The 57,671-nt window shown below is 59.4% G+C and carries 43 protein-coding genes and 7 pseudogenes (2 of these 50 running past the window's edge); 23 read left to right on the forward strand and 27 right to left on the reverse strand.

The genetic code is table 11. From position 1 onward, the window contains the following. From NKJ15_RS14895 to nifA, 3 genes are all read right to left on the reverse strand, one after another. On the reverse strand, positions 1-182 hold the 5' end (the start) of the coding sequence (locus NKJ15_RS14895; protein WP_352506792.1) for an LLM class flavin-dependent oxidoreductase. Its footprint begins 859 nt before the window's first position; the window shows 182 of its 1,041 coding nt (coding positions 1-182); it begins with the start codon at positions 180-182; the stop codon falls past the left edge of the window. A 91-nt stretch (positions 183-273) separates the two neighbouring features. Then, positions 274-1,413 (reverse strand): histidinol-phosphate transaminase, encoded by a 1,140-nt coding sequence (gene hisC, locus NKJ15_RS14900; RefSeq protein ID WP_352720350.1) that lies wholly within the window; start codon positions 1,411-1,413, stop codon positions 274-276. A gap of 235 nt (positions 1,414-1,648) precedes the next feature. Beyond that, a complete protein-coding gene (nifA, locus tag NKJ15_RS14905; RefSeq protein ID WP_352815966.1) occupies positions 1,649-3,421 on the reverse strand; it encodes a nif-specific transcriptional activator NifA in 1,773 nt (590 codons plus the stop codon). A 997-nt stretch (positions 3,422-4,418) separates the two neighbouring features. Between nifA and NKJ15_RS14910 the strand changes: the two genes are divergently transcribed. The 3 genes from NKJ15_RS14910 to NKJ15_RS14920 all read left to right on the forward strand — a co-directional run bounded on the left by NKJ15_RS14910 (position 4,419) and on the right by NKJ15_RS14920 (position 7,328). Further along, a complete protein-coding gene (locus NKJ15_RS14910) occupies positions 4,419-5,747 on the forward strand; it encodes a dicarboxylate/amino acid:cation symporter (RefSeq protein ID WP_352615322.1) in 1,329 nt (442 codons plus the stop codon). A 302-nt stretch (positions 5,748-6,049) separates the two neighbouring features. Then, positions 6,050-7,081 carry a LacI family DNA-binding transcriptional regulator gene (locus NKJ15_RS14915; protein ID WP_352466665.1) on the forward strand — a complete coding sequence of 344 codons (1,032 nt, stop codon included), beginning with the start codon at positions 6,050-6,052 and terminating at the stop codon, positions 7,079-7,081. A 61-nt stretch (positions 7,082-7,142) separates the two neighbouring features. Further along, a complete protein-coding gene (locus NKJ15_RS14920; RefSeq protein WP_352591356.1) occupies positions 7,143-7,328 on the forward strand; it encodes a hypothetical protein in 186 nt (61 codons plus the stop codon). 307 nt (positions 7,329-7,635) lie between these two features. On the opposite strand, the gene NKJ15_RS14925 is transcribed toward NKJ15_RS14920, so the two are convergent. Beyond that, a complete protein-coding gene (locus tag NKJ15_RS14925) occupies positions 7,636-8,565 on the reverse strand; it encodes a LysR family transcriptional regulator (RefSeq protein ID WP_352591353.1) in 930 nt (309 codons plus the stop codon). 266 nt (positions 8,566-8,831) lie between these two features. Between NKJ15_RS14925 and NKJ15_RS14930 the strand changes: the two genes are divergently transcribed. The 9 genes and pseudogenes from NKJ15_RS14930 to NKJ15_RS14970 all read left to right on the forward strand — a co-directional run. After that, positions 8,832-9,425, forward strand: a complete 594-nt coding sequence (locus NKJ15_RS14930) for a NodA family N-acyltransferase (RefSeq protein WP_352483781.1) — start codon at positions 8,832-8,834, stop codon at positions 9,423-9,425. Beyond that, entirely contained in the window at positions 9,422-10,081 is a 660-nt protein-coding gene (nodB, locus tag NKJ15_RS14935; RefSeq protein ID WP_352457035.1) for a chitooligosaccharide deacetylase NodB, read from the forward strand. Before NKJ15_RS14930 ends, nodB begins: the two co-directional genes overlap by 4 nt. A 14-nt stretch (positions 10,082-10,095) precedes the next feature. Continuing rightward, positions 10,096-11,421, forward strand: coding sequence for a chitooligosaccharide synthase NodC (nodC, locus tag NKJ15_RS14940; RefSeq protein WP_352609807.1), 1,326 nt, complete (start codon positions 10,096-10,098; stop codon positions 11,419-11,421). An 80-nt stretch (positions 11,422-11,501) separates the two neighbouring features. Beyond that, a complete protein-coding gene (gene nodS, locus NKJ15_RS14945; RefSeq protein WP_352466712.1) occupies positions 11,502-12,098 on the forward strand; it encodes a nodulation methyltransferase NodS in 597 nt (198 codons plus the stop codon). Positions 12,099-12,133: 35 nt separating this feature from the next. After that, positions 12,134-12,379: pseudogene (locus NKJ15_RS14950) on the forward strand (carbamoyltransferase N-terminal domain-containing protein); the annotation flags it as partial. Between the two features lie 43 nt (positions 12,380-12,422). Then, positions 12,423-13,334 (forward strand): nodulation factor ABC transporter ATP-binding protein NodI, encoded by a 912-nt coding sequence (gene nodI / locus NKJ15_RS14955; protein ID WP_023719311.1) that lies wholly within the window; start codon positions 12,423-12,425, stop codon positions 13,332-13,334. Positions 13,335-13,337: 3 nt separating this feature from the next. Further along, positions 13,338-14,126 (forward strand): ABC transporter permease, encoded by a 789-nt coding sequence (locus tag NKJ15_RS14960; RefSeq protein WP_352483783.1) that lies wholly within the window; start codon positions 13,338-13,340, stop codon positions 14,124-14,126. A gap of 67 nt (positions 14,127-14,193) precedes the next feature. Further along, positions 14,194-15,156: a LysR family transcriptional regulator gene (locus NKJ15_RS14965; protein WP_352815968.1), complete on the forward strand. Its 963-nt coding sequence runs from the start codon at positions 14,194-14,196 to the stop codon at positions 15,154-15,156. Positions 15,157-15,164: 8 nt separating this feature from the next. After that, positions 15,165-15,426, forward strand: a pseudogene (locus tag NKJ15_RS14970) (hypothetical protein); the annotation flags it as partial. A 29-nt stretch (positions 15,427-15,455) separates the two neighbouring features. Here the strand turns inward: NKJ15_RS14970 and NKJ15_RS14975 are convergent. Continuing rightward, a pseudogene (locus NKJ15_RS14975) lies at positions 15,456-15,881 on the reverse strand (transposase domain-containing protein); the annotation flags it as partial. A gap of 447 nt (positions 15,882-16,328) precedes the next feature. Between NKJ15_RS14975 and NKJ15_RS14980 the strand changes: the two are divergent. The 4 genes from NKJ15_RS14980 (at position 16,329) to NKJ15_RS14995 (ending at position 22,454) form a co-directional block, all read left to right on the forward strand. Beyond that, positions 16,329-17,120 carry a calcium-binding protein gene (locus NKJ15_RS14980; protein ID WP_352815970.1) on the forward strand — a complete coding sequence of 264 codons (792 nt, stop codon included), beginning with the start codon at positions 16,329-16,331 and terminating at the stop codon, positions 17,118-17,120. Positions 17,121-17,506: 386 nt separating this feature from the next. Next, positions 17,507-19,279, forward strand: coding sequence for a type I secretion system permease/ATPase (locus tag NKJ15_RS14985; protein ID WP_352816031.1), 1,773 nt, complete (start codon positions 17,507-17,509; stop codon positions 19,277-19,279). Continuing rightward, a complete protein-coding gene (locus NKJ15_RS14990) occupies positions 19,257-20,570 on the forward strand; it encodes an HlyD family type I secretion periplasmic adaptor subunit (protein WP_352566043.1) in 1,314 nt (437 codons plus the stop codon). Before NKJ15_RS14985 ends, NKJ15_RS14990 begins: the two co-directional genes overlap by 23 nt. Positions 20,571-21,236: 666 nt before the next feature. Further along, positions 21,237-22,454: a tyrosine-type recombinase/integrase gene (locus NKJ15_RS14995; protein WP_352815972.1), complete on the forward strand. Its 1,218-nt coding sequence runs from the start codon at positions 21,237-21,239 to the stop codon at positions 22,452-22,454. Positions 22,455-23,069: 615 nt separating this feature from the next. On the opposite strand, the gene NKJ15_RS15000 is transcribed toward NKJ15_RS14995, so the two are convergent. From NKJ15_RS15000 to NKJ15_RS15020, 5 genes and pseudogenes are all read right to left on the reverse strand, one after another. Further along, positions 23,070-25,271, reverse strand: coding sequence for a xanthine dehydrogenase family protein molybdopterin-binding subunit (locus NKJ15_RS15000; protein ID WP_352815974.1), 2,202 nt, complete (start codon positions 25,269-25,271; stop codon positions 23,070-23,072). 3 nt (positions 25,272-25,274) lie between these two features. Continuing rightward, positions 25,275-25,733, reverse strand: coding sequence for a (2Fe-2S)-binding protein (locus NKJ15_RS15005; protein ID WP_352739852.1), 459 nt, complete (start codon positions 25,731-25,733; stop codon positions 25,275-25,277). Positions 25,734-25,970: 237 nt separating this feature from the next. Continuing rightward, positions 25,971-26,279: pseudogene (locus NKJ15_RS15010) on the reverse strand (DUF4917 family protein); the annotation flags it as partial. A 637-nt stretch (positions 26,280-26,916) separates the two neighbouring features. Then, the gene (locus tag NKJ15_RS15015; protein ID WP_352815976.1) at positions 26,917-28,332 is read right to left on the reverse strand and encodes a mannose-1-phosphate guanylyltransferase/mannose-6-phosphate isomerase; all 1,416 of its coding nucleotides are present in this window, start codon (positions 28,330-28,332) and stop codon (positions 26,917-26,919) included. A gap of 242 nt (positions 28,333-28,574) precedes the next feature. Next, positions 28,575-29,564 (reverse strand): nodulation protein NodZ, encoded by a 990-nt coding sequence (locus tag NKJ15_RS15020; RefSeq protein ID WP_352726134.1) that lies wholly within the window; start codon positions 29,562-29,564, stop codon positions 28,575-28,577. Positions 29,565-30,362: 798 nt separating this feature from the next. Between NKJ15_RS15020 and NKJ15_RS15025 the strand changes: the two genes are divergently transcribed. The 3 genes and pseudogenes from NKJ15_RS15025 to gmd all read left to right on the forward strand — a co-directional run bounded on the left by NKJ15_RS15025 (position 30,363) and on the right by gmd (position 32,752). Beyond that, positions 30,363-30,737, forward strand: a complete 375-nt coding sequence (locus NKJ15_RS15025) for a hypothetical protein (protein ID WP_352815978.1) — start codon at positions 30,363-30,365, stop codon at positions 30,735-30,737. Between the two features lie 482 nt (positions 30,738-31,219). Continuing rightward, positions 31,220-31,541: pseudogene (locus NKJ15_RS15030) on the forward strand (nodulation factor ABC transporter ATP-binding protein NodI); the annotation flags it as partial. A gap of 140 nt (positions 31,542-31,681) precedes the next feature. Further along, positions 31,682-32,752, forward strand: coding sequence for a GDP-mannose 4,6-dehydratase (gene gmd / locus NKJ15_RS15035; protein ID WP_023718702.1), 1,071 nt, complete (start codon positions 31,682-31,684; stop codon positions 32,750-32,752). Between the two features lie 124 nt (positions 32,753-32,876). On the opposite strand, the pseudogene NKJ15_RS15040 reads toward gmd, so the two are convergent. Then, a pseudogene (locus tag NKJ15_RS15040) lies at positions 32,877-33,155 on the reverse strand (integrase core domain-containing protein); the annotation flags it as partial. 922 nt (positions 33,156-34,077) lie between these two features. Between NKJ15_RS15040 and NKJ15_RS15045 the strand changes: the two are divergent. Together NKJ15_RS15045 and NKJ15_RS15050 are read left to right on the forward strand one after the other, a co-directional pair. Continuing rightward, on the forward strand, positions 34,078-34,350 hold the full coding sequence (locus NKJ15_RS15045) for a hypothetical protein (protein ID WP_352547770.1): 273 nt from the start codon (positions 34,078-34,080) through the stop codon (positions 34,348-34,350). A 99-nt stretch (positions 34,351-34,449) separates the two neighbouring features. Next, on the forward strand, positions 34,450-35,175 hold the full coding sequence (locus NKJ15_RS15050) for a thermonuclease family protein (RefSeq protein ID WP_352815980.1): 726 nt from the start codon (positions 34,450-34,452) through the stop codon (positions 35,173-35,175). An 841-nt stretch (positions 35,176-36,016) separates the two neighbouring features. On the opposite strand, the pseudogene NKJ15_RS15055 reads toward NKJ15_RS15050, so the two are convergent. Together NKJ15_RS15055 and NKJ15_RS15060 are read right to left on the reverse strand one after the other, a co-directional pair. Next, positions 36,017-37,175 (reverse strand): annotated as a pseudogene (locus NKJ15_RS15055) (IS110 family RNA-guided transposase). Between the two features lie 207 nt (positions 37,176-37,382). After that, entirely contained in the window at positions 37,383-38,738 is a 1,356-nt protein-coding gene (locus NKJ15_RS15060; protein WP_352637545.1) for a hypothetical protein, read from the reverse strand. Positions 38,739-38,965: 227 nt separating this feature from the next. On the opposite strand from NKJ15_RS15060, the gene NKJ15_RS15065 reads away from it, so the two are divergent. Continuing rightward, positions 38,966-39,721, forward strand: coding sequence for a hypothetical protein (locus NKJ15_RS15065; protein WP_352815981.1), 756 nt, complete (start codon positions 38,966-38,968; stop codon positions 39,719-39,721). 1,542 nt (positions 39,722-41,263) lie between these two features. Here NKJ15_RS15065 and NKJ15_RS15070 read toward each other — a convergent pair. After that, positions 41,264-43,768 carry a hypothetical protein gene (locus NKJ15_RS15070; protein WP_352518140.1) on the reverse strand — a complete coding sequence of 835 codons (2,505 nt, stop codon included), beginning with the start codon at positions 43,766-43,768 and terminating at the stop codon, positions 41,264-41,266. 311 nt (positions 43,769-44,079) lie between these two features. Between NKJ15_RS15070 and NKJ15_RS15075 the strand changes: the two genes are divergently transcribed. Continuing rightward, positions 44,080-45,023 (forward strand): IS630 family transposase gene (locus NKJ15_RS15075; protein WP_352815983.1). Its coding sequence is split into 2 segments (ribosomal slippage): positions 44,080-44,416 and positions 44,416-45,023, totalling 945 coding nucleotides; the frame shifts between segments, so codons are not numbered across the junction. Positions 45,024-45,198: 175 nt separating this feature from the next. Here the strand turns inward: NKJ15_RS15075 and NKJ15_RS15080 are convergent. The 13 genes from NKJ15_RS15080 to NKJ15_RS15140 all read right to left on the reverse strand — a co-directional run. After that, positions 45,199-45,471: a DUF2274 domain-containing protein gene (locus NKJ15_RS15080; RefSeq protein ID WP_352517831.1), complete on the reverse strand. Its 273-nt coding sequence runs from the start codon at positions 45,469-45,471 to the stop codon at positions 45,199-45,201. An 11-nt stretch (positions 45,472-45,482) separates the two neighbouring features. Further along, the gene (locus NKJ15_RS15085; RefSeq protein ID WP_352816033.1) at positions 45,483-46,700 is read right to left on the reverse strand and encodes a TraB/TrbI/VirB10 family type IV secretion system protein; all 1,218 of its coding nucleotides are present in this window, start codon (positions 46,698-46,700) and stop codon (positions 45,483-45,485) included. 10 nt (positions 46,701-46,710) lie between these two features. Next, on the reverse strand, positions 46,711-47,739 hold the full coding sequence (gene trbG, locus NKJ15_RS15090) for a P-type conjugative transfer protein TrbG (protein ID WP_352815985.1): 1,029 nt from the start codon (positions 47,737-47,739) through the stop codon (positions 46,711-46,713). Further along, entirely contained in the window at positions 47,729-48,460 is a 732-nt protein-coding gene (trbF, locus tag NKJ15_RS15095) for a conjugal transfer protein TrbF (protein ID WP_352691362.1), read from the reverse strand. The genes trbG and trbF overlap by 11 nt, the downstream gene beginning before the upstream one ends. Further along, positions 48,461-49,783, reverse strand: a complete 1,323-nt coding sequence (gene trbL / locus NKJ15_RS15100; protein ID WP_352691360.1) for a P-type conjugative transfer protein TrbL — start codon at positions 49,781-49,783, stop codon at positions 48,461-48,463. Positions 49,784-49,819: 36 nt separating this feature from the next. Beyond that, positions 49,820-50,545, reverse strand: coding sequence for a P-type conjugative transfer protein TrbJ (trbJ, locus tag NKJ15_RS15105; RefSeq protein WP_352815987.1), 726 nt, complete (start codon positions 50,543-50,545; stop codon positions 49,820-49,822). After that, complete coding sequence (gene trbE / locus NKJ15_RS15110) at positions 50,542-52,992, reverse strand: conjugal transfer protein TrbE (RefSeq protein ID WP_352815989.1); 2,451 nt, start codon at positions 52,990-52,992, stop codon at positions 50,542-50,544. Before trbE ends, trbJ begins: the two co-directional genes overlap by 4 nt. Further along, positions 52,986-53,258: a VirB3 family type IV secretion system protein gene (locus NKJ15_RS15115; protein ID WP_352571685.1), complete on the reverse strand. Its 273-nt coding sequence runs from the start codon at positions 53,256-53,258 to the stop codon at positions 52,986-52,988. Before NKJ15_RS15115 ends, trbE begins: the two co-directional genes overlap by 7 nt. Continuing rightward, positions 53,258-53,566: a TrbC/VirB2 family type IV secretion system protein gene (locus NKJ15_RS15120; protein ID WP_352547795.1), complete on the reverse strand. Its 309-nt coding sequence runs from the start codon at positions 53,564-53,566 to the stop codon at positions 53,258-53,260. The genes NKJ15_RS15115 and NKJ15_RS15120 overlap by 1 nt, the downstream gene beginning before the upstream one ends. A gap of 11 nt (positions 53,567-53,577) precedes the next feature. Next, entirely contained in the window at positions 53,578-54,546 is a 969-nt protein-coding gene (gene trbB, locus NKJ15_RS15125; RefSeq protein ID WP_352547796.1) for a P-type conjugative transfer ATPase TrbB, read from the reverse strand. Further along, positions 54,543-54,956 carry a CopG family transcriptional regulator gene (locus tag NKJ15_RS15130; protein ID WP_352547797.1) on the reverse strand — a complete coding sequence of 138 codons (414 nt, stop codon included), beginning with the start codon at positions 54,954-54,956 and terminating at the stop codon, positions 54,543-54,545. The genes trbB and NKJ15_RS15130 overlap by 4 nt, the downstream gene beginning before the upstream one ends. 120 nt (positions 54,957-55,076) lie before the next feature. After that, positions 55,077-57,104, reverse strand: a complete 2,028-nt coding sequence (locus NKJ15_RS15135) for a conjugal transfer protein TraG (protein ID WP_352815991.1) — start codon at positions 57,102-57,104, stop codon at positions 55,077-55,079. A 425-nt stretch (positions 57,105-57,529) separates the two neighbouring features. Beyond that, positions 57,530-57,671, reverse strand: partial view of a GcrA family cell cycle regulator gene (locus NKJ15_RS15140; protein WP_352473685.1) — the 3' portion only. It continues 101 nt past the right edge of the window; only the last 142 of its 243 coding nucleotides appear in the window; its start codon lies off the right edge, out of view; it ends in the stop codon at positions 57,530-57,532.

Here is a 57,671-nt window from a genome sequence, read left to right on the forward strand (position 1 = left end):
GATGGACCTCTCCCATGGGGGGTACAGTGGTGCTCTGCGAGATGATAGGCATAGAACCCTAGCTGATCGCACGCCTCTGCTAATATCAGGCGATCTTCGTACTGCCGGGCGATATCGAGGCCGTCCTCGTCCAGATGATCGAAGATGCCGAAGGCTAGGTTTGAAGGAAAGACGTTTGTCACTCGATATTGTCCCTGATTTTAAAGAAAAATGTTGTCGTGCTTGGGTGACCAAGCAAGTCTAAAGATAGCAATGTGTGATATCGGATTAGCGTCAGCGTACCGAACGAGCAGAGCCTGACGCTCCCCTGCCCGTGGTGCTTGGTATGTTTAAGCTTCCAACTATATCGCGAGCGGCAGCAAGAAATGCATCCAATTGCTCTTTTGTGCCGATGCTGACGCGGATGCAATGTTCCAAACCATTGTCCGGAAAGTAGGCAACGAGTATCTTTTGCCTTTCCAAGGCTGCTTGCCACCATGAGCCGTCCTGTCCCGCTGGCACACGGGCTAGCAGGAAATTTGCGTGGGAGGGCGTTACGGAAAATCCAAGTTGCGACAGTGCGGCTGTCACTCGCTGTCGTTCATGTCTGATGTGCTTGTGGTTCTCTGCGTAGGCGCCGCGATGCGCAAGCACGCTGATACCAACCGCATGCCCGATCACGTTCATGTTGAAGACGTTCTGGATGTTGCGCAGCCTGCCAATAATCTCAGGGTGACCGAAACCGAAACCGACGCGAATGCCGGCGGCGGCATAGCTCTTCGAAAATGTTCTCAAGATCAGAAGGTTCGAATAACGGTTGATGAGGCGCAGCCCGTGATCGGGTGCAAAGTCGACATAGGCCTCATCAAGGACGACCAGGCGATCCGATTGTGCCACGAGGCGTTCGATATTGCTTATCGAGAGGAATGTTCCGGTCGGATTGTTTGGATTGGCCACCAGAATGAACTTGGCGTCTTTTGCCGGACCGGAAAGCAATTGCTCCATTGGCAGCGAATGAGTTTGACATCCGATCTCGAGAAACTCAGCACCATGCAACATGGCAAGTTTGCGGTTGAACGAAAACCCTGGCGATATCATCGCCACCTTGTCGCCAGGGGCGAGGAAAGCTCTGTAGATGAGTCCGAGCAGTTCAGACGACCCGTTGCCTGCGATGACCTGATCCGTGGATACCCCATAGGTATTGGACGCTGCTTCCCTCAAGCTGATGTTATCGTCGTCCGGATACAGATACTGGCGATTGAGGGCCGCCACTGCACTTTGCATTATGATTGGCGGCAACGGAAACGGGTTCTCATTCGTATTCAGCTTGACAAAACTTTCGTCCGGCGCTGGTCCGTTGGACGGCAGAGCATCTAACTGTCGCGTCCCTTGCGGAAGAGACGAAAGCACAGCTTGCAGTTTTGCATCGGACATATTTTATCTCCGTTTCAGTCGCACAGGGGCATCCGTATGAGCTCGCAACGAGAGCAACATGGCGGACGGATTGACGATGGCGGCGTCGCCTTTCACAAGATGGTCGCAACGCCGGCTGCCACGGGAATTCGGCCAGGCTGTCCTCGGTCGGATCGACTTGACGCGGACGCGGATCTGCATCCCTGCGCGGGCCAAGCCGCTAAGCGGTCTCAGCTAATCCGCCTGAGTCATGCTTTCACAGACGCTTGACCTCGATGCCGTATTTCCTCAGCACGTAGCCAATCTGGCGCGGGGTCAGTCCAAGCAGGCGCGCCGCCTTTGCCTGCACCCAGCCACATCTTTCCATGGCAGCAATGACGCGCTCGGCGTCGGTGGTCCTCGCGCCCAATGAGTGGGTTGCTCCGGCAGGCGGGACTGTGGTGGCGGCCGAACGAGCGGCCGCATCCGGCGGCGTGGCCGGATTCACTGCCTCTGGCAGGATTGGCGCTGGTTGCAGCGCGGCCTTGCCCGATCTGCTCTTCCGCAGCGCCTCGGCAAAGCATTGGTCGTGGGAGCACGCAAAGTCGTTTCTCCCGATTGATCGTCCCTCCGCCAGGATCGCTGTCCGGTGCACGCAATTTTCAAGCTCGCGAATGTTGCCGGGAAATTCACATTTCATCAGTACTTCAATCGCACGCGCATCGAAGGTCAGCGTACGGCCGTTCTCATCGTTGAAATTCTTGAGAAACTCAGCTGCGAGGAGCGGAATATCGCTGCGCCTTTGGCGTAATGCCGGCACCAGCAAGGGAACCACGTTGATGCGATAATATAGGTCGGCGCGGAACTCATTCCTTGCAACCGCCTCTTCAAGGTTCCTGTTCGTGGCGGCAATCACGCGAACGTCGACCTTGATGGTCTGGTTGCTGCCGACGCGCTCAAACTCCTGCTCCTGTAGCACGCGCAGTAGCTTTGCCTGGAAGGAGGCCGAGATCTCGCCGATCTCATCCAGAAACAACGTCCCCTTGTCGGCGAGCTCAAAGCGACCCTTGCGGGAATTGAACGCGCTTGTGAAGGCACCCTTCTCATGACCGAACAATTCGGATTCCAGGACTGTCTCTGGCAGCGCTGCACAATTGAGTTTGATGAAGGGCCGCTTGGCGCGCGGCGACAACTCGTGAATTGCCTTGGCGACCAGCTCCTTCCCGGTACCGGATTCGCCTCGCAACAGAACCGTGGTCTTTGCCTTAGCTACCACTGCGATCTTCTCGAGCAGCGCGCTTAGCGCCGGACTATCGCCAATCATCCCCTTGACGTGAACCTTCTTGCGCTGCGGTGCAGAGTGCTTGACATCAGAGAATTGCGTTTGCAGCCGATCTTCCACCTCTGTCGGTCGTTCGCGGTCGCCCGCGGAGAAGCGGTGCAACTTGACTGTCTGTCCCACCATGTTGGCGATCATGGTGAGCAGCCGGACATCATAATCGAGCCGATACGTTGACCTGCTGTCCAAGGCGCGGTCGATAGTCAGCGTGCCTACGGCGTTCCCATCAACACGAATGGGAACGCCGATGAAGGACACGGGGTCGGAGGCCCCAAGCACCTCTATGTCAGCGGCAGTGAAGGCCGAATGCACCGCTATGTTCTCGGCGACGAGCGGCGTGTCCGTCGTCACAATCCGATCGATTGCCTTGCGCGGCAGACGCATCCGGGAGCGCTCATCGCTGTTCTCGTCGCAGCCGGTGACTACGGTGATGTCCAGTATGCCCTCAGCGTCGAAGAGAGCGATGATTCCGTGCCGCATCTGCACAAACGAGGGCAGGAGATCGACGACCTTGGCCAACGTGACTTCGAGCCGGGCGGGGTCGGTGAGTACTTTCGATATTTCGAAGATGCCGGTAAGCGCGTGCTCGTGCGATGGCACAAAAGGGACCGCGGTGTTCGTCTCGGACTTTGGGTAAGCCCTTTTCGCATCCGGAAGCGAAATGCGGCACTCGCTGGCATTTTGTTCTGATTTGGGAATGTTGTGGTGCATGTGATCCTCGATCTCGCGCCATGAAATGCATGCCGGCGGCATGTGCGCCCGCGACGTCGCGGGCAAGCGCGAAAATGTTCTGACGTGAACTCGTGCCACCGCCGTGTGGTCGAGTACAAAGCGGGTCGACCCCTGACGCATCGCTTGGCTCTCCCTCCACGAAGCTTGGCCACGTTCTCGGCTTGCACGGGGGCAACCACACGTTGATTTTCAAAAGACTGGAGCGAGGCGGGATAGTCAATCGAGCTTTCTTTCATTCGTGAAAGGAAACCTCGCGGCCTATGATAGAATTCATCAGTTCTAATTTTTGTCGGCGATGTTGAACGACAGAAATACGGCGCCGGCGATGCGGTGCCCGAGCGGCTGACCGCGCCGAGTTGCCGGGCCGTGCCAGTCACCAGCGCCTGCGAACCAGGGGCGGGAGCGATAATCACTGCCGACGACACTGGTCGGTCGCGGCAACCGCCATTTCCTCGATATTGATGACACAGATAAGGCGGCGGCGTCGCGTGTGAAGGCGCGAAGGTGGCGGTCGAGCGCGGCTTTCTCGGCGGTGCTCGGAACTTCTGAACCGCATCGTCGCGGTCAGCACCAGCGGCGTCAATCCCTACGTCTCGACGTCGCTTTCAAGCTGTCGCTGCAGCGGGAGCGCGGCAAAGAACACGGCAATTCTGCGCCCTCGTGCCAGCGATGCGGCCCTTCCCAAAGTCGGCAAACCGAGGAGCCCGCCACGATGTGCAGCAAAACCGCAAGCCAGAGAGATCGACCGGCAATCTGCCGGAGAACATCAAGCGCGTGCTGGACGGCGGCCTTGTCATTCCTGTCTTGTGCCACCGCTCATCCCATCATTGGCGAGCCCAACGTCAGTTCAGGTCATGCGGATCCATTTGGCATGGGTATTGCGGCGGCCTTGGTGCAGCGTTCAACCGGAGCGCCGCGATAGGGAGAAGCCCGGGAGAAGTCACGCCACCTCGATCCGGTCAGGGAGAGAGAAACAGTGTCAGCTGCACAAGTCCGCGGCGCGAGTCCCGCGCCCCGCAAACCCTTCTATGCCAAGCTTTACGCGCAGGTGCTTGCCGCCATCGCCCTCGGCGTCGCAATTGGCTATTTCTATCCGGGGACCGGCGAGAGCCTGAAGCCGCTGGGTGATGCCTTCATCAAGCTGGTCAAGATGATCATCGCGCCTGTCATCTTCCTGACAATTGCGACCGGCATTGCCGGCATGAACGATCTTCACAAGGTCGGCCGGGTCGCCGGCAAGGCAATGGTCTATTTCCTCACCTTCTCGACGCTGGCGCTGATCGTCGGCCTCATCGTCGCCAATGTCGTCCAGCCTGGCGCCGGCCTTAACATCGATCCGGCCTCGCTCGATGTCCAGGCCGTGAATACCTATGCCGCAAAGGCCCACGAGCAGTCGGTCACCGGCTTCCTGATGAACATCATCCCGCCAACGATAGTCGGAGCCTTCGCGGAAGGCGACATCCTGCAGGTGCTGTTCTTCTCGGTTCTGTTCGGCATGGCGCTCGCGATGGCCGGAGAGACGGGCAAGCCTGTCGTTTCCTTCCTTCAGGCGCTCATCGCGCCTGTCTTCAAGCTCGTCGGCATTCTGATGAAAGCCGCGCCGATCGGCGCTTTCGGCGCAATGGCCTTCACCATCGGCAGATATGGCATCGGTTCGGTCGTCAACCTCGCGATGCTGGTCGCGACGTTCTATTTCACCGCCTTCCTCTTCGTGTTCGGGGTTCTCGGCGCGGTCTGCCGCTACAACGGCTTTTCGATCTGTTCTCTCATTCGCTACATCAAGGAAGAGCTGCTGCTTGTCCTCGCAACGTCCTCCTCGGAGGCCGCGCTCCCCTCGCTCATGCAGAAGATGGAGAAGGCGGGCGCCAGGCGTTCGGTTGTGGGTCTCGTCATCCCGGCCGGATATTCGTTCAATCTGGACGGCACGAATATCTACATGACCCTGGCGGCCCTCTTCATCGCGCAGGCGACGAACACCGATCTGTCAATCGGCGATCAGGTGCTGCTGCTGCTCGTTGCGATGCTTTCCTCCAAGGGCGCTGCAGGTGTGACAGGTGCGGGCTTCATCACCCTGGCTGCTACGCTCGCCGTAGTTCCGAGTGTTCCCGTTGCTGGGATGGCCCTGATACTCGGCATCGACCGCTTCATGTCCGAATGCCGGGCGTTGACGAATTGCGTTGGTAACGCAGTGGCATCCCTCGTCGTCGCCCGCTGGGAAGGAGAATTGGACCAAGCGCAGATGAAAGCCGCCTTCTGCGGTCATCAGCTTGCCGAGGCATCAAACCGGCTATCCTCCGCCGAGTAAGGGCGACGCACCGCGACCGGTTTCGCCAAGCTGGTCACATGACCTGAACGATCGACTCGCAGGCTCTAAACGGCGCCTCACGGACCATGTATCAGAAGCGCTAAATGTGTGAGTGCAAATCATCGCCGCCCTAAGCGAATGAACCTTCCGTTATACCCGGCCGGTCTACGTCTGGAGTAGTCCAATACGCTGTCGATCATTCAGTATGCGGGCGTCTTCACTTTGCCCACCCGAAAGCATTGTCGAATCGCGCTAGGTGACAGAGAGCCAGCCTGCGTCAAAAACCAATCAGAATAGGACCCATGACCAAGCGCCCCACAATTACCGATCTCGCCCGCGAAGCCCGAGTCAGCGTAGCAACGGTCGATCGGGTTCTGAACGCCCGCCATCCGGTGCGCGAGGAGACCGCGCGGCGGGTCCACGACGCCGCCCACGCGATCGGCTATCATGCTGCCGGGCTCATCAAGCAGCGCTTGCGGCGAGACCTACCGTGCTACCGTCTGGGCTTCATCTTGAGAAAACCGGCCCAGCATTTCTACCAAGACTTTGCGCGCGAGGTCGAAGCGTCGGTCAATTTGGCCCAGTCCTTCCACGGCATTCCGCTCATCCAATTCGCCCCGTCACATATGCCGAGCGACCTAATCGCACCGCTCAAGGATTTGGGCGCACGCTGCCATGCGATCGCGATGGTGGCACCGGACCACCCAAAAATTACAGCAGCGGTTGAGGACCTCAAGGCCAAAGGCATTCCGGTTTTCTCGCTGCTTTCCGACTTCGCCGCCGGCGTGCGACAGGGCTATATCGGCCTCAACAACCGCAAGGTGGGGCGCACGGCCGCTTGGATGGTGTCCAAGGTCGCAAAACGGCCCGGCAAGGTGGCGGTGTTTGTCGGTAGCCATCGTTTCCAGGGGCACGAGCTCCGTGACGTCGGCTTTCGCTCCTATTGCCGTGAGAACGCGCCGACGTTCGAGGTGCTCGATCCGCTTGTGAACCTGGAGAAACGGCAGGTCACCTACGAGGCAACGCTTGATCTCATGCAGCGGGAACCCGAGCTCGTCGGCTTCTATGTCGCCGGGGGCGGCATGGAGGGCGCCATCTCCGCGGTCCGGGAAGAGGGTAAAAGTCGCGATCTCGTCGCGATCGTGAATGAAATCACGCCGGAATCTCGGGCGGCACTCGCTGATAACATCATCACGATGGCGGTCGCCACGCCAATGCGCCGGCTTTCCCAGGAGCTGATAACGCTGATGACGCGGGCTATCGAGACCGGCACTGCTGAAACACCAGGACAGACATTTCTGCCGTTCGATATTCATCTGCCGGAAAATATATGAAACTGATGGCTTCTATCGTAAGCGGGGAAGTTTCCTTTCATAAATGAGAGAAAGTTGATTGATGATCCCATCCACGCGGGGTAGCCGCACCCCACAGGCCTCAGCCGCGGCCCAGGATGAAGCGCCAATTGGTGAACGGATCGGCCACGCGTTCAGGCGGAAGCGCGAGGTCGCGACCGGCTTCATTGCCAACATCTCGACGTTGTCGGTCCAGGGCGGTGTCGTCAAGGATGCCTCACGCCAGTAGCCGAGCGAGGCCGGCACAGTCCATTGGGATTGACCTCGTCGACCGGCATCTCCTCGCCTGGCCGCGCGTGAAAAGCCGCGGCAAGGCCGGCAAAGTTGGCACTTGAGTGGGGCTAGACATCTTCTGGGACTTCGCACGCGAAATCGGAGGCGGCAGTCAACTCAGCACCAACCCGGGCATGTGTTCTGCTCGTTCCTGGCCCTCGTACTCAGCAAGGAACTGCGCCGCTCTGCCGAGCCAAAGGCCTGACGCCCGAATGGCAACCGCTCCTACGCGATCGCGACCGCCTCCAGGAAGCCCGAGACGCTCAATAGCTTTCAAGCAAAGGCGCCAGGCGAGATGCCTCCTGCAACATCATTTCCCGCATCCACAGGCTTGCCGGATCAGTATTGTGAAGCGCGGGCCATTGGACGGCCTCCGTGAATGCGGGATGAGGAAGTGGCGGCGGAAGTTCGACGATCCGCAGGGGTGTTGTTTTTGCGAAATGCTGCGCCAGCCGTAAGGGCATGGTCCCGATGCGGTTGGTGCCTGATAGGACGGGCGCGATCAGGCTAAAGCCCTGTACGACGACCTCGATACGTCTCTCGAAACCGTGCTCGAGCAAATACCACTCCTCCATGGTGGGCTGCCGGGTGTGCCTGAATTTGAGCACGACATGCCCCATCGACAAGTATCGCTCGAATGTAAGTGGCTCTGACAGCTGCTTGTTCGTGCCGCAGCCTACGCATACGAGCATATCTTCGAACAGGGCTGCGCGAGGATGTTTCGACATGAACACTTCCGGCATAATCAGAAAATCAACGTCGCCGCGCCGGAGAAGCTCCTCGGGGTCGTCGCAAATAGGCAGACATTCGAAGCGGACGGCGGGAGCTTCCCGCGCAGTACGCTCTACGATCCTCTTAAAAAGCACGAGCGTGAGGTAATCGGAAAGCATGATTCGGAAGAGACGATCCGATTGGGCTGGGTTAAAGGCGTCGGAGGAAATAATCGATAGCTGGATGTGCAGCAATGCGTCCCGGACTGCTGGGGCAAGCCCCTCCGCGCGCGGTGTCAAAATGAGCTCGCGGCCGTTCATCGTAAATAGCTCATTGCTGAAGTAGGCGCGTAACCGAGCGACGGCGGCGCTCATGGCCGGCTGGCTCAGGTTAATACTGTTGGCCGCGGCAGTGACTTTACGCTCCCTGATCAGAGCGTCCAGCACAACGAGGAGATTCAGATCCAGCCCCTTAAACCGCATATCCTGATCTATCCAGCGTGTGGATGGGCATCATCTAAACAATCAATTTTACGAATTTACGAACCATGCATTAGAGGAACGTAAATGACCGACGTCAAGCTCAAATCGACGGCGCCGCGACGGGCGGGAACATCGAGAGAGCTCATTGGCGAGCCCCACCGGCTGGCTCACCTTCGCTAACGACAACGGTTGAGTGCAGCCAACAACGCCGCCGCTTTGGCCGGGTAATGCGGCCCGCAAGAAACTATTTTGAAGAGAGGTCCTGAATGCGCCCTCAGGTGCAGTGGAAATTGTGCTGGGAAAACGAGTTGCAGCTCTCGGACCACGTCGAGCTCGCCCAGTTCTTTCGTAATACCTACGGGCCGACTGGGGCGTCCAACGCAGAACCGTTCGAAGGTAGTCGAAGCTGGGCCGGCGCCAGGCCTGAACTCCGCGCAATCGCCTATGATTCGAACGGTGTAGCGGCTCACATGGGCATACTGCGCCGTTTCATCAAGGTTGACGCGGTCGATCTGTTGGTGGCTGAGCTGGGCCTGTACGGGGTACGTCCGGATCTTGAGAGTCTCGGAATCGCCCATTCAATCCATGTCGTGCTTCCAATACTGCAGGAGCTTGGCGTTCCATTCGCTTTCGGAACCGTCCGGCACGCGCTGCGGAATCATGTTGAGAGGTTCGGGCGGCGATACAGCCCTTTGGCCGTCTTGTCGGGAATTCGCGTGCGCTCCACCCGACCAGAGGCGCGCCTCGACCTGCCGCCCACACGCATTGATGACGCACTCACCATTGTTCTGCCAGTTGGACGGCCGATCAGCGAATGGCCCACGGGCACGATGATCGATCGGAACGGACCAGAGCTATGAGCCGTCCCGATTGCTTGTACGAAGTGCGCCGTGAGTGCTCTGACGGCACCGGCCGTCGCAGCGTTTATCTGACGTTTGACGACGGTCCCAATCCACTTTTCACACCGGAGATTCTGGATGTGCTGGCAGAGCAGCGGGTGCCGGCCACTTTCTTCGTCATCGGCGCCTACGCCTTAGAGCACCCGGATCTAATCCAACGAATGTTTGCAGAAGGGCACGAGCTAGGCAACCACACGATGACTCATCCGGATCTGTACAAATGCGGCTTCGGCGAAGTGCAACGTGAGATCTTTGAAGCGAACGGCGCCATCATGAGGGCGTGCCCTCAGGCCTCGGTGCGCTATATTCGCGCGCCCTACGGGGCCTGGAGCGAAGAAGTCTTCACAGCGTCACAGATCGCCGGGCTGACGGCCCTCCATTGGTCCGTCGACCCTCGAGATTGGTCTCGCCCTGGGGTCGACGCGATTATCGATACCGTGCTCGCCTCTGTCCGGCCGGGCGCAATCGTACTCTTGCACGACGGATGCCCTCCCGGCGAGTTGAGCCAGGGCGCTCACGCCGGTCTGCGCGACCAGACGGTCACGGCGCTGTCCCGGCTGATTCCAGCACTTCATGAGCGCGGATTTGTAATCCGCTCACTTCCTCAACATCACTGAACAGACGAGATCCCATGACTCTTCTTGGTACAACCAGCACTGTGGCCATTTCGCTTTATGCACTGCTCTCGACTGCTTATAAGAGCATGCAGGGGATTTATGCTCTGCCGACAAACGACTCATCGGCGTTGGAGGATCTCGTCGGCTCCGATCAACTGCCCAGCGTGGATGTCATCGTCCCCTGCTTCAACGAGGATCCGCGCACGCTTTCAGAGTGCCTGGCGTCCATTGCAGACCAAGAATACGCCGGAAGACTTCGGGTCTATGTGGTTGATGACGGTTCTGGAAATCGCGAAGCCGTACGAACTGTCCACGAAACCTACGCGCGCGACCCTAGGTTCGACATCATTTTGCTTCCCGAGAATGTTGGAAAGCGCAAGGCGCAGATCGCCGCGATACGCCGCTCATCCGGGGATTTGGTGCTTAACGTTGATTCAGACACGATACTCGCGTCCGACGTCATCACCAAGCTTGTACCGAAGATGCGAGATCCAGCGGTCGGCGCAGTCATGGGTCAGTTGATTGCCAGTAACCGGAGCGAGAGCTGGCTGACAAGGCTGATAGACATGGAGTACTGGCTGGCTTGCAACGAGGAGCGCGCGGCACAGGCTCGCTTCGGTGCCGTTATGTGCTGTTGCGGCCCATGTGCCATGTACCGCCGGTCTGCGCTCCTTTTGTTACTGGACCAGTACGAGTCGCAATTTTTTCGGGGCAAGCCAAGCGACTTCGGGGAGGATCGCCATCTCACTATCCTCATGCTGAAAGCAGGCTTTCGAACCGAGTACGTTCCGGGCGCCATCGCGGCCACAGTCGTTCCGAACAGACTCGGACCGTATCTGCGCCAACAACTCCGTTGGGCACGAAGCACATTCCGGGACACGCTGCTTGGGCTGCGCTTGCTGCCCGGCCTCAATAGCTATCTCACGTTGGACGTGGTCGGACAGAATCTCGGGCCGCTACTCCTCGCCCTATCGGTACTAACGGGCCTCGCACATTTCGCACTGACAGGCACTGTGCCTTGGTGGACAGGACTGATGATTGTGTCCATGACCATGCTCCGATGCAGCGTGGTAGCATTTCGTGCTCGACAGTTTCGATTTCTGGGCTTTTCCCTGCACACGTTCATCAACATCTTTCTCTTACTTCCCTTGAAGGCCTACGCGCTGTGTACATTGAGCAATAGCGATTGGCTGTCGCGAAGCTCTGCTGTCGCTACATCGAACACTGGGGGAAAACAGGCCCCCACCCAAACTCCGATCACTGGATCAAGCAGGGCAGAATTCTCACCGCATGCGGCTCCGCTTCGCAGGCTCAATCTTGCGCGGATTCTTCGGGATTAGCGCTGTCGAGCAACATCTGCGGCGACGAGTGATCGCTAATTACCTAGGTAGACGAGAGGTGGACGAGTTTGACCCAGAACATGAATCATCAGTTGCTCGATCGGGAATTGGCCGCAGACGATCCGTGGCGCCTCGACGGCAATCCGTTCGAGCGGGAGCGCCACACGGAAATGCTCCAGCTGGCGCTTGCCCAAGGCTCCATTACAAATGCCCTCGAAGTCGGGTGCGCTGCCGGCGCATTCACGGAAAAACTAGCCCCCTACTGCCAAGGGCTCACCGTCATCGATGTCGTGGCGCAAGCGATTGCTCGAGCACGTCAACGGATAAAGGAGCCGTCGCGCATCAACTGGATAGTCTCCGATGTTCAACAGTTTTCGACCGACGAGTTGTTTGACCTGATCGTTGTGGCGGAGGTCCTATACTACCTCGAAGACATAGCCGAGATGCGCGCGGCCGTCAAAAACCTGGTGCGGGTGCTTGCGCCAGGCGGGCATCTGATCTTCGGATCGGCAAGGGATGCTAATTGCCGTCGCTGGGGTCACGCCGCTGGTGCTGAGCCGGTCATCGCCATGCTGAACGAAACGTTGATCGAGGTAGAGCGTCTTGAGTGTCGGGGCGAGTCGGTCAACGAAGACTGCTTGCTCGTCCGTTTCCGGAACCCGCTTTCCGCTTCCTGATGAATCGAATCTATCGCCGTTAACGTGGAGACACTATGCGCATCTGTGGTACCAAGCTGACCCATGATGGGGCGATCGCCCTTGTCGAGGATGGACGGCTCGTCTTCTGCGTTGAGCAGGAAAAGCGGCACAACAATCCGCGTTATCAAACCATCGATAATCTCGACGTAATTGTCGCCGCTTTGGCGGAACAGGGGCTAAATCCTTGTGATGTCGATCAGTTCGTTATCGACGGCTGGGATGGCGAAGACGAGTCACAGTTTCAGGTCCGGCAGGCAACCAAGCAACCGCCAGTCTTGGCGTCCCTCTCGGTAAAATGAACCCATGTCCATGGTAGCGATCGATCTTACTGACGTAAGCAAAACTTATGACAAGCTCGTTGTCGACAGACTGTCGTTCCGCGTTGCGGCGGGGGAATGCTTCGGGCTCTTGGGACCGAACGGTGCGGGCAAAAGCACGATTGCGCGTATGGTCCTCGGCATGACATCGCCTGATGCGGGGAAGATTACTGTGCTCGGCGCTCCAGTGCCGGCGCGCGCGCGTTTGGCACGTATGCGCATCGGCGTGGTCCCGCAGTTCGACAATCTTGATACCGCGTTCACTGTACGCGAGAACCTGTTGGTGTTCGGGCGCTACTTCCGGATGAGCAGACGCCAGATCGAAGCGGTCATACCGTCGCTGCTTGAGTTCGCCCGCCTCGAGAACAAAGCGGATGCGCGCGTCGCCGAACTGTCCGGCGGCATGAAGCGGCGCCTGACGCTCGCGCGTGCGCTGATCAATGACCCGCACTTGCTAGTGATGGACGAGCCGACCACCGGCCTCGATCCGCAGGCCCGCCACCTGATCTGGGAACGGCTGCGATCGCTGCTGGCGCGGGGCAAGACTATTCTTTTGACTACCCATTTCATGGAAGAGGCCGAGCGGCTGTGCGATCGGCTGTGCGTTATGGAGGAGGGGCGCAAGATCGCCGAAGGCCGCCCGTCCGCACTCATTGACGAGCAGATCGGCTGTGACGTGGTCGAGGTCTACGGCGGCAATCCGCATGAACTGGGTGCGCTGATCCGGCCGTACGCACAGCGCATCGAGGTGAGCGGTGAGACGCTTTTTTGCTATGCACCCGATCCGGAGCAGGTGCTGGTGCAGCTACGCGGGCGCGCCGGTCTGCGCCTTCTGCAGCGTCCCCCCAATCTCGAGGATGTGTTCTTGCGGCTAACCGGGCGCGAGATGGAGGACTGAACAATGGGCGAACGTTATGCGGCGGCCATGCCCGCCAATGCGTGGAATTGGGTCGCGGTTTGGCGCCGCAACTATCTTGGATGGAAGAAAATCGGGCTTGCATCGGTTCTCGGCAACCTCGCCGATCCGATGATCTATCTGTTCGGTCTCGGCTTTGGCATCGGAACAATGATAGGTCCTGTTGAGGGCACTTCGTACATTGCGTTTCTCGCGGCTGGCATGGTTGCCACAAGCGCGATGGCATCGGCGACTGCTGAAACGGTTTACGGGAGTTTCGGCCGCATGGACAACCAGCGCACCTGGGAAGGAATGCTATGCACTCAGCTGACGCTCGGCGATATCTTACTCGGCGAATTGGCGTGGGCAGCCACCAAGGCCCTGATGGCGGGCACAGCAATCACTATTGTTGCCACCACGCTCGGCTACACATCGTGGCCATCCATCCTCTGCTTGCTGCCAGTCATCGCTCTCAGTGGCCTCGCCTTCGCGAGTCTAGCGATGGTCGTCACGGCGCTTGCGCCCAGTTATGAATATTTCATATTTTATAATACGCTTGTTGTAACACCCATGCTGTTCCTTTGCGGCGCGATGTTTCCGGTCAACCAATTGCCCGGCGCTTTTCAGGACGTCGCCTCCTTGTTGCCGCTCGCACATGCAATTGACCTCATTCGTCCGGCGATGCTTGGCCGTCCGGCCGGCAGCATGGGCCTGCATATCGGCGCGCTTTGCATATACACGGTTTTGCCGTTCTTCCTATCGGTTGCTCTATTTCGTCGTCGGCTGATGCGTTGACGCTACCCACCATTCGTAAAATTGATTCTTTGGGCGATACCCATCCACGCGTCGGATAGGTCAATACATGCGTTTTAAGGGACTCGATCTAAATCTCCTGGTTGTGCTGGACGCTTTGATCAGGGAGCGTAAAGTCACCGCCGCGGCCCGCAGTATTAACCTGAGTCAGCCGGCCATGAGCGCCGCCGTCGGTCGGTTACGCGCCTATTTCAGCGATGAGCTATTTACGATGAACGGCCGCGAACTCATTTTGACACCGCGCGCGGAGGGGCTCGCCACAGCAGTCCGGGAGGCATTGCTGCACATCCAGCTGTCGATTATTTCCTGGGACGCCTTTAACCCGGCCCGATCGGATCGTCGCTTCCGCATCATCCTTTCCGATTACCTCACGCTCGTATTTTTTAAGAAGATCGTAAAGCGTGCTGCGCGGGAAGCTCCCGCCGTCCGCTTCGAATGTCTGCTTATTTCCGACGACCCCGAGGAGCTTCTCCGGCGCGGCGACGTTGATTTTCTGATTATGCCGGAAGTGTTCATGTCGAAACATCCTCGCGCAGCCCTGTTCGAAGATATCCTCGTATGCGTAGGCTGCGGCACGAACAGGCAGCTGTCAGAGCCACTTACATTCGACCGATACTTGTCGATGGGGCAGGTTGTGCTTAAATTCGGGGACACCCGGCAGCCCTCCATCGAGGAATGGTATTTGCTCGAGAACGGTTTCGAGAGACGTATCGAGGTCGTCGTACAGGGCTTTAGCATGATCCCGCCCCTTATATCAGGCACCAACCGCATCGGGACAATGCCCTTACGGTTGGCGCAGCATTTCGCAAAATTAACACCCCTGCGGATTGTCGAACTTCCGCCGCCACTTCCTGCCGCATTCACGGAGGCCGTCCAATGGCCTGCGCTTCACAATAATGATCCGGCAAGCCTATGGATGCGGGAAATGATGTTGCAGGAGGCATCTCGTATGATTACCCCGCCTAAGAGCACCGGACGTCTCAGTTGTCGGCCGACGACCCCTCGGTTATGAGAGGAGGCATGGATGGCGATTGGGATTGGGCGATTCCTGCATTGTCGAGAACGATGCAGGGAGAGCAGATCCTTCAGCCTGAAGAGGTGGCAGCGATGCTGCCGCTGCATGAGCTTGGCTGGGGAACCGACGGGCGAACGAATTCGGGTGCGCTCGCAACACGGTGCCTCGGTATCTAAGCGAGGGCGGGACTGTTCCGTTTCGCAAGCCTGTGCGGCCGACTCGTTTGACGGACTGGACGATTGGCTGCGGGAGCGCTTCTTCCCCCATGGCTCTTGCTGGATGACGATCTCGACCCGCTCCAGATGCGCCGGGAACGCCTTGCGCGGTCGCGCAGCAGGTCGCGGCTCGCCTGTCGGTCTTGCGGCCTCGAGCTCGGACTCAATCGCGCCGAGCCCGGTCTGGATTTCGAAGGCGAAGGCCTGCTGGGCACGTTCGAGCTTCTCGGAGCTGCGACCGAAGCGGCGCGCTCCAGCTGCTTGACGATCCCATGAAGGTCGGCGATCCTCTCCTGGGCACGCTCGTTGAGTGTCGCCATCCGGACGATCTCGGCCTTGAGTGTTTCGCTCCGGAGTTGTTGCAGTTCGGCCTTCTCCGCCGCCATGGCGACGAACATCGCCTTGAGCGGATCGATTTCGTGGGGACGGGCCGAAGCGCTTCTCGTCATGACGCCGACAGGAGCTTATTTTGCACGGCCTGAGGCCCGCCTTTTGCGCCTGAGTCACTTCGCCACGGCCTATCCGGCCGACGTCGGACGCCGTCTCCGTTCGGCTCAAACGCGCCAGTCCATGCCTTCGACGAGCGCCATCAGTTCGGCGCGGCAAGCCGGATCACGCCGTTCTCCACCCGCGGCCAGCGGAACTTGTCCTCGTCCAGCGCTTACGGTGCGGGTATGCCGGCGTCGAGCAAACAGAGAGAAGTTTGGGGCCGAACCAGGACGGCCCCGTTACGAAGTGTTGTCCTGGTGGTTTGAGTGTCGAATCTTCAGATCGATTGCTTGGGCGACCAGCGTCCCCGCCGCCAGCGAGCCCGCAACTGCTCAGCAGAAGGGCGAAGTGAACGTGAGTGCATCCATTTCGTAAATGTGTGTCTATCCAAGCAATCGATTTCTCTAATTATCCGACGAGGAATATGAACGCGTCAGGCAGGGTGCATCATTAGGAGTATTTTCAATGGCAAAGATTATCGAGGGTGGCCCGGGTTCCGAAACACTCCTCGGCACCGAGCTTGAAGATTGGATGGAGGGTTTCGGAGGCAATGACTGGATTGACGGTCGTGGCGGCAACGACGAGATCTCGGCTGGCCAGGGCAGTGACCGAGCCATTGGCGGCGAGGGTAACGACCGCATCTTCGGCGGAGATGGCTGGGACGATCTCTCCGGCGACAACGGCCGCTTCAACGCGCGCATCTCCGGTGAGGACAATGACAGGCTCAGCGGCGGTCCCGGCCAGGATGTCCTCTACGTGGGTGACGGCCAGGATACGTTGACCGGGGGCACCGACAATGACACGTTCGTGTTCCAGTTCCACAATCCGGTGCCTGGGGTTGTCGGGTCGAAGTCGGACATTACCACTATCACCGATTTCAACCCGGCGGAGGATAAGTTCGCCTTCGATGCGGTGGGCCTCTACAACGACGGTTTTGGCGCGAACTTCGTCAACAACGCCAGCATACAGTCCGGCTACCCGGTGAGCAGCTTCTACAGTGGTGCGGCCTCGGGTGCGAACGGCGAACACGTCGTGGTGATCACTGGCGAATCTTTCAACTCTGCTTCTGAAGCCGCGAGTGCGATCTCCGGCGAGCACGCCGGCGACATCATTGTCTACCAAAGCAGCTACAGCGACAGAGTCGCAACTCTGGCCTATGTCACCGCCGAGAACAACGGGCATGAGTTCGCCCACCTGGGCGGTGTGGTCACCGTGGCCGACCTAGGCCTGACCGCGTCGGACTTCACCTTCGTTTGATCCAGAAAACCCATACGGAACAGCGCCCTGCCCCCCTGGGCGGGCGCTTTCCGTCTCCGCTACTTGCGATGGGCCGGGGCGCCCGGGAGCAGTCGCAGCGTGTACAGCTTGACGAAGCCCTGCACGTCGCGCTGGTCGTACACCGAAATCTCCCTGAACGCGTGGAGGCGGAAGCCTGTTCGGGCCCTTGCGGCCGGCCACGATGACGTTGCCCTTCCAAACCTTCAGCCGGACGGTGTTGTTGTTGACCCGCTCCATTAGATGCCAAGCCAAACATATTCGGCGGGAGCACTGATCCTGAATCAGCGAGTCGGTTGCCGCTCGGGGAGCAATATAGGGAGCTGGGTCGCCAGATCCTCACGGAGACCTACGTGAGTAACCATTCCTTGAAGGATTCAGCTTTGAGACCTTTCCCTCTGACTTCCGCTATTTGGGGAATTCTGTTGATCAGCGGCGTGGTCAACGTGCTTGCGCTGATCTCGCCGCTGTTCATGCTTCAGGTCTACGACCGCGTTCTGGCAAGTGGCAGCGTATCGACGCTAGTGGGGCTCGTCCTGCTTGCTGCAGGGCTTTATGCGTTCCAATGCCTGCTCGACGTTTTGCGCGCCCGCGTGCTGCTGCGGATTGGCGAGCGTTTCGATGAACAGTTTTCCGGACGCGTTCACGATGCGATCGTTCGCCTTCCGCTTTTAACGCGCATGCCGGGCGACGGCTTGCAGCCGCTTCGCGACCTCGACAATATTCGCGGATTCTTAGGTGGAAACGGTCCGACAGCGTTCTTCGATCTGCCATGGATGCTGCTTTATCTTGCCATTTGCTTCCTCCTTCATTTCTGGATCGGCATGACGGCACTTATCGGGGCGATCGGTCTCACATCTCTGACACTTCTTACCAACACTCTCTCGCAACGGCCGATACGCGAGACCATTGCCCACGACATGGTGCGCAATGGCCTACTGCAAGCAGCGCGTTGCAATGCCGAGGTCGTGCAAGCTCTCGGTCTCGGAAAGCGGATCGCTGCCCGATGGCACAAGGCCAATGCCGAGTATCTGGCCGCCAACCGGAAAGCTGGGGACGTGGCAGGTGGGCTGGGTGGCATTGCAAAGTCGTTGCGCGTGCTGCTGCAATCGGCAATTCTTGCCGTCGGCGCGTACCTTGTCATCAGGCAGGAGGCTACGGCCGGGGTCATGATTGCCAGTTCGATCATGATGGGGCGTGCGCTGGCTCCGGTCGATCTGGCCATTTCAAGCTGGAAACCCTTCCTCATGGCGCGCCAGGGTTGGGCGCGGCTGGAGGACCTCCTGGGAAAGGTTCCTGAAACCGCTCCTGTTATGCCAATGCCTGCACCTGAACGCGAACTCCGCCTCGAAGGCGTGATAATCGTTCCGCCCGGCGAAAGGAAGCCGACCGTGACCGGCCTTGCGTTTGCCGTTCAGGCGGGAAGCGCACTCGGGATCATCGGTGCATCGGGTTCGGGCAAGTCGACACTCTCGCGCGCCATCGTCGGCGCATGGGCGCCGGTCGCCGGAAAGGTTCGCATCGACAGCGCAAGCCTCGATCAATGGGACCGGGAAGCGCTAGGCCGTCATATCGGCTATTTGCCGCAAGGTGTTGAACTGTTCGACGGCACCATTGCCGAAAACATCGCTCGTTTTGAAGATAATCCTGACCCTGAGGCTATTGTCACCGCGGCGAAAGCAGCGGGCACGCACGAACTGATCCTCCGATTTGAGCACGGCTACGAAACTCCGATTGGTGAGGCCGGATCGGCACTTTCCGCCGGGCAGCGCCAGCGTATCGGTCTTGCCCGTGCTCTTTATCGAGACCCTTTCCTTGTTGTGCTGGATGAACCCAATGCCAATCTCGATGCGGAAGGCGAGGCTGCGGTCGTCAAGGCGATCGCCTCCGTGCGCGGGCGCAAGGGCATTGCGGTTGTCGTCGCCCATCGGCCGAGCGCCATCCGCGCCGTGGATTTTGTGTTGGTCATGGAAGGTGGACGGCAGCGAGCATTCGGTGCGCGTGATGAAGCGCTTTCCAAAGTCTTGAAGAGGGCAGCGATGGCACCAGGCGCTGGCGTCAAGGCCATCGAGTCTACACAGGATAACGTGGGAGAGCGCGCTGACATGGAGGATCCCGGTGGCCGGCATTCATCAGAATAATGACGTTTCCAGCTCCATTCGCCGGCACCTGGTGGCGGGCCTTCTGGCGAGCGTGATCTTTGTTGGAGGAGCCGGAGCTTGGGCGGCCTTCACGAATCTCTCCGGTGCGGTTGTCGCGTCCGGACACTTTGTCGTCGATTCCTATGTGAAGAAGGTGCAGCACCCGACCGGCGGGGTGGTGGGAGAAATCCTGGTGAGCGAAGGTGATAAAGTAAAAGCCGGCGACATCCTCATGCGGCTCGACGCCACCCAGACGCGCGCCACTCTCGCTGTAGTCACCAAGCGGCTCGATGAGCTGGCCGCCAACCTGGCACGACTCGAAGCTGAGCGTGACGATCTGGCGGAGATCGCCTTCCCGGACTGGCTGCTCGCCCGCAGAGATGTTCCGGACGTAGCTTCGGCAGTACATGGCGAGACGCGGCTGTTCGAATTCCGCAGACAATCCCGCGACGGAAGGCAGGCGCAGCTAGCGGAACGCATCACTCAATATGAGCACGAGATCGAGGGGCTCAAGGCGCAGGAAATCGCTTCTGAGAAAAGCACCGAGATTCTCCAAAAGGAAATTGCTGCCCTGAGTGGGCTGCGCGACCAAGGCATTGTCTCGGACCAACGCTTGAACAGCCTGAAGACGCAGGTTGCCACTTTCGGCGGCGAACGCGGTGAGAAGATTGCACATCAGGCACAGACGGCAGCCCGCATAGCCGAAACGCGCCTCCAGATCCTGCAGATCGATCCGGATTTCAAGACGGAAGTCGGCCAGGAGCTCAGAGAGGTTCAGGCGCAGGTTGGGGAGTATGTTGAGCGCAAGGTGGCGGCTGAACAGGAACTGCGACGGATCGATATTGTCGCGCCGCAGTCAGGCGCCATTCAACAACTCGCAGTTCATACGGTCGGAGGAGTGATCACGCCCGCCGATCCGATTATGCTAATCGTGCCGGAAGGCGACGATCTTGCGCTTGAAGCACGAATCACCCCGAAGGACATCGACCAAATCCAGCTTGGTCACAAGGCCGTGCTGCGGATGTCAGCCTTCAATCTGAGGACCACGCCGGTATTGAACGGATATGTCAGCCGGATCGCAGCCGATCTGGCGACGGACGAAAAAAACGGCGTTTCGTATTACCTGGTGCGTCTGTCGGTTCCGCATGCGGAACTGACGAAGCTCAAGGACCTGACGCTCGTGCCCGGCATGCCGGCCGAAGCGATGATCCAGACGGGCGAGCGTACGGCGCTTTCTTATTTTGTGAAGCCGCTGTCGGACCAAATCAGTCGCGCATTCCATGAGGAATGAAAGTGATCCACAGAAATATTTTGTTGGTCGTTGTTACGCATGCATGAGAGTCACAACCGTCTGAAAACACAATCATGCGTTCCTCAGTTGGATTGCGCCTCTGAGTCAGATACGTGGTTCCGCGGTCATTTTGCCCTTGCAAGTCGCCGCCCATTCAGTTCTTGGCCTCAAGCGCATTAAGATACCCATCATCGTACACAAAGGCTGGAAAAGAGTCCGGTGTCTTGAGCGATCCTAGGTCTGGAGACCTAGGGTGAGCCTGCAAGCACAGGGCCAGGACATGATTGAGCGTCTGCAATATTCGGACAGGTGCATAGAAAGACAGGCAGGCGCCAAAGACGCGCTTTCAACGCACTAGACTAAACCGATGCTGCGCACCCCGAGCGTCTTGCCGCCCTCGCTCCCGCCGGTAGGAATCAATCGCGAGCAGGCTGCGACGTTCATCGGCGTAAGCTCAACGACCTTTGATGAAATGGTCCAGGACGGCCGGATGCCGCAGCCACGAATGCCGAGCAAGGGGCGCATTGTTTGGGACGTCGAGGAACTTATATTGGCGTTTCGAAAGCTCCCTCACCGCCAAATCGGAGGAGCACCAAAGCTTGACGAAGATTCGCCGCCACTAGACAATCCTTGGGATCGAAAACCACGAACATGACGGATGAGCCCGTGAAGGTCGATCTTAAGGGCGTAGTGAAGGACACTGATCGCCACGGCAATGATCGGTACTATTTTCGCGCACCGGGTCGGAAGAAGGTCCGGCTCCGTGAACCGACCGGCAGCGACGAGTTCCTCGAGGAACTGCGGTGCGCGCGCGCCGAGGTCACTTATGTTCGGCCCGGCACTCTTCCCGAGATTTGCCGGCGCCTCCCCAAGGCTTCCGAGCCAGCGAAGAAAGGCACGTTGCTGTGGCTTTGCCAGGAGTATTACCGTCGGGGCGGCACGGAAATCACCCAAGACACTATGGCGCGCCGACGAGCAATTCTGGAGCGCGTATGCGAATTACCTCATCCCCTCGAAGGTGACCCGGATCCTCAGTATCCCACCAAGGGATCTCTGCCATTCGCCGGTATGAAACGGTCTCATGTTAAGGAGATCAGGGACACCAGGCTCGACGCCCTTGGCGCGGCAAACAATATCGTAAAAGCCATCAGCGCGATGTTTGAGTGGGCAAAGGACACAGAGATTCCGGGCGTCGACTCCAATCCCGCCCGCGGCATCAGACGGCTAAAGAGCGGCGACGGCTGGCACCCATGGGACGTGTCGGAGATCGTTCAATATGAGAAGCGGCATCCGCTGGGTACCGCAGCCAGACGTGCGCTCTCGATCTTCATGTTTACTGGCCTGCGGTTGTCCGACGTCGCGATCTTCGGTCGACAGCACATCACGCTCGTCTACAACGAGGAGACCGAGCAGTGGGAGAAGTGGATCAGAATTAAGCCTGGGAAGACCAGTCGTAACAAGGATGCGGTGTTGGTGGAGCTCCCGCTTCTGCCCGAACTAGAGGCGGAACTTGAGCACACGCCCTCCGACCAGATGACCTTCCTGGTCAATGAGTATGGTCGCCCGTTCTCGGAGAACGGTCTGGGCAACAAGATGCGCCAGTGGTGTGATCAAGCTGAGCTGCCGCACTGCAGTGCTCATGGAATTCGCAAGGCCGGCGCGACGATCGCCGCTGAGAACGGCGCGACGCACGAGCAGCTGAAGGCGATATATGGGTGGACTACGTACCAGCAGCCCGACCACTACATCAAGAAAGCGCGTCGCCGGAAGGTAGCGAGAGCGGCGAAATACCTGCTGGTTATCGATCGAAAAGAGAACAAAATTGTCCCACTTTCTGAGGGGGTTGAAAGAGGTGGGACAAAAATGGCCAAAAAATCCAATTAAATCAACGGCCACAAAAGCCAATGGTGGGCCCGGAGGGTATTCAGAAAGCTATAAAAATCAATTGGTAAGAGATCAGTGGGACTTCAGAGCATTCAAATCTTTTCCAATATTTTTCAATGTTGTTGTCCCACTCAGAAGTGCCTCAGTCCACCAAGCCGACGCACTGAACGCCTCACTCGGAAGGGAGGTTTGCGCAAGGTGAAAGGAAGATCGCGTCGGTGTGCAGCCTTCCTGAGAAAGGTCGCGGTAGAGCCAACTGCTGACGCTCAGCGCGAAGACATCAATGTCCTGTTATGGGGCCGTCAGAGAACCGGCCCCTTCTCGCGCCCAGAAAGCGATAGCAGACATGCAATAGGGGGTACAAAAGTCTCTAGCGTGACCCTTTCGAGACATTTTCGTGCGGCATTTGCGTCTCGAAAGCGGTTCTTCAGTGCTACCAGCACCAACGACCGTCTGCGGTCGTTCAGAACACGGGTTACCGTCTCTAAACCGGATAGTGGACCGGGCAGCCGCCGGAAAATTGATCGAATGGAGGTGATCGCCTGTCAGGAGGCGTTCAAAAACGACCTACGACCGCGATCTTCATTGCGGCCGTTTTCATGGTGTCATTCCCGGCTATGCTGACAAGTTCTTTATGATCGGCAGCTTGCGGATCGTCTTGCCCGTCGCCGCCCGTAGCGCGTTGGCGACGGCCGGGCCGATCGGCGGCACACCCGGCTCGCCAACGCCCGTGGGCGGCTCGTCGGACGGCACAATGTGCACCTCGACGCGCGGCATCTGCTCGATCCTGAGCGGCATATAGGTGTCGTAGTTCTCTTGGTCTACGACACCGCCCGTCAGGGTCAGCTCCTCCTGGAGGATCGCGCCTAGCCCGAAGCCGATACCGCCCTCCATCTGAGCGCGGATCTGGTCAGGATTTATCGCGGTGCCGCAATCTACCGCGCAGACGACGCGGTCGACTTTGAAATCATTTCCATCGTTGAAGGTGATCTCCACCACCTCGGCGACATAGGTCGAGAGGCTTTCATGCAGGGCCACGCCGCGGAAACGGCCTTCCGGCAGAGGCTTGTCCCAGCCTGCCTTCTCAGCAGCCAATTTCAGCACGCCGGCATGCCGTGAATGGTGACCGAGCATCGACAAGCGGAAGTCGACCGGATCACGGTTCGCAGCGGCGGCGAGCTCATCAATCAGGGTTTCCATTGCGTAAGCGGTGTGGGTGGAGCCTACCGAACGCCACCACAGCACTGGGATGTTCACGTCCGTGGTGGTCAGCTCGACCTTCAGGTTCGGGATCGCATAGGGCAGGTTGGTGGCGCCCTCCACGGAGGTCGGATCGATGCCGTTCTCGATCATCGCCGCAAAGGGCGAACCGCCCGCGATCGATTGGCCCACGATGTGGTCATGGAGAGCGACGACATTGCCTTCCTTGTCGAGCCCCGCCTTGACTGCGTGCACATAGGCCGGCCGGTACCGCCCACCCCGCATGTCGTTCTCGCGGGTCCACTGCACCTTCACTGGCTTGCCGGGTCCCAGTGCACGCGCTGTGGAAACAGCTTCGATAATGAGATCTGCGTCCGAGACCGCTCGGCGGCCGAAGCTGCCGCCGGTCTTCATTACGTGCAGCCTCACCTTGTCCGGCGTGGTGCCGCCTACTTGAGCGGCAGCCGCCTGATAAAGGTCGGGCATCTGGTGTCCGCCCCAGACGTCGATGGTGCCGTCTTCGTTGATTCGGGCGGCCGCGTTGAGTGGCTCGATCGAAGCATGGACAAGATAGGGGAATTCGTAGTGCCCTTGGATGACTTTCTCAGCACTGGCCAACGCTGCTGGAGTGTTACCGTCGTCGCGCGCGGTGGCCGCGCCCGGATCGTCTGCTGCCTTAGTGTATTCGGCCATGATCTCGGCCGTGCCGCGCCTTTCGGCCTTCTCTTCGTTCCAGGTCACCTCCACGAGATCGCGGCCCTTGAGCGCCGTCCACATGTCCCTGCCGACCACGGCAATGCCGCGCGGCGTCTGGACGACATCGACAATGCCGTCGAGTGCCTTGGCCTTGGAGACGTCGAAGCTCTCGATCTCAGCGCCGAACTTCGGCGGATGGATCATAACGGCCGTATTGAGTCCATCCATCTTGAGGTCGATCGTGTAGGTCTGCGCGCCATTGGTCTTGCCGGCGGAATCGTAGCGCTTGAGGCTGTCCGATCCGATCTGGGCCCACTTGTCGCGCGGCTTTAGCGGCACGTCGTCGGGAACCGGCATTCCCGCTGCGGCTTCAGCCAGGTCACCGAAGCGCGCCTGCATCCCTGAGGCGTGCGACACGACCCCGGAAGCGACTGTGATCTCGCCGGCTGGCACGTCCCACCGCTGCGCCGCGGCCGCCACCAGCATGGCCCGTGCGGCAGCACCCGCCTTGCGGTAGCGCTCCCACGACGAGCTCATCGACGTGGAGCCACCGGTTCCCTGCGCGGCCCCGCCCCAGGCGAGATTGCCGTAGAGCGCGGTATTGCCATATCCGCCGACCACGTGGACCTGCGCCCAGGCGCCGTCGAGCTCTTCCATAACCAGGGTGGCGATGCCGAAATAGGAGCCTTGTCCCATCTCGAACTGCGACGAGTGGATGACGATTCGGTTCTCCGGTGTGATCTCGACATAGGTCTGGAAGGGGTTCGCCTGGACCGCTGCAGGCGTCGTTTGTGCGTTGGCGGGCGCGGCCATCATTAGCCGGTAGCCCACGGCGAGGCCCGCGGTGGTGACGGCCGTGCCGAGGAGGAACTGGCGGCGCGTGGGCCCCACGGCATTATGCTTCGGGAGAAACTGCAACATGCCTCAAGTCTCCAGCCGGTTGGCGGTCTCGTGGATGGCCGCGCGGATCCGATGATAGGTGGCGCAGCGGCAGAGATTGCCGCTCATCGCCGAATCAATATCATCGTCCGTCGGCTTCGGCGTCGCTGTCAGGAGGGCCACGGCCGACATGATCTGGCCAGACTGGCAATAGCCGCATTGAGGTACGTCGAACTCGGCCCACACGGCCTGGACCGTTTCGCCGATCTTGCCCGACACGCCCTCAATGGTGGTGATCGAGGCTCCTTCGATGTCGCCGACTGCGGTCTGGCACGAGCGCGTCGGCATGCCGTTAACGTGAACCGTGCAAGCGCCGCACTGGGCAAGGCCGCAACCGAATTTCGTTCCTGTGAGTCCGATGCCGTCACGGATCGCCCAGAGCAGCGGCATCTCTGGATCGACGTCGAGTGTTCGCGCCTCGCCATTGAGGGTAAAAGCGACCATGGCTTGCTCTCCTTGTCCTGAGCTGGCTATCTCGTTGCGCCTCCGCCCGGCTAGGAACCGGACTCTTCTTGCTGAGGCATAGCGACCACAGACTAGGATCGCGCAGCTCGAGCAACAAGCCGCTAGCTGGCAATCGCGAGATCGTGAAGTGGCTCGTGTCGAAAGGCTGGAGGCAACTGAATGTCATTTTTGGGCCGACCGGCCGGTCAGTTTCCGGCTCGATGACCTGGTTGGCAGTCATTCCGCTTCTAAGCCTAAACCCCAGACATGAACTGTAGCAGCATCATAAAAGACGACATCAAGCGGCGGTTTTTCGTTGCGCTGCACCGCTAGCTCGTTCGCGTGGTTCATGATCCGCTGGTTATCCGCGGATGCTGGTTCACCATAGAGAAACTTGCCACGCGCTATGCGGTTAAGGATGTGGTCGTCATTCGTGGCGAGCGAATGGCCGAAAATGAAGAAGCAATGGCTGGCGGTCTTCACATTCGCGGTGAACTGCTTGAAGCCTTGGTACAGGTAGGCATTGTGACGGATCTTCGCCTTCTTCTGGGCGCTGGTGGGCTGATGAAGGGCGGCTTAGGGTCATGATTTCCCGCTGCAATGACCGATGAGTCACAGACGCTGCATTTCGCGCTAGACCGCAACTGCGGTATTCTCGATCATACGCTCAGCCATCCTATTCGCACCTCGTTGCCGCCGTTCGCCGCACCTATCGATCGGAGGCCTTCCAGCCTCGCGATAGCCGCGCTATGTGGCTGCACACAACCTGACGACGGACAGGAGCAAGATTGGACATAGAAGCCAGCACAAGATCGCCCTCCCCCGGTCCTTGCTCGTTTTCATGCGAAAACAATCGAACTGAGTGCTGCGGGGATAGCGAGGTCGATTTGGCCCACTTCAGAGCGAAGTCGGCCATAAGCCATTGATATAATTTTGGTGGGCCCTGAGGGTGCTTGGAAAGTCAGAAATATCAAAGGCTATTCGACAGTGGGACTGTGTTGCGTTACTATGCTCTCCGGTCTTTTCCGGTTGATTTGTCCCACCCCTGATGCCGATTGCGGTCATTCGCCGCTGACTTGGTCAATTCCCGATTCCACAAGCATCCGGTCCTGAGTGGGCAGACGGGCTTCCTAGTGGTAATTAGTCAGCGACACGTTGACCGTTCTCGTCACGCGGGTGAAATCTACGTTCGACCATATACGTCGTCGAAGCGAACGATATCATCCTCGCCGAGATAATCGCCGCTCTGCACTTCAATGATCACCAGGTCAATTCTGCCTGGGTTCTCCAGCCGATGCTTATGGCCGCAGGGGATGTAGGCTGATTCGTTTGTCGCCAGGAACAACTCCTGCTCGCCATTGACGATTTTCGCGGAGCCGCTGACCACGACCCAGTGCTCCGAACGATGATAGTGCATCTGCAGGCTCAGCCGCCGACCGGGCTTCACCTCGATGCGTTTGATCTTGAAGCGCTCGCCTTCCTCAAGAACCGTGTAGGTACCCCACGGCCGGTGTACCGTGCTGTGGACCAGGTGAGCTTCATGTCCTGAAGCCTTGAGGCCCTCGAACAGCTTCTTGACGTCCTGAACGCGGTCGCGGGATGCGACGAGCAAAGCGTCCGGGGAATCGACGATCACCAGATCGCTGACACCGACCGTGCCGATGACGCGCTTGTCGGAGCTCACATAGCTGCCGGTCGTGTCGACCATATGCACATCGCCGCGTATCCTGTTCCCGCTTTGGTCGGGGGCGATCAAATCGGCCATTGCGTTCCAGGATCCGATGTCGTTCCAATCCATGTCGCAGGCAACCACGGCAAGTTTGTTCGTCTTCTCCATGACAGCGTGGTCGAGCGAGATTCGCGGGGCGGAGCCGAAATGCTCAGGCGCGAGTTCGATTTTGGCAAAGCCTTCGCCTTGACTGAAGCGGCCGTTCTCGTAGCTGTCGGAGACGGCCTGGATCACCGCGGGGCAATGCGATGCCATCTCGTCGAGCATGGTTTGTGCGCTAAAGCAGAAAATGCCGGCGTTCCAGAAGAAGCGCTTGGACGCGACATAGGCTTTGGCTGTGTCCAGATCCGGTTTTTCAACGAAACGGACGACTTTCTCACCATCCGCTTCGATATAGCCGAATGCCGTGTCCGGTCTGGTTGGGGTGATGCCCAATGTGGCGATCCGCCCGAGCTTCGCATGTTCGATGGCCCGGCACATGACGTCTAAAAATGCAGGCAGGTTGCCAACCATGTGATCGGCTGGGAAGACGCATAGAATCGCGTCAGGGCCTTGCGTTGCCTTGGCATGGATGGCGGCTGCCGCAACGGCTGCGGCCGTATCCCGGCCTTCAGGCTCGAGCAGAAAGGTGCGTGGCAGGACCACGGAATCTAGTTCGTCGAACTCGTCCTTGGTAAGGAAGAGGTGTTCCCCAGATGTCACGGCGACGAGTTCCACTACGCCCTTTATCGAACCGACGCGCAACACAGTGTGCTGCATCAGTGAATGCCCGTCTGCCACTTTGAGGAAAGGTTTAGGGTGCGATTGCCTTGAGGCGGGCCATAGCCGCGATCCGGCTCCGCCGCTGATGATGACGGGAACCACTTTCATATAACAACCTCGATTTCGTCTCTGGAGTGATTGCCCGCGCCCTTTCGAGCGTTAGCGTCACGATCGCCGTCGCTCTGGCTTGGTCTGCGGCCTCCGAGTAACAGCGAAGTTCTGGCGCGTTGCCGAACGGCCTCAGATGACGACGCTATCGGTATCGTACGACGCTTCCATGGCCTCGATGAGAAATGGACATTCAACTATGCCTGTTGGTTGCATCCGCCGAATTGTGCAGGTGACGGGTCTTAACTGAGACCAGAGATTCTTTGGCTGTCTTCTATCAAAATCAAACGACTTGGCTCCTTCAGATCGAACTCAATTACGCGTGGTACGAAAAGGCGTGCATATCGTGTAAAGGCGCTCGTCGGAGGAAACCGAATTACAGTATCGCAGCGCCCGAGAAGATACATCTCAACGAGGGCGGAAATTGCGCCGTCCATCCCAAGTGCTGCAGTGTGTAAGGGGCCGTCTTGATCGGATCGGAAATGCTTGGGGACGGTGAGAAGATCGGGAAACCTGGCCGACAGGTGATCCAGGATTTGCGCGCTGTCCGTGCACAAGAACAGCCGCACAGGCTTGGGGTGCGGTAACGCTTTAGCCTTATCAACCGCAGTGCACACTTGTCGAACGGCGAACTCCGGATCGGCCCAGTAAGGCGCATGGTCCATGATGTCTTCACCGTTACCATGTCGAACATGAACCCCGATGATGCTGTGCCCCTCAAAACATTCTTGGTAAATGGCATCTATGCGTGTTTGAATTTCAGACCGAGGCTTGACACTCTGGAAGACCTGCCGCTCGGCATCCTCATCGCAGCGCCACATCAAGCAAGCGTCACACACTACTGTGTTCGCTTCGACATCGTGTTCGGCCTGAAAGAGCTCGCCCAACTCGTCGCGCTCTTGGAAAATCTGCTCATCTGGGCGGTAAAGGCAGTCGATCGCTGGCCTATTCCACCACTCCGGGAAGAATGGACCCGGGAAGGAAAAGTCGTTGATCCGGTCGTCGCAAATAGCCGGTACGCCAGCGATGTCATTGATCGGTTGGAAGAACACCGGGAAGGCATTTGCGAAGGGTTGGTCGAGATAGCAGGACCCGCGCCAGTCGACGGCTAGCGTTCGTCCCGACCGCTGAGCGTAGCGCCAAGCGGCCGCCAGCGACCACAGACAATCACCGAACCCCGTACGCCTCTGAGAGACGACGAACCTGCGCTTTACCAATCCACTGACCTGCATTTTCGGAAATCTCGTTTCAGAGACGAGGTTGCATCTGGCTTGGGATCTCTTAATCGATACTAGTCGACCGTTACGCCGGGCGATTTGGTAGAGGCTGCGCGTGGGGCAGAAGAGCTCCCTCAGCACTGCCTATCCTTATCTCTGTGACGCTCGCAAATCTTGACGCCGGGTACACTCGCTTCCGGTTTAAATTCAGCGTTCTCTAATGCGCCCGGCGACATGTGTAAAATTGATTGCGTGAATGTGGCCCATCCATGTGATGGATACTTAGGCGTTCCTTGACCATGAGCCTCTGCTGACGTGGGGGCCGCGCTTTGCTAAGCGAAACAGCCGGTCGAGGCAGTCCACAAAGTCCCTTTTTCAAGTCCAATTCTTAACTGCCTCAACGTAACATGTCATTTGCGGGCGTTTCCTGAAGGACGGATGTGCAGGACCCGCCAGCCGTCGAATGTCAGGCACAGGCCATCCACGTCATTTATGGCCATCATGGCGTCCGGTCCCATCGAAAGATGCGACACGGCGCCCTCTGACGCTTTCAAGTGCGCCAACACGGCGCAACTCCTGCCGGATAGCTTTCGAGCCGGCTGGACTGAGCGACTGGCACGCGATGCTGTGCGACGATGGCCGAGAGAGGAATTTTGGCGTCTGCAGCCACGTGGAGGATCGTTCCGACGGTTCTGCGGGTTCTCGGTGTCAGAGCCGACACCTGTGCGAACCCGCTCTCGTCCGTTTTCGACAGGCCCTTGAGGTTCATGACCCTGTTGTTCGCCGAGATCACCCGCCAGTTCAGCGATCCAGGTGAAGATCGGCACGCCTGTCGATGCGGCGATCATCGCCTCGGCCAGCGAAGATGATGAAGAGGGCCATTGGGTCAAGCACAAGGGCCGACCAGCGTTTCATTGCTTCAAAGCCCATTTCGGTGCCTACGCCGATACGGCCCTTGTCGAGGAGATCGCCGTCACGGCGCCCACACCGAGGACGGCAACGCCGTTCCTGATGCTCTGCCCGACAATCCCGGCGAAGTGTTTGCCGACAGCGCCTACCGAGGCAATCATCTCGGCGACGCGGTGCGCGCCAAGGGTGGAAGGCCGCGCATCGTCGCAACCGCTATGTGGGGGCGCGACGAGGCCGAAAGCTCGACGCCTGGAACCAACCGATCCACAGAATTTGTAGTCGGTTCGAGAAGATCTTCGGTACCTGGAAACGAAGCTACGACCTTCGCCGGATGCGATGGCGAGGGCTGGCAAAGGCAGCCGTTCAAAGTCGCCGCACTGCGAATCGCCTACAGTATGAAACACAGTTTGATGGTCGCTTCGTCCCCCCATCGTTGAAGCCCAGCCACCGTTTTCCGGCTCGCCGCCCGAAATTCATGGAGGTCAATATGTGATGCCCTACCCGCGCTTTTCGCCGCCGTCTCAGATGTGCGGTTCGCCCGAAGCCGCCCACTGACACGAACGTTGTCTTCGCGCGGAGCGAAACCTCGCACCCACGACTTTGTGCCGCCGATGGTGCCGCCCTGCCCTGTCAAACAATCCATTTTATGGATGCACCTCATCCAAACAATCGATTTCACTGATCAAAACAATTTCCATTAGAAGACGCTGAAGCAGGCAAAGATTACTTGGTTAGCGCAAAAGAGGGTAAGGTGGAGTTCTAGTGTCGGCTTGGACCCACATGCCCGCTATTTTATCTGGGAACGGCTACTGCCCTGTTGGCGCAGGGCAAGACGATTCTACTGGCCACCCACTTCGTGGAAGAAGCGGAGCGGCTATGCAACCGACTGTGCGTGCTTGAGAACGGACGTAGAATCCCAGAAGGGCGTCCTCACTCGCTGATTGATGAGCAAATCGGGTGCGACGTGACTGAAATCTATGTCGCTCACCCCGTGAGCTGAGTTCGGCACTCAGGCCGCATGTGCGACTTAGGCAGGTTAGCGGCGAGACTCTGTTTTGCTCTGCCTCGAAGCAGGAGCAGGTGTGCTCGCTGGCTGACACTGTCAATGACGAGCTCCGCGCCGCATCTGTCGAAATCCTACCATAGGGTATGGGGCGGGCCGCAGTTTGCTGGCGGTGTGCGAGCCAGATTCGAAACTTCAACTACCATAGAGCAGGAAGAAAATGGGCGAGAACAGGAAAGTTGCTCTGGTTACGGGCATAACGGGACAGGATGGTGCCTATCTTACCCGTCTTCTGCTGGAAAAAGGCTACGTCGTTCATGGGATTAAGCGACGTTCCTCTTCCTTCAACACGGGTCGCATCGAAGACATCTACCAAGACCCGCACGATCCCGATCCGCGCCTAATTTTGCATTACGGTGACCTCACTGATGCGACTAATCTCATCCGAGTAGTTCAGGAATCCCAGCCAGACGAGATTTATAACTTGGCCGCTCAGAGCCATGTCCAGGTGTCGTTCGAAACGCCGGAATACACAGCAAACGCCGACGGTATCGGAACATTGCGACTTCTTGAGGCGATCCGCCTCCTCGGTCTGAAGGACAAGACCCGCTTCTATCAGGCCTCGACTTCAGAGCTCTACGGCCTCGTGCAATCCGTACCGCAGAACGAAACAACGCCCTTTTATCCGCGCAGCCCTTACGCCGCCGCCAAGCTCTACGCCTACTGGATCGTGGTCAACTATCGCGAGGCCTATGGTATCCATGCTTCCAACGGCATTCTCTTCAATCATGAAAGCCCACTGCGCGGCGAAACTTTTGTGACGCGCAAGATCACCCGCGCCGCCGCTGCTATCTACCTCGGCAAGCAGGACAAGCTTTATCTCGGCAATCTCGATGCTCAACGCGATTGGGGCCATGCGCGTGAGTACGTGCGTGGTATGTGGATGATGATGCAGCAGGATCAACCGGATGATTACGTGCTGGCGACGGGCAAGACGACCCCTGTCCGCCAATTCGTCGAATGGGTTTTCGAAGATGTCGGCGTCGAGCTCGAATGGCGTGGTGAGGGAGTCGACGAAAAGGGCTATGATGTCGAGACCGGCAGATGCCTAGTCCAGGTAGACCCACGCTACTTCCGCCCCACGGAAGTCGATCTTCTCCTGGGCGATGCCACCAAGGCGAAGGAGAAGCTTGGCTGGGTGCATGAGACATCCGTGCGCGAGCTCGCCGCGGAAATGGTGCGGGAAGACCTCAAGGTCATGCAGACATCGGTAATCATGAAGGAAGCATAGTGTACGACCTGAAGGGAAAAGCCGTGTGGGTCGCGGGCCACAAGCATGGTGGGCAGCGCTGTTGTAGGCCGCCTCGCGTCTGAAGACTGCAAAGTTATGGCCGCCCTGACGTTTCCCCCAAATTTTATCCAGTCTTGAGTTCGTTTCCGGGGGTGGATTTGCCCTGATGGCCAGTGGACGCGACGGGTGCTGGCGCGGAGCGTTTCACGTTGCGCAGCGCGAGCGACCGTCGCGGGTTGAAGGTCGATGCAGATTCGTTGGGTGTCTGCCATCCGATGTGCGAGTGCGGACGCGCGCCGTTGTAATCGGCGCGCCATACATTGAGCCTCGCGCGGGCCTGGGCCAGGGACGTGAACCGCGTCTCGTTGAGGAGTTCATCGCGAAGGGGCCCGTTGAAGCTCTCGCGTTAGGGTCCTAGCCAACCTCCGACTGTGAACTCGCGGAAGCGATTTACGGCAAGCGCACACAGCAGCTCGTCCACGGCGTTCGTACATGAAGTTTGGAAACTTATAATACTGGTACACACCTCCATGGGGGAACATTATCTCCAATATCTCAGCGATTACCGGATAGCTATCTGCCTTCACCTACCTCGGCCTAGTGCAGAATCTTGGCCGAATGAACTCGGCGCTCTTGCTGCACACCAATGGTCCGTCCCGCGCGAAGTGCGATCATACCGCCGCAGCTTACCTTCAAATCCGGCACTGGCGAGGATCTAGATCCAAGCCGACGGCGCCGGGGATCAAATAAAAAGCCGCCGACCGAAGCCAGCGGGCTTGATTGGGATGGCCCGCGCGGACGGTCAAGGCTGCGCCGGCCGACCATGGCGGAGGGACCACCTTGGTCAACGGCACGGCCCGATGACGGCGTGCCGATGTACCACAACATGCGGCGAGATAGAGCCTTCCGGCGTCGCGGAAAAAAGCCCGCCGGTTTTGAGCCAGCGGGCAAGTTCTGGAGTGGCTGAGATCAACCCAGCATCAGTCAACGACCGGCGGAAGAGTTGGTTGCAGTGGATGCCAGCTAGCCGCAGCATGCTGTGAATCGTAGCAATGTGAAAAACAAAACTCTGGACTTCTAGGTCGGACTCGCCCCAATATTTGTTTGGGGGAATTCACATGAAAATTGGAGCACTCATCGCAAGTGCAGCCCTGTGCGTCAGCGGCTGCTCTACGAGCACTGTCGTGTCGGACAGCGATCTCACGGCAATGAATACCGTTGCGCTATGTCACGTTCTCGCCAGCAGCACGGACGAACAGTATCGTAGCAGGGTAGCGGCCCTTCTAGTGCGCAGGGGCGCAACAGCAGAGAAGTGCACCAGGCTTGTGCAAACCGACAATGCTGTCGCGACAGGCATAGCGATCGCGGCTGTCGGCGGCGCAGTCGTGGGTGTCGCTGCCAACAACGGCTATGGAGGCGGAACATATTACCGGCCACCGCCACCACAAACCTATGGCGTCGCGTGGGACCAATTCTATGGCCAGAACTACAGCGTTATCTGGCGCTGCCGCGACCGGTCCACCGGGCGGTTCCTTGACGATTACTATTGCGCCGGCCTGCCCATGGTCGACAGCGCATGGCCGGGCTGGTCGGCGTAGCGGATGAGCAGGCCATACCGCAAATATCGATCCAATCGGTGGCAGAGACCCACCGGTGCCAAGCTGTGGCGGCCCCACCAACTTGCGAGCGTGCCGGCAATGCTCGGTCTTACGGCAGCGGCGGCGGTGGCCGCCTTCCTGGCGCCGTCGGGCGCGCAACGTAGCGACGATGCATCAAAGGCCAGCCCACGAAGGGCGGCGCCCGCCTCGCTTACCGGTGTCGCTTCCGTCATTGACGGCGATACGATCGAAATCCACGGCCAGCGCGTCCGCTTCAACGGCATCGACGCGCCAGAGAGCCGGCAGCTGTGCCGCGATGCGAATGGCGCCGAGTATCCTTGCGGCCGGCGATCGGCCGAAGCGCTGGACACTTTCCTGGCCGCGTCGAGGCCGCTCGAATGCACATTCGTGACGTGGGACCGCTACCACCGCTTTGTCGGCGATTGTCGGCGCGCCGACGGCGCGGGCGTGGCCGCCTGGATGGTCGAGCACGGCCAGGCGCTGGATTGGCCTCACTACAGCCAGGGCACCTATGCGGGGCAGCAGGCGCAAGCCCAAGCCTCAAAGATCGGCCTGTGGGTCGGGACGTTTCAGGCACCCTGGGAATGGCGCGCTGCGCACGCCGACGGCGCGGCACCGTCGAGTCGCCCGCTGGGCATCATCAGCCGTAAACTGCTCGCGCAGAGCGGCTATTCTTGCGAGCCGCGGAGAACGTGCAAGCAGATCGGTTCCTGCGACGAAGCCAACTGGTACCTGCAAAACTGCTCTTGGGGCGGAAAACTCGATCGCGACAAGGATGGGATCGCATGCGAAACACTCTGCTAGCTGAAATGCGAGCTACGGCCTGTTGGGCTTTCCGCTTACACCGATCCAACGAAGACCATCCATGGGCGGCGCGGTCTGCTAGCCCCATTTTTGACGAGGTATTCTATATCTGAAGGGCAGAAAAAGTTTGTTGCGGCAATAGAGAGAAGACGCCTTAACTAAGTGTTCAAAATCGTTAACATAGTTATTTTTCAGTGTATGCTGATAGGCGATCAAGGCGTGATGTTGTCCTGTCGGGGGTTCGAGTAAAATGCAGACTGTGATGAGTCAAAGCTGGCAAGCTATGGCAGTGGACCTACCGTGGTGCCTGGGCCCTAGTGATTGCGGTCGCAGCGATTGGTCTTACGACAGGTGTAGCATTAGGCGTACAAGCGTTTTCTGCAAGCGAGTCTGCCACTGCAATGGATTTGACGCTCGCCAGTGCACCCTTTCTCATGATGGCAATCGCGGAGCTCACCAAGAAAAATCCCCATAGCAATCGCCTGTGGTCCGCGGGTTCCTTCCTCGGGGACTTTCGTACGCCTGCCGGCGCCCGAAACTCTTATATGGGGATGGTCAACTACAAACGGCGTCACGTCGACATTCTCATGTACCTCCGGGCAATCCGCAGATCCATTCGATGGGTCCGTTTGCGTGACGCGGTTCGCGAACGAACCCAGTCCACCTTATATTCGGTCAGGGCGCATGCACCTGTTCCATGATCCCGCTTGCGGCGGATTCGGACCCAAGAGACGAAACCATTCTTCAACGGCGGCTGTTTGAGGCCATGAGTTTCGTCGGTTCGTCTACCGAGGATCTGCCAGGCCTGATTGGCCTGGAGACTGTTATGATCGATTGGCGTCTACGCTGATAGTTTCGTCAGGAGAGCTCCTTCTATAACGACTCCGGCGTTCACGTATTTCCACAGCGCAACAAGCAGTTTCCGAGCGAGGGCGATGATCGCCGTCTTCTTGTACCGGCCACCATTCTGGATGACTCGCGCCCTGAACCACTGGCTGAGTGCGGAATGGGGTTGATGGCGCACCCGGAGCCACGCAACCTGGACAAGCGTCGACCGGAGCCTAGGATTGCCGGACTTCGAGACTCCTGCTCGCAATTAATCTGCCCACTTTGCCAGGGCGTTGGCACCAAACCAGCGTAGGCGGCAACCTGTCGTCGATTGTCAAACTTGCGCGACAATCCCTCAGACCACAGGACGGCCGCGAACTCCGGACCTATTCCCTTGAGGCTGAGCAGCAGGGCCGGTGTTGGCTCATCTGCCGCGACGAGCAAGGCGTCGCGTGCCTCTTCAACATCCTTGATCTGCTGGATCAGCAACTCGATGCGATCCAGCTCGCGGCTGATCTGCGCCATGAGCGCTGGCGGCAGTGGACGCCCATCTCCGGTAATGAGCGCGTCGAGGCATTTGCGTCGATCGCCTTTCAACGGTTCGTATCCGGACACACCTTGGCTGAACAAAAGGCCCCTTTATCCTGTTGACGTGCCTGATCCGCTCGTTCGTCAGCGCCTTCCGCTCCCGCACCAACCGGCGACGGTCTTCCTCCTCCGGCGTTGGCACTCGCAACATCGCGCAAACCCGAGGCTCGCCGCGGTTGTAGGCCAACAACGCTCGAACCAGTGCTTCCCCATCAATCCTGTCGGTCTTGGCCCGCCGGCGGCGACGCGATGTGGCAATGGATGCCGGGTCCACGACATAACTCTCGATGCCTTCGCGTTCGAGGACCCGATGTATCCAGAATCCATCCAGACCAGCTTCCTGGATTGATATGACCCGGAAACGCTGCCCTGTCCGCGCTTCCGCCTTTCGTTGCAGCTCTGCGAAGTGATCGAGCAAACCCGGAATGTCGCCCCCCCGGCACGAGGTGTCTCGACATTCTCTCGCCCCCACCTGGCGAAAGCGAAGTCACGAGCCATTTTGAACGAGACAGCTCTAACGAGACAAATATTGCGGCAAGAACGACGCGGATAGCGGCCGGGGCTTTGGTGGTGTTGGCTTGCATGCTGACCTCCAGGTGATGTTTGGCGACTTCACTCTCGCAGAGCGCTGGTCGCCTTCCATCCCCATAGGATCTTCACGCCAGGTGACGGTCTGCTTTGGGTAGCATATGCAAAGAGCAGTCGTTCCGTTATTCCGTGAACGATTTTGGGATTTGGTACAAGTTCGCCCGTCCATGAGATTTTCCAGCTTAGGATCAGCTTTGCTAAGTCTATCCCTTGGCTGTTAACGGACGAGCAACTGGATCATCACTGAAATGAAGGATGATGTGATCGTCCTCCTCATCCAGATTCCGTGGAGCCATCTCCGCGCCTGAGATCGTCAGGCCCTTGTTGAGCCAACTAGCAAGAAAATTCTTTTCACCGTTTCTTTCACCGAGGAAGTATCGAAATTGTGCCTCGGTGATGCGTCCCGCCATAAGATCCAAGAACATCCGTGCAGGAATTCTCACGCTTTCCTGTCGCCCACTATTTGGATTCCTATCTCGAAGTTTGCTCTCCATACTCATTCCCAGATACCATCCCCTTGCCTTCGGCGAAAAACAGCCCTGACGGAATAACGACCTAACCTGATATCCAGCGAAGCGTGGAAGTGCCAAGGCTTCAAGGATTTTCGAGAGCGCCACACACGCATCTTCCCCCACGTCAGTATAGAAGCCCCGAGCCACCCATTTTCGTTCGCTACTCCCCATTCGCAGTTCTTTTCGCGGGCTCAATGCCACGACGCCGTCGATCTTCCGGTTATGTAATTGGACAAAGCGGTGAATAATCTGCCGCGCGGAAAAATTTCGTCCCCCTGGGTCATTTTCCCCGATCTTACCCATGCGGTTCAAAAGGGTCGACCCAACATCGGCGACGACGATGATGCGGACTGTTCCTGTTGTCGCCGCGCGAAGCTGATCTGCCTTTCGACGAAGAAGCGCGAAAAGCGGATTCTCCTCAAGCGAATAGGCCTGCGGCGGCAAGGATGTCCAGATGTTATGGTATCGGATCTGGCGATACGTCTTCCACTCCACTTCTACCAAAAGTCCCAGCTCACTTAGAGTGATTTTCTCTGACTTAAATCGATCTTCACGTACCCATTCCCTTAACCTCTTCCCCAGCTCTTCACTCAACTGAAAATCAAAAGGTGCCAAGACTTGTCGAAAGCTTCGTCCCTCGACGCGCTTTGTGGTTTCGCCGAAACGAAAATAGAGGTGGTGGCCCACTCCCTTGGACAGCCGATTGCAGAAGTCGATAATGGAAAGAGCAACACGGTCCATCGCCTCTTCTGGCGAAATTGAGTTATCCGTGGCCGCCGCGATCTCAACAGCAACTTGCGTGCCCAACACGACGGTCTCGGAGACGGCATCCGGCCGCCGGGTGTCACCCCACCACTCCGGCTCGACGACGATGTCGCCGGTGTTCGCAATCGCCCACAATATCGCCAATTCCATTTCGCCTGGCAGTGCCTGATCGACTTTCTTCGATTCGAGTCTCTGAACGAGATCGCAGAATTTCTCTTGATCGAGATAAGCCGAAAGGTCATCAAGCATCTGCTGGAGTCGACGCCGGGAGAATACGGGCATCAACAGAATCTTTGAGATGATGTCGGGTCGGCGCAGACCTTGTCGGAGTCCGTCACGAGCAGTTTGTAGAAGTCTTCGGAATTCTCGATTGCAAACGTGATTGCCTCCATCGGGTGAGGGGAGATGTCGTTTCAATGAACCTAACAGAATTCGACCTGGAGCAACGCCGGAGTCGCCGGATTCCCTCCCCGGGCAGGTGCATCTACTGCGGGGTCGTAGGAGCGCCGTTGACGGACGAGCACGTGATACCCTTCGCATTGGGCGCCAACAGCCTCGTCCTCAAGAAGTCTTGTTGCTCCGATTGCCAAAAGATCATCCAGAAATACGAGCAAGAGGTGCTTAAGAAGCAACTCGGGGTGTTCAGGGCGCAGGTGGATGCCCCAACCAGGAACAGAAAGGATCGACCTTCCGACGTCCCAATGCATTTTGTCGAGGTCAACGAACAGGGTCAACCTATACGGAATCTCGGCAAGCGCAGAGTCGTCTTGGCAGAGGCGCCCTTGATGATCAGCCTCTGGTCGTCGCCTCTCCCCAAGCTGCTCAACCCTAGCTGCGCCGGGTCGGCGCCAATTGGCCAACCTTGGAACTACGTCGATCGGCAGGCTATGGCGAGCATAGTCAAGCAGGTTGCGGAAGAGACTGGAGCCAAGCACGTGGCAGTGAAGGTCGGTGAAGTCAATCGTCGGCACTACCTGCGGTCGCTGGCGAAAACGGCACACGCCTATGCCGCCGCCGAAATGGGCATGGATGCTTTCGACCCGCTGCTTGTAGACCTCATCCTCAGCAGACGCGATGAGGTCGAGACCTTCGTAGGTGATCTCCCGCATGAAAGCCCGTTTGAGGCCGATGACTCCCATACGCTCCAAATAGCCATTGGCGAGCCCCTCGATGGACCAGGGGCAGGCTATCTCGTCGCCCGAATCGTCCTATATCCAACGCTCGGAAGCCCAGCGCACGTAGTGATCTTGGGGCGACCGCGGTAGAGACTGATACCTTGCGGCCATTTGCGCGCCGCGACTACCCGCTCTATCAGGACACTGCAGCGACCCCAGCGGACCAGTAGCTTTCAGGTCTGGGCGACGCCCATCGCTATGGCCGAGATGGGCGCGCTCCTGCCCGGCAGCAATGTGGCCGATACCGGACTGTGCGGTTTCGGTCCGGACTCGCGCCAAGCTACCATTCCGCATCCGACCCATAGCGGAAATCTGCGCTAGGAACTCGGATCGCTGAAGCCTCGGTCAGACGCGCGCTTTAACGGCGAGACGCGCAGCGGCTCGTTCCATGCAAACGCGTGTTTAAGGGGTCGAAACGGCAGCAGCGGTGTTAGCAATGGTGTGTGGAAATACACTGCCGCGGTGGTCCGGTGAGTGCCGCCACGCCGGCGCCCGTACCGCTCGCGCGAGATCGGGCCAACCACCGGCAATAAACCTGGAGGGCGACCAGCTCGGCGAGCTTGGCCGCGACGTCTGCCCTCGGCTCCTCTGCAGTGCTCAGGCCGCTTCGCGAGCCGAGCAGGAGGCTGACTTCGCGGAGAGCTTCATACGTCGTGTCATGCACAATGGGAACGAGCAGGTCTCGCGCTAGGAGTGCCGAAAGCTCTTTGTCGGCGATGAACGCGGCGCGGCAGCGCAGGGGTCACAAGCACGATCCCCGCGCGACTTCGCCAGTCCCTTGTCGATTTCGCGGAGCAACGGCGTACCAAGGCCACGTCCTTCTCGCTGAACCAGACCGAGACACCGCGCGACTCGAGCAGATCGTGCAGCTGCTTGGCAGCCCCGCTCCGGGCGTCCCATGCGTGGCAGAGAAAGACGTCCCGACTGTCCGGCAGGGACGCTCGATCTCGACGCTGCTGCGGACCGGCGCGAGTGCCCGCACCTGTGCGTCCGTGTACACCACGGACGATCCTGCTCGCGACCAGCGAGGCCTTACGCTGCTGCCGGACCTGCCGACGCTGCTGCGGCCGCCCCCGCCGCTCCCCGACGGGGAGTAGTAGGACGGGGACGAGTACGACCCGTAGCCGCCGTTGCGGCCATAGCCATAGCCGGCACCGCATGTAGGGCAGGCCGCCGCGCCGCTCGTTGTGCGATGGCCATGTACTGGTGCTGTGCATCTTGCCATGTGGCGGACGATACTAGGTATCACTGCCGCTCTCAATCGCTTCGGAGAGCGGCTTGGGGCCGTGACGTGACGGTCCGGACTACGAAAAACTTTGCGGTAAGCCGCTCTTCGGCCCAATCTCTGCTATTCTTCCCGATTGCCCAATCGTTCCGATGGCCTTCTCGATCGAAGCCACGCACACTGGTCTATGGGTGCTTGGGTTTCCTCATCAATCAAACCCATGAGGACGCATAGGCCCCAATCGTGTCCGTCAGTTCTATTCAAATTGTGGGCGGCGATCGTCCGAATTGAGAGTTCATTCCAACGTTCTGGAAACAGCGAAACAGCCCGAATTATTGCAGCATCTCGGATTTGAAACGCTGTTCGATGTCGACGATTTGTGAGTCCGCAAGCAGCGCCGAGTCTGACTATCGACCTGCCCGGGGGCGCCTTCCGCGGATATCGGACTGCCGCTTTGCGCTGGCAAGCACGCGCGTCTTGGCGGCTTGGAATGTCTGGTGGGACTTGTGCGCAAACATTTCGGTTTCAGGCATACCCAACGAATAAAGCGATCGCTCGCGATCTTCTTCCGATCTGAGGTAGGTGATGTATTCGCCGACGCGGTGCAATCGAACCTTTACTCGCTCCAACCGGTCTCCCTTGATGAACAGGCCGTACTCGCGGCGCGCGGCTTCAGCCAGGTAGTTGTTCACGGTCTCGTTAAAGACGGCGCTGTCCGTACAAATCAAGTCAAGATACGTGAAATCATAGGCGAGCTCTTCATACATGTAGAGCCCGTAGTTCGTGATCTTGATCGAGTCCACTTCATCTGAATAGGCGTCCACCCTGTTGTTTGATTCCACGAAACCATGCTTGAGGAGTATATCGGCATTTTTCACGAAATCGTCCAACATGTTGAATGTCTCGGCGAAGTACGATTTCAATTCCGAAACTGACATATAGGCTGGCGCAGAGCCATCTATGTTCTTTGACAGTTTGCGGAGAATTCGCAGTCCGGTGAAGTGTGAGCCGTGACGAGCGTACCGGATTTGATAGATGTTCGGAATATCGCTCAACCCCTCGTCGTAGAAGTAGCGGGTGGGTATCATCACCGGCTTTATGACCTGGTGGATTAAGAAATTCCAGGTGCCGGCTGCGAGCATTTCTTCCACATTTGTGTAGCCGGACAGCAGGAAGCTGCGGAACAGGTCAAGCGACAGACGGATATCGCCATGCGCACAAGCGGTGAGAAAGCTGTTCAGCGGCGAGGCCGTACCCATGAACTCTCGACAGAGAATGTTGAGGTACTTGCAGCAGTCGTCGACCGTCGCTTTATCAGCGCCGTGGATGAAGTCACTTCGCCGCGCCTCGTTCTCCAGAAGGCCCACCGTGTAGGCGAGGCGCTTCTTGAAGACCTCTGCGGGCTTGGGTGAGCTGATATGGAAGCCGGCGTTTTGAAACGCGTCCAAAACACCGTGAATCTTTGAGTTATAAAACCTCTCTTCTCGCATCGAAATCAGCGTGACGCAGCCAAGCTCGTCCGCAATCTGCTGCGCCGAAGCGAAGCAAAAATCCTGCGTCGGGCCTGCGTACTGGTCAGTGTTGTCGACAACGACAATTATGCCTTTGGCCCGATCTTTCCAGTAGTCCACCAACTGACGCGCGCAGTATGTTTTGTCCAACTTCCATTCGCTGATTAAATTGTTTAGTCGCAGATTATATGCTTCGGACGCCTTCGGCAGGCCAGAAAGCTCCTGTTTCGAAGCAGTCTGGAAACGATCGGAAAACAGCTTCGCGATGAGCGTCGAACGATCCGATTCCAGGATGCGGTCAACGTCGAGACTTCGAACAAGAATATCCCAGATGGCGACCCGTATACCCTCAATGTCTTCTGGTATTTTCAGGAGATCCACAATCGCGACCACCGAGTGGTCCTTTAGCCACCGCGGCGGATTGTGGTGCAACAGACGTTTGATAAAGGTGGACTTGCCCGACCCCTTCCCGCCGAAGAGAACCAGCACCTCGCCTTTGCGGCCCTTCTTGATGTTCTTGGTCAGCCTGCCCCCAAGTTGTCCGCCTTTGCCGGTCTCATCGAGTTGCTGAACGCCATACGACTGGAAGTAGGGAGAGAGAGAGTCGTGGATAAGCGTGCGCATACCGTCGTAGGACGCCTGCGAATCCCTCTGAGAAACGTAGCACCGCTCCATGAATTCGGTGTCGTCATCCCCAATAATGCCGAAGTAGTGATTGATTATAGGGCGGAGGGTAGAGGCGAGCCGATTGGCGGTGATTGTGTGAGAATAGGCCGGAATGTCGTCTTTAGGAAAATAGAGCTGCCGGTCTTTGGGAGGAGCGCTTGTTAATAGGGAAACAAGCGAAGAGTTCTCCGTTATCGCCTTGAATGAGAGCGCGTTCACCGCGCGCGTGTATTCCTTCGCGAAAAACGTGAGGTCTCTCACCACAAAGGCAGAGAGTGTTTCCCAGCGCTTTGCCTTCTCGAAGGTCTTGAAGAGCACCCACTGAATGCCGTTCGTGATACAGGCATATTCGCAGCCCGTATCAAAGCAGTACCTGCGAACCTGCCCCATCGCGTCATTGATGTTTGGATCGGAAAGCAGCTTTTGGATAGATATGTAGCTCGATACCTCGCCAGCAGTGGCCGCATCCGGAAGCTCGAAAAACACACCATCCTTCTTTGCCTCGATGAAGATCAGATCGTCGCCATTGGCCTTTTTGAGGATGTAGTCCGCGAACCCGGGCCGAATGTACTCCTCTGTCGCCACGCGGTTCTTCGGCCAAGCTAGGAATTCATGCAGGACGGTATCAATCACCTTGTGGCGCGTATCTGCCTCATTGTGATCTCGCGTGGCCGACCACTGTATCAGATCGGTAATACTGGTCATTTTGTCAGGCGATGCGGCAGGCTGGTTCATTCTTGTTTCTGAATCCCACTCTTCGCTATTGCGAAAACTCTCGCCTGACGGCGCAAGTGAGCGCCATTCAACATTTCCAGCTTGTGACCATATCTAGGATCCCTTCTCAAGCAAGTGGTGCCAGTGATTCGACCACCCCTATCGAAATCCCGCAGAAAGAGTCGGGAATGAACCCAGACGCCCTGTCGTGCGCGTCAGCAGTGAATGTCTGCTTTCAATTCTTCTAGAGCACGTCCTGTGATCGATGAATCGATGTGATGTGACGGCTGCGTTTTGTGCTGATTCAACATCCACCTCGATGGAGGTGGACGATGGGAAGAGCATTGAGCGGTGATCTTCGGTCGCGGGTCTTGAAGGCTTCGGACGAGGGCATGTCGGCGCGGCAAGCGGCGGCGCGGTTCGGCGTGGGAGTGTCCAGCGCGATCCGCTGGATTGCGCGGGCGAAGATCGGCGAACTGGCGCCACGCCCGCAGGGCCGCCGCCGCGCCTCCAGCCTCGATGCGCATGAAGCCTTCATCGTCGGGCTGATCGAGGAGCGCAAGGACATCACGCTGAACGAGATGGTGGAGCGGCTCGTCGCCGAGCAGTCAGTGCGGATCAGCCGCAGCGCCTTGAGCGCCTGGCTTCGCGGTCACGGCTGGACATTCAAAAAAAGTCCGCGCACGCACTGGAGCAGGGTCGCCTCGACATCCTGAAGCGGCGCCGGGACTTGTTCGACGGCCAGCTCGATCTTGATCCGGCGAAGCTCGTGTTCATCGATGAGACTGGCCTCTCCACAAAGATGGCCCGCCTGCGTGGAAGAGCGCCGCGCGGCGAGCGCTGCCGGGCCGGCGTGCCGCATGGCCACTGGAAGACCACGACCTTCACCGGAGCGCTGCGGCTGACGGGCATGACTGCGCCCTTCGTCTACGACGGCGCCATGAACGGCAACGTGTTCCTGGCCTATGTCGAGCAGGTGCTGGTCCCTACATTGTCGGAGGGCGACGTAGTCGTCATGGACAACCTGCCCGCCCACAAGGCCGCCGGCGTGCGCGACGCGATTGAGGCCGCAGGTGCGAGCCTGCTCTACTTGCCGCCCTACAGTCCCGACTTCAATCCGATTGAGAACGCCTTCGCCAAACTCAAGGCGCTGCTGCGAGCAAAGGCCGAGAGAACCATCAAGGCTCTCTGGGACGCGGTCGGCGCGGTCGTCGACCTCTTCACCCCAGCCGAATGCGCCAACTACTTCAAAGCCGCAGGATATGAACCGGATTAAACAGGACGTGCTCTAGCGCAAACGCCAATGACCGATTTGGGCGCAGAGCCGGCATTGGTTCGGGGCAGATCAGCTCGTCTATTGTGCCCTATGTTTCGGCTTGCCGCCGGCAAATTGCTTCAATGCATTTGCCCGCCTAGAAAGGTGCCCCCTCGGATTCACTGGTCGCTGTCACTTATTCGGACCCTGAAATTGCCTGCCGCCGCGATTTCTCTGACATGTCGACGACAGGGAGCCCTTCCTTTCTGGCCTTGGCAAACGCTCGATCGCTTTCCAGGAACTCCGCCAGCATGAACGGGATCAGTTCCGCTACCGATTCGGACTCGCCATAGGTCTGACGATAAAGCGCCGCATAGTCCTTCAGTGCTTGGTTCAGGTCTGCACTTACGCTTATGGTGATCTTCGAAGGTGTCCGATCCGGAAGTTTGCCGAGTTTCAGATTGGTCATGATGACTCCAGTCAATTCGGGTACGGCCGTAGCACAAGATCCTTGTGCACGATGGCGCGCAGTGGCCAACCAGGGCGGACGGTGATCGTGGGCTGAATATTGAGGTTCTTCTCGGTGATGCGCTGGCCAGCTCGACTGACGTTCTGCTGAGCGGATTCGCGGATTGCTTTGACCAGGTCGCTTTCCTCTTCCCCGAGGCTCAGCTCCGTGCCGACCCCTAGCAACGTGGCCAGCGCAACGCCTTTGATCAGCTGCCAGGTGTGGAAATCCACCTTGTCCTCAAGCCCGGCATAGCCGGCGGTGTCCGTCGCCGGCAGATTGTCGATTTCGATCGAAGAGCCGTCGGGCAGCAGTATCCGTTGCCAGACCAGCAGCGCGCGCCTTTGTCCATAGGCAACAACGCTGTCATAGGTGCCAATCAGGCGAGAGCCTTGCGGAATGAGCAAGGTGCTGCCGGTGACTGTGTCGTGCACATTCTCGGTGACCTGTGCGACGACGAGGCCGGGCAAGTCGGAATTGATGCCAGTGATCAGGCTCGCTGCGATGACGCTGCCGGCCATCAGCTGATAGGGCGAAGCCGGCGTCTGCAGTGCATGCAGATTGTAGATTCCACTTGTGTTCCGCTGGCCGACAAAATCGAGCTTGCGCTGTTGATTGTTTTGGTCGCCCTCGGCCGGTGCAACGGAAGCTGAATCGCGTGCGGCATCGGATTGTGGAGCCGTTGCCTCAAAGGGTGGACGCCCGCCCTGCCCGTTGCCGGCGGCATCTGCTTGCCGGGGTCGATTTTCGATCCGGAAGAAGACTTGCGATTCGCGCGCCTCGATCGCCTGCTGTGCAAGGCGCTGCTCCTCCGCCGAAACCTCCTGGCCCGGCGCGATGCCCAGCTGGCGTTGGTGCTCAAGGATGGGGCGGCCGAGGTCGCCGGGCAGCGGTGGTCCAAGCACCGGAGGCTTGGGCTTGATCCCGGAATAGTCCTTAGGCAGCCTTTCAATTGCCTCCGCGGTTGGCTTCCGCTCAGTGTTGTAAAGCTCTTCAGCCTGCTCTTTGATGCGCAGTGCCGGTCCCTGCAGCGCCATCATGGTGACGCCTAGAACGGTCCCGGAACCAACAGCAGCAATGGCGACAATAATGCTGCGCTTGAAGCGCACAGCGCGGCGAGGCGAGGCCCGCAGCTGCAGCTGTTCTGGATCGAGTTTCGGTGGAGCATCGGAGCGGGAAGTATCCGTCATGGGCCGTCCCTCACCTGCTGGAACGCGAAAAGAGCAATATCCGCCTCGGCGCTTGCCTGCCGTCGGTCCTCGTAATGCGCACCACCTGCTGCTGCTTGGCGCCGAGGCGCAGTTCGGCTGCGGCGAAGAGGCGATCGACGATGTAATAGTTGCCCCGTATGCGGTAGTTGACGAGCTGGTTGTCCCCGTCAGCACCGACGATGAAGAGCGGCGGAGCCTCGCCCTGATCGATGCGGCGCGGAAACTCGATATAGACCTTGCTGCCATCATCGAAGGCGCGCGTCGGCCTCCAGGGCGGCATGTCGCCCGTAATCGAATAGCGGAAGCGAATATTTTCGAGAGCCACATTCGACGCCACTGGCATAGCGGCGTCGGCCTGCGCATTGCGCCGGCGTAGCGCGATGATCTGGTCCTCGCTGTAAGTCCAGGAGATGGCTGCCATGGCGGTCTTATCCGTGCTTTGAAGCTGCAGGTGATAGCTTCGCCGGTCCGTGGTGATCACCAGATTGGTGGCAAGTCCTGGCGCGAAGGGCTTCACCAGCACATGGGTGCGCTGGTCATCGCCGGAGCCACTGACGGTGTCGCCAATTACCCAGCGCACTGTATCGCCGGCCGACACGGATTGGAGTTTCTCCCCTGATTGCAGAGCGATATCGCTGACGCGCTCCGGTGCGGCATAGAGCTGGTAGAGCGCGCCTTCGGCAAAGGGGTAAACCTGCACCGCATTCACATAGCCATATTTGGTGGGTTGCTGCGTCGCCGCCTTGTTGGCATCGGCGACACGTTCTTCAGGCGAGCGCTTGTCTTCAGCAGCCTTGCCCGGCTCGGGCTGCAACTGGCCGGGCAGCGGCAGCGGTTTCGGCACTTCCACGACCTTGACGGGCTTCTCCGGCGCCTTCTCGATTGCCGCCGGTTGGAACTTGGCAGCATCATAGGAAATCTGAGGTGGCGGCACCGGCTTCGAGGCACAGGCGGAGATGACCGCAGCCGACGTCGACAGGACCAGCGCAGCGCGGAGCGACGAGAGTCTATTTATCATTGGCGGACTCCTTTGGGGGAACGGAAGTCTGCGCGGCACTGTCGAGCTCGCGCGACCAGTCGATGGCATTGATGAAGACGCCGAGCGGGTTTTTGCGCAGCTGATCGGTATTGTTCGGCGGCCGGATCACAATGGTGAGGATCCCGGTCCAACGCGTTGTGCTGGCGAGGCTGCCGCGCTCAAAGACCTGCTCGGTCCATTTGACTTGAAAGGAGCTGTCGGACGCTCGAACCACGCTCGTCACCTGCACCGAGACGCTGCGCGTGCCGATCTTGCCGAACGGATCATTGGCCTTAGCGTACTCGTTGAGAAAGAGGGCTGCACGGTCGGTGGCAAAGTCGTAGGCCGAGAGCCAATTCTGCCGCACCAGCACCGCATCGGTGGAGACGGAGCGGACATTCTGGATGAAATGGCCGAGATGCCAGGCAATCTGGGCATCGTCGGGCTCGTAGGTTTGGATTGCCGGCGCGACAGCCCGTGTTTCACCGAAGCGGTCGACCTCGACAACATAAGGCACGACGCGGCCCTGCATCGACTGCCAGAAGAGTCCACCGGAGAGCCCGATGGCCAGAGCGAGGCAGCCAAAGGCCATCAGGCGCCAGTTCCTTGCCTGCACGCGCGCAGTGCCGATGCGCTCGTCCCAAAGCTGGGCCGCCTTCTGGTATGGTGTGACGGGGTGGGGCGTCTTCCCGTAACGCTGAACAGGTCGCTTGAAGAGCATCTAATCTTCCTTATCGTTGAGAGAGGGGTTGGCCCCGCTTCCACCCCGATCGCCATCGCGGACGGCCTGCGTGGCGGCGTGGCGATGGGCGCGCGCGGTCTGTTCGGAACGCAAGCGCCTCGCCCACGCCGGCGCGGCATTGGCACCTGACGCGGCAGGGTTTCCGGTCATTGATGCGGTCGGCGTGCCGCCCGTCGAGGTCCAGGCGGCATCGCGGCCGGCATCGGCGTTGCGCCGGAATGGTTCTGTTGCAGATCGCATTCCCCGCATCGCGGCGCCGCCAGCTGCACCGGCAACGCCCTTCAGTCCAGCAGCTACGCCGGAGAGGCCGGACTCGGGCGATGTTGCACGCCCCATCTGCCAAGCTGTGGAAGCAGCCGATCCCATGGCCGTTCCGGCTCGAACGGCGGCGAGACCGCCGCCGGTTGCCATGCGCGCGCCGGCAAGCGTCGCACCTCCGGCAACGAGCGTTGATCCGGCGGCCGCCGCGGTGGTTCCGAGTGCGGCGCCGGCGCCCAGCTGCGGCGCGCCGGAAACAAGACCCGAGGCGATCCCTGGCCCGAAAATGCCGAGCCCAAGCAGCGCCAACGCGCCCAGTACCTGTGACATGGCCGCGGCCAAGTCCGGCTCCTTGCCTTGCAGCGCGGAAGCGAACTCGCCGAAGAGCGTAGAGCCGATGCCGACGATGACAGCAAGCACCATCACCTTAATGCCCGACGAGATCACATTACCGAGCACGCGCTCGGCCAGAAACGCCGAGCGGTTCCAGAGCGCGAAGGGCACCAGAACAAAACCGGCCAATGTGGTGAGTTTGAACTCCAGGATGGTGATGAAGAGCTGAATTGAAAGAATGAAGAAGGCGATGAGGACCAGAAACCAGGCGAGAAGCAGCACGAAGATGGTCAGCGCGTTGCCAAAGATCTCGGGGAAGCCGACTAGCTGGCTCGCTTGATTGAGCAGCGGCCAGGCGCCCTCGAAGCCGGCCGCGGCAATGCGGCCTGGCCGCAGGAGACTGTCGGCGGACAGATTGCCGGCCGATGCGTTGATGCCGAGCCCGGCAAAGGAATGGTAGATGATGTCGGCGAGGTTCTTAAAATTGTTCAGGATGAAGGCGAAGGCGCCGACATAGAGCACTTTTCGGACAAGCCGGCCAAGAACATTGGGCTCGCCGCCGAACGCCCAGACCAGGCCTGCCAGCGTGATGTCGATGCCGATCAGGATGGTGGTGAGAAAGGCGACGTCGCCCGAAAGCAGACCGAACCCGCTATCAATATAGCGGGTAAAAGTCTCCATGAAGCGATCAATGACGCCGAGGTCATTCATGTCGCCGCCTTCCTCGTTGTCTTGAAGAACTGCTGATCAGTTGCCGGGATAGGCCGTACCGGTGCCCAGGAAACGCTTCGTCGTCTCGCGGGCGGCTTCCTCGGACTGCGCCTTGCGGGCAGCATCTTCGGCTTCAGCCCGGAACTGGGTCGCGAGCAGCGTCTGGATCTGGATCTGCTGCTTGGTCGAAAGCGCGATCAGCTGATTGGTGGCCTGGCTTGCCTCAAGGGCACCTGCCGCGCCCTGACTGCGGTTGACGAGATCGGTAACCAGGTCGCCGTCGGCCCGCACGTTCTCCACGATCTGCGACTGCGCGCTCATGGTTTGGCGGAACGCCTGCATGGCGTTTTGCCAGCGCTCGCGCGCGGCGCTCGCCACATCGCTGACCTTGATTGTGGCGTCGTAGCTTTCCGGATATTGCACACGCCACTGGTTCTGAAGCTTGTCGAGATCGAAGCTCAGGCCGCTGGCCTGGGTCATCAGGCCGTCGATCCGTTGGAGCGAACCTGTGAGCTGGCCGACGGAAGAAAAATCCAGGCGCTGAAGGTTGCGCGCCATGTTCTGCAGCATCGTCGCCTGGTTCTGAAGCGACTGGATCTGGTTGTTTATCTGCTCCAGGGAACGTGCCGCTGTCAGCACGTTCTGCGTATAATTCGACGGATCGAACACGATCAGGGCGTGGGCCGGCTGGACGTAGTCGGCCATCGGTTTTGCGATTAGGGAAACGGTGATCAGGCTGGTGAGAAGGCGGCGCCGCATCATGACGATTGCTCCTTGTCTGGTTGAGGGAATTGCTGGAGAAGCTCGGCAGCCCAATCGAGGCCGCGCGCACTCAGGAACCGGAAGGCAAAGCTGTCCTGCCCGTGCTCTGACAGGACGTTGTCGATCAAAGCTTGCGTGGCCGGATCAGAGGCGCCGCAGAGCGCAAGAGCGATCGGGCCGAGCCCGAGCTCGAAGAGGCGGTTGCCGCGGCGCGACTGCAGATAATACTGGTGCTTCGGTGTGGCACGGGCGACCAATTCGATCTGCCGCTCGTTCAGACCAAATCGCTCATAAGCCACCCGCGCCTGCGGTTCCACGGCACGGTCATTGGGGAGAAAAATGCGCTGTGGGCAGCTCTCGATGATCGCCGGCGCGATGGAAGAGCCCGCGATGTCGGCAAGCGACTGCGTGGCAAAGATCACCGACACGTTCTTCTTTCGCAGCACCTTCAGCCATTCACGGATGCGGGCGGCAAAGAGAGGGTTGTCGAGATAGACCCACGCCTCGTCGAGCATCAGCAGCGTCGGCCGTCCGTCGAACCGCTCCTCGAGACGATGGAACAGATAGGTGAGCACCGGGAGCACAGCGCCTTGGCTGTGCATCAGCTCTTCGGTCTCGAAACACTGCACATCCGACAAAGCCAGCCGATCTTCATCGGCATCGAGCAGCCGGCCGAAGGGACCGTCGAGCGTGTAGGGCATCAACGCGGCCTTGAGCCCATTGGACTGAAGCAGAACCGACAGGCCCGTCAGCGTGCGTTCCTGCACCGGCGCAGTGGCAAGGCTGATGAGTGCCGACCAGATCGCCTCCTTTACCTCCGGCGTAACGCTGACATTCTCATGGGCAACGAGGCCGGCGATCCATCCCGCCGCCCAGCTGCGAGTAGCCTGGTCGCCGATATTGCTCAGTGGCTGGAAGGCAAGCGCACCATCCGCGCCCAGCGCGTGGTGTTCTCCGCCCATGGCCAGTGTTGCCGCACGAGCCGAATTGCCCTTGTCGAAGACATAGACCTGCGCCCCGGCATAGCGTCGAAACTGCAGAGCGACTAGCGCAAGCAGAACCGACTTGCCGGCACCCGTCGGCCCAACGACCAGCATGTGGCCGACATCGCCAACGTGGGTGGAAACCCGAAACGGTGTCGACCCGTTGGTCTCTGCGAAGAGAAGCGGCGGGGATTCGGTCCCAGTCACGTTGGTGAGATGCTCGTTATCCACCGGACCGGCCCACGCCGACGACAGCGGCATGACATGGGCAAGATTCAGCGTGTGAACGAGCGGCTGGCGAACGTTAGCGTAGACATGACCGGGCAACGAGCCGAGCCACGCCTCGACCGCATTGATGCTTTCACGGATCGTGGTGAAGCCGAGCCCATTGACTATGCGCTCAACCGCTCGGAGCTTTTCCGCGGCGGCCTGTCGGTCCTGGTCCCATACCGTCACCGTTGTGGTGAGATAGCCGAAGCCGACGTGATCGCCGCCCAATGCCTGAAGGGCGACATCCGCATCGAGCGCCTTGTTGTCGGCGTCACTATCGACGAGAGGGACGGGTTCGTTGGTCACGACCTCGCGCAGGATGGCTGCGACCGATTTGCGCTTGGCAAACCACTGACGGCGCAACCGGGTCAGTGTCTTTGTGGCTTCCGTCTTGTCGAGCGGGATGAAGCGCGTCATCCAGCGGTAGGCGAAATCCTGATGGTTGAGCGCGTCGAGGATCCCTGGCCGGGTGACGTTCGGGAAACCAAGGATGGTGAGGGTGCACAGATGCTGCTCACCCAGCATCGGCTCCAGGCCGCCGGTAAGCGGCGCGTCAACCAGAACACCGTCGAGATACATTGGCGTTTCCGGCATGGCGACCGGATGGCGGTAGGTCGAGATTGTGCCGTGCAGATAGGTTAGCGTCTCGGCATCATCGAGGGCGCGCACTTCCGGCATGAACCCGGACAGCAAATCCAGGACGCGGTCGGTCTCGTCGCGAAACCACGCCAGCTCCTGGCGCCAGTCTCTAGCCCCTCCCGAGTGATGCGAGTCGACCAGTGCGCTTTCCGCCCGCGCCTGGCCATCTGGCGCCGGCATGAAGACCAAGGTTAGATGATAGCGACTCTCGAAGTGCGCGACCTTGCCCTCGAAGGCCGCGCGCCTTTCCTCATCGACCAGCCATGAGGCAGCATCGGGAAAAGCCGAGCTCGGATAGCCCAGCGCTTCAACGCGCTCGGCCTCGAAAAACAACCCCCATCCGGAGCCCAACCTTCGTAGCGCATTGTTGGCTCGTGCGCAGATGCCGACCAACTCGGCTTCGGTCGCGCTTTCAAGGTCGGGGCCACGGAACCGGAAGGTTCGCTGGAAGCTACTGTCTTTATTGAGCACGATGCCGGGCGCGACCAAAGCGGCCCAGGGCAGATGGTCGGCAAGCCGATCGGCTTTGCCGCGATACTCCGAAAGGTTCAGCATGCAAGCCACCCCTTCAGGCGAAGATGACGGACAAGCACGCTGGCGAAGTCCGGATCGCGGCGAGCGGCAAAGACCGCGAGGGTGTGGCCGGCGATCCAGAGCGCCAGTCCGGCGATCCACTGCTGCAGGCCAAGGCCTATTGCCGCGGCCACCGTGCCGTTGAGGATCGCCACCGCTCGCGGCGCGCCGCCCAGCAGGATCGGCTCAGTCAATGCCCTGTGAACGGGGACTTCGAAACCCTCGACATGCTGCTCTCCGGTGGCCATCAGACGAGTGCCCCGCCGCCGAAGGAGAAGAAGGAGAGAAAGAAGCTCGATGCCGCGAAGGCGATCGACAGGCCGAAGACAATCTGGATCAGCCGGCGAAAACCGCCTGCCGTGTCACCGAAAGCAAGGGTCAGGCCGGTGGTGATGATGATGATCACCGCGACGATCTTGGCGACCGGTCCCTGCACCGACTCAAGGATCTGCTGCAGCGGCTGTTCCCAAGGCATGCCGGAGCCCGCTGCGTGGGCCGGGAGGGTGAGAAGAAACGCGAGCGCGGTGGACGAAAGGAAGCGAAGCTTCTTGAGCATGAGGTGACCTTTCAAAACTGCTGGAGTTGCGGAAGCGTGAGCGGGGTGACGGCGTAATCACCGCTGCTGTCGAGACCGGTGACCTCAGCGATCGCGTCAATGCGGCGCGAGGATCCGCGCCCAGCGATGAAGACGATCAGATCTACCGCATCAGCGATGAGGCGGCGGGGAACGGTGACGACGGCTTCCTGGGCGAGCTGCTCGATACGGTAGAGAGCGGAGCGCGCCGAATTGGCGTGAACCGTCGCGATGCCGCCGGGATGCCCGGTGTTCCATGCCTTCAGCATGTCCAGGGCTTCCGCGCCCCTGACTTCGCCCACGATGATGCGGTCGGGTCTGAGCCGCAGGGTCGAGCGCACGAGATCGGCGAGCGTGACCGACCCCCGCCTCGTCCTCAAGGCAACGCAATCCTTCGCCGCGCATTGCAGTTCGCGCGTGTCCTCGATCAGGATCACCCGCTCGTCGCAATCGGCGGCTTGTGCCAGCAGCGCATTGGCAAGTGTTGTCTTGCCCGACGACGTGCCGCCGGCGACCAGGATGTTGCGCCGCTCGCGGACCGCCTTCTGCAGCGCATCGGCCTGCAGCGGCAGCATGACCCGGTCGGCGACATAGTCGGCCAACGTGTAGAGTTTCGCCGCAGGCTTTCGGATGGCGAAGCATGGCCCCAGCACGACAGGCGGCAGCAGACCCTCGAAGCGCTCGCCCGATGGCAATTCGGCGCTGACAATCGGATTGTCAGCATGCGCCTCGGCGCGCACGTGGGAGGCGACCAGGCGGATGATGCGTTCGGCCTCAGAAGGATGCATGTGCACGCCGGTGTCGACCCGGCCTTCACCCAACCGGTCGAGCCGCAGCGCACCGTCGGGATTGACCATCACCTCAATGACGGTCGGATCGGCAAGGGCTTCGGTGATCGCCGGACCCATGGCGGTGCGCAGCATGACGCGGCGGCGATGGTCGGCTTCCGGATGAGAACTCATCCTTCCCCTCCCCTGCGATCGTCGGTGCCAAGTGACCGTTTCCCGGAAGCGATTTGGCGGCCGACCTGTTCGACGAATTTGTCGAAGCGCTCCTGGGCAATCGCTTGCGTGGCCCTGTCCGGCACCGGCGTGTGAGCATGAAGCGTGATCGAAAAGCGGATGAAGAGCGCCAGGCTCTCCAGGATCATCTCGACATCGCGCCTGACATGTCCGAGGTCGCGGGAAAGACGGTCGAGCCTCTTGCCGTAGCGCTGGTCGAGTTCATTCTCCCCACGCCGCTCGATAAAGGTCTCGACCGCGTGCGCCACAATGGCCGATTTGGTGGTCGATGGATTGCGGCTGAGGTTCTCCAGCTTCTGGCTCAACTCGGGTTCAAGCAAAAACTGGTGACGAATGCGGTGGGGCTTCATGCTGCTCGTTCCCTCTGACCGGCGCTGATGCACCGGCGACGGGAACGAGCATCGTCGAGATCCTCGAAATCGCTTACGGCCGTTATCTACGCTGAGATGCGCCCGCGTATGGCGCGCCGTTCAGAAGCCGGGCACGATGTCCTTGTCGTCGCCCATTCCCTCGTTGAGGCCGTACGCACGTGCGGCGGTGGAAATCCGATCCATGACGCGCTTGTCGGCGAGCGTCTCGCAGTCATCGTCTGCGGGCGTGAACAGATCGCCCTGATCAGGCTCCTGGACGACGAGGGTCCGTTCTTCGCGCAGGCCCGGATGGCGCTGCTGCTGGACACCTCCGTCTTCGATTGCCGCGCCGGCACTGTCGTCATCGCCAGCAAGACGCCGATCCACGCCGCGCACCTGTCCACTCCAATCGTCCGGGCGCGACGTGGGCCGATCCGCGTAGGCACCGTCGCGCAGCACCGGCGAAGGCAGCACTCGCTCCGTGAAATTCGGATCCTGGTAATAACGCAACTTCTTGGCGCGAATCGGCGGCAATCCCGAAACCAGGATTAGTTCGTCAGCCTGCGGCAACTGCATCACCTCACCCGGCGTCAGCAGGGGGCGAGCGGTCTCTTGGCGGCTTACCATGACGTGGGACAACCAGGGCGCCAACCGATGGCCGGCATAGTTGCGCATCGATCTGAGTTCCGTCGCGGTACCGAGCGCGTCCGAGATGCGTTTGGCCGTGCGCTCGTCATTTGAGGAAAAGGCAATCCGCACATGGCAATTGTCGAGAATGGCGTTGTTCTCGCCATAGGCCTTGGAGATTTGGTTCAACGATTGCGCGATGAGATAGGCGCGGATGCCGTAACCCGCCATGAAGGCCAGCGCGGTCTCGAAGAAATCGAGCCGTCCCAGCGCCGGAAATTCATCGAGCATCATGAGAAGTTGGTGCTTACGGCTCTTCTTCGGGTCACCTTCCAGGCGCTCGGTCAGCCGCCGGCCGATTTGATTGAGCACCAATCGCACCAGGGGCTTAGTGCGCGAGATATCCGACGGCGGCACGACCAGATACAGCGACATCGGTCGCTCGGCATCCACAAGGTCGGCAATGCGCCAGTCGCAGGCCGATGTTGCCGCGGCAACCGTTGGATCTCGATAGAGCCCGAGAAACGACATGGCGGTCGAGAGAACGCCTGAGCGCTCGTTCTCTGACTTGTTCAGCACCTCACGAGCCGCCGAGGCCACGACCGGATGGACCTGAGGCTTGTCCACCGTGCCGAGGTGGTTTGTGGTCATCATCCGCTGCAGTGTCGCAGCGAATGAGCGTTGCGGGTCCGACAGGAAGGTGGCGACACGGGCGAGTGTCTTTTCCTCTTCGGCGTAGAGCACGTGCAAGATGGCGCCAACTAGGAGTGAATGACTGGTCTTCTCCCAATGGTTCCGCCGCTCCAGCGCGCCTTCCGGATCGACGAGAATGTCGGCGATGTTCTGAACGTCGCGGACCTCATCTGGACCTTTGCGCACTTCCAGCAGCGGGTTGTACCGCGCCGATCTCGGATCGGTCGGATTGAACAAGAGACAGTGCGAGAACTTCGACCTCCAGCCAGAGGTCAGCTGCCAGTTCTCGCCTTTGATGTCGTGAATGACGGCCGAGCCGGTCCAGGAAAGAAGGGTTGGAACAACGAGTCCGACGCCCTTGCCCGAACGTGTCGGCGCAAAGGCCATGACGTGTTCTGGTCCGTCATGGCGCAGATAGCGATAATTCAGTCCGCCAAGGAAAACGCCGGCCGGCTGAAACAGCCCCGCCTTCTCGATCTCCAGCTTCATGGCCCATCGTGAGGACCCATAGGTGGTGACCAACCCCCGCTGCCGTGCGCGCCAGAGGGACCCAGCTATCGCGGCGGCACAGCCCAGGAACCCGCTGGCTCCGGCAAGTATGCCAGCCTTGTCGAAGACTTCAGGCGCATAGGCGTCAAATTGGAACCACCATTCGAACAGTTTCCACGGCTGGTAGATCGGCCAGCCGACTGTCACAAACCATGGCGCGCCCAGTGGCGGCTGATAGGAGAGCATGTAGGCGCACCATTGGGTTGCAGTCCACACGCCAAGAATGACAATTGCGAATACGACAGCGATCTGCCCAATCAGCAACTTCGTGGGTGTCAATGGCTTGCTCCGCTCTTCTGGGCAGACGGACCAAACATCGCGCCGAGCGATGAGAATTCGAACGGCCGCTACGTGCGACTAGGTGCGATGACAAGGTTGATAGGCATTGTTCAGCTGCGAACAGCAAAAATCCGCCGCAGCAACCGATCGGCGGTGCCAGGTACGCGGTTTGGTCGCAGAAGATGTTGGGGCTTCAGGCGCGGGCACATTGAAGATGTGCTGACAGACAAACCTTTGGAGCCGACGCGTTTGTGCGATTAGCGAGCTGAAGGGCTCGGCGAGAAGTCGTCGTTCTCAATCGGGCGACGGGGATACATCGGCGAAGACGGCATAAGGCAGGATGGGCCAGACCGAGCCGACGGCAAGGTCGTAGCCAAGGCCTTGGAGCGCATAGCGCCTGGCCGGGAGGCCGCCGCCAGTCAGGCTTACGCGGCGCGTCGTTGAGCGAGGTGAAGACCCGAACGGGCTCGACGAGGGTCCACGGCGGTCACAATGTTGTGGTGGTGATCGCAGTAGACGCGATCCGGCGAAGTTGGCCCAGCACAAAAACGATAACCGCCAGGTACA

It is taken from the genome of Mesorhizobium sp. M0207 (assembly GCF_040321995.1).
Taxonomy (GTDB): Bacteria; Pseudomonadota; Alphaproteobacteria; order Rhizobiales; family Rhizobiaceae; genus Mesorhizobium.

Bases quoted from the DNA above. Each gene is read 5' to 3' on its own strand.
- hisC (WP_352720350.1), bottom strand. From the start codon at position 1,413: ATGTCCGATGCAAAACTGCAAGCTGTGCTTTCGTCTCTTCCGCAAGGG.
- nifA (WP_352815966.1), bottom strand. From the start codon at position 3,421: ATGCACCACAACATTCCCAAATCAGAACAAAATGCCAGCGAGTGCCGC.
- NKJ15_RS14915 (WP_352466665.1), top strand. From the start codon at position 6,050: ATGACCAAGCGCCCCACAATTACCGATCTCGCCCGCGAAGCCCGAGTC.
- NKJ15_RS14920 (WP_352591356.1), top strand. From the start codon at position 7,143: ATGATCCCATCCACGCGGGGTAGCCGCACCCCACAGGCCTCAGCCGCG.
- NKJ15_RS14925 (WP_352591353.1), bottom strand. From the start codon at position 8,565: ATGCGGTTTAAGGGGCTGGATCTGAATCTCCTCGTTGTGCTGGACGCT.
- NKJ15_RS14930 (WP_352483781.1), top strand. From the start codon at position 8,832: ATGCGCCCTCAGGTGCAGTGGAAATTGTGCTGGGAAAACGAGTTGCAG.
- nodB (WP_352457035.1), top strand. From the start codon at position 9,422: ATGAGCCGTCCCGATTGCTTGTACGAAGTGCGCCGTGAGTGCTCTGAC.
- nodC (WP_352609807.1), top strand. From the start codon at position 10,096: ATGACTCTTCTTGGTACAACCAGCACTGTGGCCATTTCGCTTTATGCA.
- nodS (WP_352466712.1), top strand. From the start codon at position 11,502: ATGAATCATCAGTTGCTCGATCGGGAATTGGCCGCAGACGATCCGTGG.
- nodI (WP_023719311.1), top strand. From the start codon at position 12,423: ATGTCCATGGTAGCGATCGATCTTACTGACGTAAGCAAAACTTATGAC.
- NKJ15_RS14960 (WP_352483783.1), top strand. From the start codon at position 13,338: ATGGGCGAACGTTATGCGGCGGCCATGCCCGCCAATGCGTGGAATTGG.
- NKJ15_RS14965 (WP_352815968.1), top strand. From the start codon at position 14,194: ATGCGTTTTAAGGGACTCGATCTAAATCTCCTGGTTGTGCTGGACGCT.
- NKJ15_RS14980 (WP_352815970.1), top strand. From the start codon at position 16,329: ATGGCAAAGATTATCGAGGGTGGCCCGGGTTCCGAAACACTCCTCGGC.
- NKJ15_RS15000 (WP_352815974.1), bottom strand. From the start codon at position 25,271: ATGTTGCAGTTTCTCCCGAAGCATAATGCCGTGGGGCCCACGCGCCGC.
- NKJ15_RS15005 (WP_352739852.1), bottom strand. From the start codon at position 25,733: ATGGTCGCTTTTACCCTCAATGGCGAGGCGCGAACACTCGACGTCGAT.
- NKJ15_RS15015 (WP_352815976.1), bottom strand. From the start codon at position 28,332: ATGAAAGTGGTTCCCGTCATCATCAGCGGCGGAGCCGGATCGCGGCTA.
- NKJ15_RS15020 (WP_352726134.1), bottom strand. From the start codon at position 29,564: ATGCAGGTCAGTGGATTGGTAAAGCGCAGGTTCGTCGTCTCTCAGAGG.
- gmd (WP_023718702.1), top strand. From the start codon at position 31,682: ATGGGCGAGAACAGGAAAGTTGCTCTGGTTACGGGCATAACGGGACAG.
- NKJ15_RS15050 (WP_352815980.1), top strand. From the start codon at position 34,450: ATGCTCGGTCTTACGGCAGCGGCGGCGGTGGCCGCCTTCCTGGCGCCG.
- NKJ15_RS15060 (WP_352637545.1), bottom strand. From the start codon at position 38,738: ATGCCCGTATTCTCCCGGCGTCGACTCCAGCAGATGCTTGATGACCTT.
- NKJ15_RS15070 (WP_352518140.1), bottom strand. From the start codon at position 43,768: ATGAACCAGCCTGCCGCATCGCCTGACAAAATGACCAGTATTACCGAT.
- NKJ15_RS15080 (WP_352517831.1), bottom strand. From the start codon at position 45,471: ATGACCAATCTGAAACTCGGCAAACTTCCGGATCGGACACCTTCGAAG.
- NKJ15_RS15085 (WP_352816033.1), bottom strand. From the start codon at position 46,700: ATGACGGATACTTCCCGCTCCGATGCTCCACCGAAACTCGATCCAGAA.
- trbG (WP_352815985.1), bottom strand. From the start codon at position 47,739: ATGATAAATAGACTCTCGTCGCTCCGCGCTGCGCTGGTCCTGTCGACG.
- trbF (WP_352691362.1), bottom strand. From the start codon at position 48,460: ATGCTCTTCAAGCGACCTGTTCAGCGTTACGGGAAGACGCCCCACCCC.
- trbL (WP_352691360.1), bottom strand. From the start codon at position 49,783: ATGAATGACCTCGGCGTCATTGATCGCTTCATGGAGACTTTTACCCGC.
- trbJ (WP_352815987.1), bottom strand. From the start codon at position 50,545: ATGATGCGGCGCCGCCTTCTCACCAGCCTGATCACCGTTTCCCTAATC.
- trbE (WP_352815989.1), bottom strand. From the start codon at position 52,992: ATGCTGAACCTTTCGGAGTATCGCGGCAAAGCCGATCGGCTTGCCGAC.
- NKJ15_RS15115 (WP_352571685.1), bottom strand. From the start codon at position 53,258: ATGGCCACCGGAGAGCAGCATGTCGAGGGTTTCGAAGTCCCCGTTCAC.
- NKJ15_RS15120 (WP_352547795.1), bottom strand. From the start codon at position 53,566: ATGCTCAAGAAGCTTCGCTTCCTTTCGTCCACCGCGCTCGCGTTTCTT.
- trbB (WP_352547796.1), bottom strand. From the start codon at position 54,546: ATGAGTTCTCATCCGGAAGCCGACCATCGCCGCCGCGTCATGCTGCGC.
- NKJ15_RS15130 (WP_352547797.1), bottom strand. From the start codon at position 54,956: ATGAAGCCCCACCGCATTCGTCACCAGTTTTTGCTTGAACCCGAGTTG.